The 57,671-nt window shown below is 61.6% G+C and carries 40 protein-coding genes and 2 riboswitches; of the genes, 20 read left to right on the top strand and 20 right to left on the bottom strand.

The annotated features are described in order from the left end of the window. Nucleotides 1-78 precede the first annotated feature (78 nt). Nucleotides 79-1,155 carry a 3-deoxy-7-phosphoheptulonate synthase gene (locus tag KKQ10_RS01520; protein ID WP_215499890.1) on the top strand — a complete coding sequence of 359 codons (1,077 nt, stop codon included), beginning with the start codon at nt 79-81 and terminating at the stop codon, nt 1,153-1,155. A gap of 74 nt (nt 1,156-1,229) precedes the next feature. Here KKQ10_RS01520 and KKQ10_RS01515 read toward each other — a convergent pair whose 3' ends face one another. Beyond that, entirely contained in the window at nt 1,230-2,201 is a 972-nt protein-coding gene (locus KKQ10_RS01515; protein ID WP_252191435.1) for a hypothetical protein, read from the bottom strand. A gap of 544 nt (nt 2,202-2,745) precedes the next feature. On the opposite strand from KKQ10_RS01515, the gene KKQ10_RS01510 reads away from it, so the two are divergent. The 10 genes from KKQ10_RS01510 to KKQ10_RS01465 all read left to right on the top strand — a co-directional run bounded on the left by KKQ10_RS01510 (nt 2,746) and on the right by KKQ10_RS01465 (nt 15,789). Next, nucleotides 2,746-3,615 (top strand): esterase/lipase family protein, encoded by an 870-nt coding sequence (locus tag KKQ10_RS01510; RefSeq protein WP_215499886.1) that lies wholly within the window; start codon nt 2,746-2,748, stop codon nt 3,613-3,615. 95 nt (nt 3,616-3,710) lie between these two features. Further along, entirely contained in the window at nt 3,711-3,992 is a 282-nt protein-coding gene (locus tag KKQ10_RS01505) for a peptidylprolyl isomerase (RefSeq protein ID WP_007912303.1), read from the top strand. Nucleotides 3,993-4,127: 135 nt separating this feature from the next. Further along, entirely contained in the window at nt 4,128-5,996 is a 1,869-nt protein-coding gene (locus KKQ10_RS01500; protein ID WP_215499883.1) for an extracellular solute-binding protein, read from the top strand. Beyond that, complete coding sequence (locus KKQ10_RS01495; RefSeq protein ID WP_003225430.1) at nt 5,996-7,057, top strand: microcin C ABC transporter permease YejB; 1,062 nt, start codon at nt 5,996-5,998, stop codon at nt 7,055-7,057. The genes KKQ10_RS01500 and KKQ10_RS01495 overlap by 1 nt, the downstream gene beginning before the upstream one ends. After that, nucleotides 7,057-8,079, top strand: a complete 1,023-nt coding sequence (locus KKQ10_RS01490; protein ID WP_215499881.1) for an ABC transporter permease — start codon at nt 7,057-7,059, stop codon at nt 8,077-8,079. Before KKQ10_RS01495 ends, KKQ10_RS01490 begins: the two co-directional genes overlap by 1 nt. A 9-nt stretch (nt 8,080-8,088) precedes the next feature. Further along, nucleotides 8,089-9,663: an ABC transporter ATP-binding protein gene (locus KKQ10_RS01485; RefSeq protein ID WP_127647701.1), complete on the top strand. Its 1,575-nt coding sequence runs from the start codon at nt 8,089-8,091 to the stop codon at nt 9,661-9,663. Between the two features lie 141 nt (nt 9,664-9,804). Then, nucleotides 9,805-11,220, top strand: coding sequence for a sigma-54 interaction domain-containing protein (locus KKQ10_RS01480; protein WP_215499879.1), 1,416 nt, complete (start codon nt 9,805-9,807; stop codon nt 11,218-11,220). 283 nt (nt 11,221-11,503) lie between these two features. Further along, the gene (locus tag KKQ10_RS01475; RefSeq protein ID WP_215499877.1) at nt 11,504-12,895 is read left to right on the top strand and encodes a GntP family permease; all 1,392 of its coding nucleotides are present in this window, start codon (nt 11,504-11,506) and stop codon (nt 12,893-12,895) included. A 7-nt stretch (nt 12,896-12,902) separates the two neighbouring features. Continuing rightward, entirely contained in the window at nt 12,903-13,676 is a 774-nt protein-coding gene (gene hbdH / locus KKQ10_RS01470) for a 3-hydroxybutyrate dehydrogenase (RefSeq protein WP_047294787.1), read from the top strand. A gap of 157 nt (nt 13,677-13,833) precedes the next feature. Further along, a complete protein-coding gene (locus tag KKQ10_RS01465; protein ID WP_215499875.1) occupies nt 13,834-15,789 on the top strand; it encodes an acetoacetate--CoA ligase in 1,956 nt (651 codons plus the stop codon). A gap of 108 nt (nt 15,790-15,897) precedes the next feature. Here KKQ10_RS01465 and KKQ10_RS01460 read toward each other — a convergent pair whose 3' ends face one another. Then, nucleotides 15,898-17,010: a PilT/PilU family type 4a pilus ATPase gene (locus KKQ10_RS01460; RefSeq protein ID WP_215499873.1), complete on the bottom strand. Its 1,113-nt coding sequence runs from the start codon at nt 17,008-17,010 to the stop codon at nt 15,898-15,900. Between the two features lie 133 nt (nt 17,011-17,143). On the opposite strand from KKQ10_RS01460, the gene KKQ10_RS01455 reads away from it, so the two are divergent. Together KKQ10_RS01455 and KKQ10_RS01450 are read left to right on the top strand one after the other, a co-directional pair. Next, nucleotides 17,144-19,693, top strand: a complete 2,550-nt coding sequence (locus KKQ10_RS01455; protein WP_215499871.1) for a PAS domain-containing hybrid sensor histidine kinase/response regulator — start codon at nt 17,144-17,146, stop codon at nt 19,691-19,693. Between the two features lie 39 nt (nt 19,694-19,732). Beyond that, nucleotides 19,733-20,008 (top strand): peptidylprolyl isomerase, encoded by a 276-nt coding sequence (locus KKQ10_RS01450; protein ID WP_003225447.1) that lies wholly within the window; start codon nt 19,733-19,735, stop codon nt 20,006-20,008. Nucleotides 20,009-20,131: 123 nt separating this feature from the next. Here the strand turns inward: KKQ10_RS01450 and KKQ10_RS01445 are convergent, their stop codons facing one another. From KKQ10_RS01445 to KKQ10_RS01410, 8 genes are all read right to left on the bottom strand, one after another. After that, complete coding sequence (locus tag KKQ10_RS01445) at nt 20,132-21,067, bottom strand: sugar kinase (protein ID WP_215499869.1); 936 nt, start codon at nt 21,065-21,067, stop codon at nt 20,132-20,134. 129 nt (nt 21,068-21,196) lie between these two features. Then, complete coding sequence (locus tag KKQ10_RS01440; RefSeq protein ID WP_127647708.1) at nt 21,197-22,411, bottom strand: amino acid deaminase; 1,215 nt, start codon at nt 22,409-22,411, stop codon at nt 21,197-21,199. Between the two features lie 40 nt (nt 22,412-22,451). After that, nucleotides 22,452-23,216 carry an IclR family transcriptional regulator gene (locus KKQ10_RS01435; protein WP_127647709.1) on the bottom strand — a complete coding sequence of 255 codons (765 nt, stop codon included), beginning with the start codon at nt 23,214-23,216 and terminating at the stop codon, nt 22,452-22,454. A 130-nt stretch (nt 23,217-23,346) separates the two neighbouring features. Beyond that, nucleotides 23,347-23,736, bottom strand: coding sequence for a RidA family protein (locus tag KKQ10_RS01430; protein ID WP_007912330.1), 390 nt, complete (start codon nt 23,734-23,736; stop codon nt 23,347-23,349). Nucleotides 23,737-23,766: 30 nt separating this feature from the next. Further along, on the bottom strand, nt 23,767-24,564 hold the full coding sequence (locus tag KKQ10_RS01425) for an amino acid ABC transporter ATP-binding protein (RefSeq protein WP_215499867.1): 798 nt from the start codon (nt 24,562-24,564) through the stop codon (nt 23,767-23,769). Then, a complete protein-coding gene (locus KKQ10_RS01420; RefSeq protein WP_215499865.1) occupies nt 24,561-25,223 on the bottom strand; it encodes an amino acid ABC transporter permease in 663 nt (220 codons plus the stop codon). Before KKQ10_RS01420 ends, KKQ10_RS01425 begins: the two co-directional genes overlap by 4 nt. 9 nt (nt 25,224-25,232) lie before the next feature. Next, nucleotides 25,233-25,895: an amino acid ABC transporter permease gene (locus KKQ10_RS01415; RefSeq protein WP_003225455.1), complete on the bottom strand. Its 663-nt coding sequence runs from the start codon at nt 25,893-25,895 to the stop codon at nt 25,233-25,235. A gap of 50 nt (nt 25,896-25,945) precedes the next feature. After that, a complete protein-coding gene (locus tag KKQ10_RS01410; protein ID WP_047294802.1) occupies nt 25,946-26,794 on the bottom strand; it encodes a transporter substrate-binding protein in 849 nt (282 codons plus the stop codon). A gap of 338 nt (nt 26,795-27,132) precedes the next feature. On the opposite strand from KKQ10_RS01410, the gene KKQ10_RS01405 reads away from it, so the two are divergent. Next, nucleotides 27,133-27,576, top strand: a complete 444-nt coding sequence (locus tag KKQ10_RS01405) for a thioredoxin family protein (protein WP_215499863.1) — start codon at nt 27,133-27,135, stop codon at nt 27,574-27,576. 88 nt (nt 27,577-27,664) lie between these two features. On the opposite strand, the gene KKQ10_RS01400 is transcribed toward KKQ10_RS01405, so the two are convergent. The 6 genes from KKQ10_RS01400 to cobW form a co-directional block, all read right to left on the bottom strand. Then, entirely contained in the window at nt 27,665-29,224 is a 1,560-nt protein-coding gene (locus tag KKQ10_RS01400; protein ID WP_215499861.1) for a TerC family protein, read from the bottom strand. Nucleotides 29,225-29,604: 380 nt separating this feature from the next. Then, on the bottom strand, nt 29,605-31,251 hold the full coding sequence (locus KKQ10_RS01395) for a phospholipase D-like domain-containing protein (RefSeq protein WP_215499859.1): 1,647 nt from the start codon (nt 31,249-31,251) through the stop codon (nt 29,605-29,607). A gap of 174 nt (nt 31,252-31,425) precedes the next feature. Continuing rightward, entirely contained in the window at nt 31,426-32,109 is a 684-nt protein-coding gene (locus KKQ10_RS01390) for a vWA domain-containing protein (RefSeq protein WP_215500373.1), read from the bottom strand. After that, entirely contained in the window at nt 32,094-33,092 is a 999-nt protein-coding gene (locus KKQ10_RS01385; RefSeq protein ID WP_215499857.1) for a magnesium chelatase ATPase subunit I, read from the bottom strand. Before KKQ10_RS01385 ends, KKQ10_RS01390 begins: the two co-directional genes overlap by 16 nt. 142 nt (nt 33,093-33,234) lie before the next feature. After that, nucleotides 33,235-37,083, bottom strand: coding sequence for a cobaltochelatase subunit CobN (cobN, locus tag KKQ10_RS01380; RefSeq protein WP_215499855.1), 3,849 nt, complete (start codon nt 37,081-37,083; stop codon nt 33,235-33,237). Nucleotides 37,084-37,086: 3 nt separating this feature from the next. Beyond that, nucleotides 37,087-38,157, bottom strand: a complete 1,071-nt coding sequence (gene cobW, locus KKQ10_RS01375) for a cobalamin biosynthesis protein CobW (RefSeq protein ID WP_127647718.1) — start codon at nt 38,155-38,157, stop codon at nt 37,087-37,089. A gap of 98 nt (nt 38,158-38,255) precedes the next feature. After that, a riboswitch (cobalamin riboswitch) is annotated at nt 38,256-38,467 on the bottom strand. A 515-nt stretch (nt 38,468-38,982) separates the two neighbouring features. Further along, nucleotides 38,983-39,204: riboswitch (cobalamin riboswitch) on the top strand. A 121-nt stretch (nt 39,205-39,325) separates the two neighbouring features. Here cobW and KKQ10_RS01370 point away from each other — a divergent pair. The 4 genes from KKQ10_RS01370 (at nt 39,326) to cobM (ending at nt 41,474) form a co-directional block, all read left to right on the top strand. Continuing rightward, nucleotides 39,326-39,523, top strand: coding sequence for a CbtB domain-containing protein (locus KKQ10_RS01370; RefSeq protein WP_215499853.1), 198 nt, complete (start codon nt 39,326-39,328; stop codon nt 39,521-39,523). Between the two features lie 11 nt (nt 39,524-39,534). Next, the gene (locus tag KKQ10_RS01365) at nt 39,535-40,236 is read left to right on the top strand and encodes a CbtA family protein (protein ID WP_215499851.1); all 702 of its coding nucleotides are present in this window, start codon (nt 39,535-39,537) and stop codon (nt 40,234-40,236) included. Continuing rightward, nucleotides 40,233-40,646 (top strand): cobalamin biosynthesis protein, encoded by a 414-nt coding sequence (locus KKQ10_RS01360; RefSeq protein ID WP_127647723.1) that lies wholly within the window; start codon nt 40,233-40,235, stop codon nt 40,644-40,646. Before KKQ10_RS01365 ends, KKQ10_RS01360 begins: the two co-directional genes overlap by 4 nt. An 81-nt stretch (nt 40,647-40,727) precedes the next feature. Continuing rightward, the gene (gene cobM / locus KKQ10_RS01355; RefSeq protein WP_215499849.1) at nt 40,728-41,474 is read left to right on the top strand and encodes a precorrin-4 C(11)-methyltransferase; all 747 of its coding nucleotides are present in this window, start codon (nt 40,728-40,730) and stop codon (nt 41,472-41,474) included. A 146-nt stretch (nt 41,475-41,620) separates the two neighbouring features. Here the strand turns inward: cobM and nfuA are convergent, their stop codons facing one another. Both nfuA and KKQ10_RS01345 read right to left on the bottom strand, forming a co-directional pair. Continuing rightward, nucleotides 41,621-42,205 carry a Fe-S biogenesis protein NfuA gene (gene nfuA / locus KKQ10_RS01350; RefSeq protein WP_003225494.1) on the bottom strand — a complete coding sequence of 195 codons (585 nt, stop codon included), beginning with the start codon at nt 42,203-42,205 and terminating at the stop codon, nt 41,621-41,623. A 534-nt stretch (nt 42,206-42,739) separates the two neighbouring features. After that, nucleotides 42,740-45,034 (bottom strand): fatty acid cis/trans isomerase, encoded by a 2,295-nt coding sequence (locus tag KKQ10_RS01345; RefSeq protein WP_127647726.1) that lies wholly within the window; start codon nt 45,032-45,034, stop codon nt 42,740-42,742. Between the two features lie 155 nt (nt 45,035-45,189). Between KKQ10_RS01345 and metH the strand changes: the two genes are divergently transcribed. Further along, nucleotides 45,190-48,900, top strand: coding sequence for a methionine synthase (gene metH, locus KKQ10_RS01340; RefSeq protein WP_215499847.1), 3,711 nt, complete (start codon nt 45,190-45,192; stop codon nt 48,898-48,900). A gap of 67 nt (nt 48,901-48,967) precedes the next feature. Here metH and KKQ10_RS01335 read toward each other — a convergent pair whose 3' ends face one another. After that, complete coding sequence (locus KKQ10_RS01335; protein WP_215499845.1) at nt 48,968-56,005, bottom strand: NEL-type E3 ubiquitin ligase domain-containing protein; 7,038 nt, start codon at nt 56,003-56,005, stop codon at nt 48,968-48,970. Nucleotides 56,006-56,182: 177 nt separating this feature from the next. On the opposite strand from KKQ10_RS01335, the gene KKQ10_RS01330 reads away from it, so the two are divergent. Further along, nucleotides 56,183-56,401 (top strand): DUF2970 domain-containing protein, encoded by a 219-nt coding sequence (locus KKQ10_RS01330; protein WP_127647729.1) that lies wholly within the window; start codon nt 56,183-56,185, stop codon nt 56,399-56,401. Between the two features lie 6 nt (nt 56,402-56,407). On the opposite strand, the gene KKQ10_RS01325 is transcribed toward KKQ10_RS01330, so the two are convergent. Then, entirely contained in the window at nt 56,408-57,481 is a 1,074-nt protein-coding gene (locus KKQ10_RS01325) for an ABC transporter substrate-binding protein (protein WP_215499843.1), read from the bottom strand. Nucleotides 57,482-57,671: the final 190 nt, after the last annotated feature.

Genomic DNA, 57,671 nt, shown 5'->3' with positions numbered 1-57,671 from the left:
CAATACGGCCAATTGTCGAACACCCCAGTAGGGCCGAGTGCGCGGGAAGAACCCGCCGCCAGCCCAGGAATCCCGAATATGAACTCGTCTGTTTCTGCTCTGCCACTGTCCACCCTCAATTCTGCCAACGAAGCGCTGACCCTGCGTCTGCCCAGCTCGTTGCAGCTCAAGCAACAATTGCCGTTGAGCAATGCTCTGGCCCAGCAAGTCGCCGCCCACCGCCAGGCGATCCGCGCGATTCTCGATGGCGAAGACCATCGCCTGCTGGTCGTCGTCGGCCCTTGCTCGATTCATGACCCGCGCTCCGCGCTCGAATACGCCGAAAAGCTCTCCCGACTGGCACACGATGTCAGCGACGAAATGCTCCTGGTCATGCGCGCCTACGTTGAAAAACCACGCACCACTGTTGGCTGGAAAGGCTTGGCGTATGACCCGCATCTGGACGGCAGCGATGACATGGCGGCCGGCCTGACCCTGTCACGTGAATTGATGCTCGAGATGGTTCGCCTGGGATTACCCATTGCTACCGAACTGCTGCAGCCAATGGCTGCCGGCTACTTCGACGACCTGCTTGGCTGGGTCGCCATCGGCGCACGCACCACCGAATCGCAGATTCACCGGGAAATGGCCAGCGGCCTGAGCATGCCGGTTGGCTTCAAGAACGGCACCGACGGTGGAGTCAGCGTGGCCGTCGATGCCATGCGTTCGGCAGCGCACCCGCATCGCCACTTCGGCGTCGACAGCCAAGGGCACCCGGCGATCATCCAGACCTCGGGTAACCCCGACACTCACCTGGTACTGCGCGGTGGCCATCATGGCCCGAACTTCGATCGCGCCAGCGTGGCCCGAGTCCAGGCCGACTTGACCCGCCTGAAGATTCCGAGCCGAATCATGGTCGACTGCAGCCACGCCAACAGCGGCAAGGACCCTCTGCGCCAACCCGACGTATTCAACGAGGTGCTCGAACAGCGTTTGCAAGGTGATCGTTCCTTGATCGGCATGATGATCGAGTCGCATCTGTTCGAAGGCTGCCAGCCTTTGAGCCCTGCTCTGCGCTACGGCGTATCGGTCACCGACGGTTGCCTGGGCTTCAGCGCGACGGAACAGTTACTGTCGAGCGCTGCCGAACGTCTTCGGGCACAGGTTCGGGCCTGAACCTTGGAACAGCCTTTGCGGGCGAATCAGAATCCCGCAAAGGCTCAACCAAGACTCAGAACATCGATCCAGGATTAAGCCCGCACCCGGATGCGGGCAACGCCGGAAGCCTGACTGACGTCATCCAGCCGCTCCACCGAGTACGACACCTGCACCACGGTTTCACGATGCTCTCGCCAGAAACGGTGAGGCACAATGAACACCAGCGGCTGACCGGCAGTTTCCCCGGTGATATCGCGATCATCGCGATGACTGAAATACTCCCCATCGCACTTGAGATACACCAACTCCCCCTCCTCGGCCTGAGCATTGCCGATCACCACGGTCACGCCATCCACCGCGTCTGCGGCATCCAGTTCGCCGTCTTGCGCTTCCAGCACCTGCGGCGCCGCCAGATCGCCTCGAAGCAACGGTGCGATCAATACTCGGGAATTCACGGAGCGTCTCACCTGCGCGGCCATTGATTCGACCCGGTAGCTGACGGTCACCTCTTGCGTGGAATAGGGCGCGATGCTGTCAGCGTGTATCCAGAACGACAGTGCCTCGCCAACGGCAAATTGCTCCACGGTCACCACATCATTGAACACTGACTCCGGCGCGGCGCCTTGCCAGGACAGAGTGACCCGGTCACCGGCTGCCATCCGTGCATAAGGTCGCACGGTAACGCTCGTACCCTGCGGAACACGAGCGGGATCCAGCGTCCCACCCACCGTTTCTTCAATGATTGGTGCCAGCAACTCAGGTTCCGGATCACCCACATCCAGTTGCAGGCGACTGGATGACACCGGCCCAGGCAGGGCGACGCTGTATAGCGTCCAGTAAAGCTCCAGCGAACCGCCTTCCAGCGCAGCGACGTGTGTACCCTTTATGGCAAACACGATTTCCCGACCGACCTGCCCTTCGCTGACCGAGCGCGAGGCTTCATGCCGGTAGGGCAATCCTTCGTCATCGAGCCCGTGCCAATTCAACACCAGTCTGTCGCCGCACATCATGTCCGGATAAGGCGCAACCCTGACGAATGCGTTGCTCAAGGAGGGATCGAGCATTCCCTCCTCCAGTACCTCAAGCATCGGAGCAGGCAGGCACAAGAGCGAAGATGGTGCCGGTGCGCAGACGGGTCGATAGCTGAGTTCGAGACTTTCTCCGTGCACCTTCAAACACAGATGACCACCGCCATCGGTGTCAATCGACGAGGGGGACGTATTGGCTGTCGGCATTGCCGAGGACTCGGTAGTGGCGTCGTACATAGACATTCGTGGCTCCATTCCTTGGATAGAACGCCGCCATCAAGGCCGCGTCGAACGAAATCCATTGAACACCATCCAGCGAATGCGCGAAGTCAGCCCACAGCCTTGCGAAACCGGGGTAAACACACCGCAAGGCGTAGGCATCCGGCTGCGAATCTAGAGAAACAGGGCAAAAGATTGCCAAATGTTCCGACTACCCCCTCAAGCAGAACCGAAAACTCGCACAGTTTTTAGTCCAGTTTCCTAACAACTCCGAGGATTTTTCAGACATCGCCGGCCCACACGCCTGTTTTACAGTGGCACGCCTCAACCACTGACAAGCATCTGCAAAAGAGGCAGGAACATGCAACGGAATGCGACAACCCGCTACCCCATCCTTTTAGTCCATGGCCTGTTCGGGTTTGACCGTATCGGTCGTTTCGAGCTTTTCCATGATGTCAAGCAAGCACTGCGGGACGCTGGCGGCCAAGTGTTTGTGCCACAGCTGTCTGCTACCCATGACAACGAAGTTCGCGGCCAGCAATTAATCCTGCAGATCGAGCGTGTGCTGCACGGCAGCGGCGCCTGCAAGGTCAACCTGATCGGGCATAGTCAAGGCGCATTGGCCTGCCGTTACGCCGCTGCGCTGGCGCCGGAGAAAATCGCCTCGGTGACGTCGGTCAGCGGCCCCAACCACGGTTCGGAACTGGCGGATGCATTACGCATGGCACTGGTTCCGGGACGCCTCCCGGAGCAGGTGGCAGAACTGCTTGCCACGCAGTTCGCGGACCTGCTCTCACTGCTCAGCGGCAAGCCGGCGATGCCACGCAATGCTGTGGCGGCGCTCAACGCCCTGACGACCGCAGGCGTCGGTGAATTCAACAGCAAGTACCCTCAAGGCTTGCCATCGACCTGGGGTGGTCAGGGCGCGGCGCGGGTCAATGACGTTCACTACTATTCCTGGAGCGGCACGCTGCAAGACGATCTGTCGCAAATACTTGACCCGGTGCATGCCGTTTGCCGGGCATTGTCGGGACATTTTGTCGTCGAAGCCGGGCAGAACGACGGCTTCGTCGGCCGCTACAGCTCACACCTGGGCACCGTCATCCGCTCCGACTACCCTTTCGATCACCTTGCCAGCCTGGGTCGCCCCTGCGGGTTGCGGACACGCGGGACAGATCCCGTCGAACTCTACGTTGAGCACGCCATGCGCCTGAAGGCCGCGCAGCTGTAAGCGCATGCTCAACACCGAGCGGAACTTTGCCGAGAAATCGCTTACTGAATCCGGTAGGCTCCACACTTTACTGAAATAGATTGGAGAGTTTCCCCATGGCTAAAGCCACTGCCCGCCACATCCTGGTTTCCAGCGAAGACAAGTGCAACGAACTCAAGGCCCAGATCGAAGGCGGTGCTGATTTCGCCGAAGTCGCCAAGGCCAACTCCACCTGCCCGTCCAGCCGTCAGGGCGGTGACCTGGGCTCGTTCGGTCCTGGCCAGATGGTCAAGGAATTCGACACCGTGGTATTCAGCGCGCCGATCAACGTCGTGCAAGGCCCGGTGAAGACCCAGTTCGGTTATCACCTGCTTGAAGTCACCAGCCGCCAGGACTGATCCGTCGCCTGATTGCTGCCCCAACGGCCCGCCTTTTGGTGGGCCGTTGTGTTTCGGTTACAGGATACGGCTGGCGACTGACGCGCCGCTCGCGTACAAATTGCGCTTATCGATCACCCGGCTTTAAGGCTGACAATGCGACTGGCTTTCCCCTCTCTGCTGTTCACTGCCGTGGCCCTGTTGTTGGGCGCCGCTGGTGTGGACGCCACCCCGCAACACGCGTTGACCGTCTATGGCGAACCTGCCAAATACCCGGCCGGCTTCAGCCACTTCGACTACACCAATCCGCAGGCGCCCAAGGGCGGCACCCTGCGCCGCTCGGCGATAGAAATCGGTCATTTCGATCACATCCTGCCGTATATCGACAAGGGCATCGGCGTCACCCAGATTGACGGCATGCTCTATTCGCCGCTGGCCCAGCGCTCGATGGACGAGCCTTACACGGTCTACGGCCTGGTGGCGCAAAAGATGGAGCGCTCGGAGGACGGCCTGTCCCTGCGTTTCTTCATCAACCCCAAGGCACGCTTCGCCGATGGCACACCGATCACCGCCGAAGACGTGCGCTACACCTACGACCTGTTGATGACCCAGGGCAGCCTGCGCTATCGCACGCAGTTCGCCGACGTCAAAGGCGTTGAAATCGAAACGCCGCTGACCGTGCGTTTCGACTTCAAGAGCAACGAGAACCGCACCTTGCCGCTGGACATCGCCACCCTGCCGGTGTTTCCCGAGCACTGGTGGAAAACCCGCGACTTCGCCGGTGGCGGCGGCTATGAGCCACCATTGGGCAGCGGCCCGTACCGGGTCGGCAAGGTCGATTCCGGCCGCAGCATCACCTTTGAGCGCAACCCCGACTGGTGGGGCAAGGACTTGCCGGTCAGTCGCGGTCTGTACAACTTCGATCACTTCAGCATCGAGTATTTCGGTGACACTGATGTCGCCCGCCAGGTCCTGCGCGGCGGTGCCTATGACTACAACCGCGAATTTTCCGCGACCGGCTACTCGATCGGCTACGACAGCCCGGCGCTGAGTGACGGACGTTTGCAGAGGGCCCACCTCGCCACCGAAGCCCCGCAATCGGCCCAGGGCTTCGTGTTCAATCTGCAAAAACCGATGTTCCAGGATCGCCGGGTGCGCCAGGCGCTGGCGATGCTCTGGGATTTCGAGTGGAGCAACCGGCAGATGATGCGCAACCTATACATCCGTCAGCAGAGTTACTTCTCCAACTCCGCGCTCGCGGCCCGCGAATTGCCGGATGCCGCCGAGCTGAAAATCCTTGAACCGTTGCGCGGGCAGGTTCCCGACGAGGTCTTCACTCAGGTCTTCGAGGCGCCGAAAACCGATGGCAGCGGCTTGATCCGCGACAAACAGCTGCAGGCGCTGCAATTGCTCGAACAGGCCGGCTGGAAACCCGATGGCGACCAACTGGTCAACGCCGAGGGTGAGCCATTGAGTTTCACCTTTCTGGTCAGCCAGAACGGCATGGATCGTCTGCTGCTCCCGTATAAGCGCACGCTGAAGCAGATCGGCATCGACCTCAATATCCGCCGCATCGACTCCTCGCAATACGTCAATCGCCTGATGAGCCGTGACTACGACATGATCGTCACCGGTTATCCGGTCACCACGTCTCCGGGTGGCGAGTTGCTCAATTACTTCGGCTCGATTTCGGCCAACGACCCCGGCGCCAACAACTATATGGTGCTGAAAAATCCGGCGGTCGACACGTTGATCAACGGCCTGATCCGCGCCTCGACCCAGAGCGACATGCTGCACTACGCCCATGCGCTGGACCGGGTGCTGCAATGGAACTACTACTGGATTCCCAACTATTACCCGCCGGGCACCTCTACCGTCTGGTGGAACCGTTTTGGCATGCCGGCAATACAGGCCAGCAATGACGAAGCCATCGAGAGCTGGTGGGAAATCAGCAGCACCCCGTTGACCAACCAGCAGATGACCGCCGAGAAGATCAGCCGTGGCAGACCCGGAGGACCGCACTGATGTGGGCATACATTCTGCGGCGGCTGCTGCTGATCATTCCGACGCTGGTGATCATTCTGCTGGTCAATTTCGTGATCATTCAGGCGGCACCCGGTGGCCCGGTCGAACAGGCCATCGCCCACTTGCAAGGGATTGGCGGCGCCAGTGTCGGCGGCAGTTCCAGCGAGACCATGAGCAGCACCTCGCGTGCCAGCCGTGGCCTTGATCCGCAACTGATCAAGGACATCGAAAAGCAGTACGGTTTCGACAAGCCGGCGCATGAACGCTTGTGGCTGATGCTCAAGAACTACGCGCAACTGGACTTCGGCAAGAGCTTTTTCCGTGGCGCCACGGTCACCGACCTGATCCTGGAAAAAATGCCGGTAACCATCTCCCTCGGTCTGTGGGCGACGCTGATCACCTATCTGGTGTCGATCCCGCTGGGCATTCGCAAGGCGGTGCATCACGGCAGCCACTTCGACATCTGGAGCAGCACCGCGATCATCATCGGCTACGCGATGCCGGCGTTTCTGTTCGCGATGTTTCTGATCGTGGTGTTTGCCGGCGGCACCTCGCTGAACTGGTTTCCGGTGCGCGGGCTGGTTTCCGACAACTTCGAATCGCTGTCGACCCTGGGCAAGATCGCCGATTACTTCTGGCACCTGGTGCTGCCAGTAACGGCGCTGGTGATCGGCGGTTTCGCCACGCTGACGATCCTCACCAAGAACTCGTTCCTCAATGAAATCACTCGCCAGTACGTGGTGACTGCCCGCGCCAAAGGCCTGAGCGAGCGCCGCGTGCTCTACGGCCACGTGTTCCGCAACGCGATGCTGCTGGTGGTGTCGGGGATTCCGCAAGCGTTCATCAGCGTGTTCTTCGCCGGCTCGCTGCTGATCGAAGTGATCTTCTCCCTCGACGGCCTCGGCCGCATGAGTTACGAAGCGGCAGTTTCCCGGGACTATCCGGTGGTGTTCGGTTCGCTGTTCATCTTCACCCTGTTCGGCCTCCTGATAAAACTGATCGGCGACCTGTGCTACACCCTGGTCGATCCGCGTATCGACTTCGCCGCGAGGAACGCCTGATGTTCAAGCTCTCGCCTCTGGGCCGTCGCCGTTTTGCGCGATTCAAGAAAAACCGTCGTGGCTGGTGGTCACTATGGCTGTTCATCGGACTGTTTGTGGTGACGCTGGGCGGTGAACTGATCGCCAATGACAAACCGCTGGTCGTCAGCTATCAGGGCCAGTTCTACTTCCCGGTGTTCAAGCGCCACACCGAGCAGGAATTTGGCGGGCAACTGCCGTTCCTGGCCGATTACCGCAGCGACTATGTGCAGAATCTGATCCGCAAGGACGGTGGCTGGTTGCTGTTTCCGCCGATCCCGTTCAGCGACGACACGCCCAACTATGACCTCAACCAGCCTGCGCCGAGTCCGCCATCGAAGGTCAATTGGCTGGGCACGGACGATCAGGCGCGCGATGTACTGGCGCGGGTGATTTTCGGTGCCCGGGTGTCGATCCTGTTTGCCTTGATGCTGACCGCCATCAGTGCGCTGATCGGCATTGCCGCCGGCGCCCTGCAGGGCTATTACGGCGGCTGGGTCGACCTGCTCGGGCAACGCCTGCTGGAAGTCTGGACCGGGTTGCCGGTGCTGTACCTGCTGATCATCCTGTCCGGTTTCGTCGAGCCGAATTTCTGGTGGCTGCTGGGGATCATGGCGCTGTTTTCTTGGCTGGCGCTGGTAGATGTGGTGCGCGCCGAGTTCCTGCGCGGGCGTAACCTGGAATACGTCAAAGCGGCGCGCGCCTTGGGCTTGAGCGACCGCAAGGTGATTTTCCGGCACATCCTGCCCAATGCGATGAACGCGACGCTGAGTTATTTGCCGTTCATTCTGACCGGGGCGATTTCCACCCTCACCGCCCTCGACTTCCTCGGTTTCGGCATGCCCGCCGGCAGTGCCTCGCTGGGCGAGCTGATCGGTCAGGGCAAGCAGAACCTGCAAGCGCCGTGGCTCGGGCTGACGGCGTTCTTCACCCTGGCGCTGATTCTTTCCTTGCTGGTGTTCATTGGCGAAGCGTTACGCGACGCGTTCGATCCACGATCCTGAAGTGCAACCATGACTGATAATCTGATCGAAATCCGCGACCTCAATGTCGCCTTCCATGGCCAGCCAGCGGTGCGCAACCTGTGCCTGGACATCCGCCCCGGCGAATGCCTGGCGCTTGTCGGTGAATCAGGCTCGGGCAAGTCGGTGACCGCGCACTCGATCCTGCAGTTGCTCCCCGAAGGCGATGCGCAAACCAGCGGCAGCATTCGTTATCGCGGCCAGGAGCTGGTCGGCACCGACCCGAAGGTCTTGCGCGAATTGCGCGGCAACCGCATCGCGATGATTTTTCAGGAGCCGATGACCTCGCTCAATCCCCTGCACACCATCGAGAAGCAGATCGGCGAGACCCTGCTGGTGCATCGCGGCCTGGGCGGCAAAGCGGCGCAACAGCGCATTCTCGAACTGCTGGAACTGGTGGGCATTCAGAAACCCAAGGAGCGCCTCAAGGCCTATCCGCATCAACTGTCCGGCGGTCAGCGGCAACGGGTGATGATCGCCATGGCCCTGGCTTGCGAACCGGAACTGCTGATTGCCGACGAACCGACCACCGCGCTCGATGTGACGGTGCAGCGCAAGATCCTGCTGCTGCTCAAATCCTTGCAGCAGCGGCTGGGCATGTCGCTGCTGCTGATCAGCCACGACCTCAATCTGGTGCGCAGCATTGCGCAACGGGTGTGCGTGATGAAGGCTGGCGAGATCGTCGAGCAGGCCCCGTGCGAAACCCTGTTTACCGAGCCGAAACACCCTTACAGCTGCGTGCTGCTCAACGCCGAACCGGAGGGTGAAGCCCTGCCCCGGGACGAGCGCGAGAACGTGCTGGAAGTCGATGATCTGCGGGTCGAGTTCGTGGTCGGTGGCGGGCTGTTCCAGCGCAAGCAATACCTGCGGGCGGTGGATGGCATCAGCCTGAATATCCAGCGTGGCAAAACCCTGGGCATTGTCGGCGAGTCCGGTTCGGGCAAATCGACCTTGGGTCAGGCGATTCTGCGGCTGCTCGATTCCGAGGGCAGCATCCGTTTTCAAGGCACCGCCCTCGACGGTCTCGATCAGAAGCAGTTGCGACCGTGGCGCCGGCAGATGCAGGTGGTGTTTCAGGATCCGTTCGGCAGCCTCAGCCCACGGATGTCGGTGGCGCAGATCATCAGCGAAGGGCTGGAGGTGCACTGTCAGTCCAGCGCCGAAGAGTGCGATGAACAAGTGATCCGTGTACTCAAGGAAGTCGGCCTCGACCCGCAAAGCCGTCATCGCTACCCACACGAGTTTTCCGGTGGTCAGCGCCAGCGCATTGCCATCGCCCGGGCACTGGTGCTGAAACCGGCGCTGATCCTGCTCGACGAGCCGACCTCAGCCCTCGACCGTACCGTGCAAAAACAGGTGGTCGCCCTGCTCCGCGACCTTCAGGAAAAACATGGCCTGACCTACCTGTTCATCAGCCACGACCTGGCGGTGGTGCGGGCGCTGGCGCACGACATGATCGTGATCAAGGACGGCAAAGTGGTCGAGCGCGGTGCCAGCCACGATGTGTTCGACTCGCCGCAGCACCCTTACACCAAAGAGCTGTTGGCGGCGGCGCATCCGGGGTAGGCATAATCTGGCGCATGCCTTGATACCGAGTCGCATCTATCGCGAGCAGGCTCACGCCTACAGTGGAACGCATTTCAAATGTAGGAGTGAGCCTGCTCGCGATGGCGTCGCCACAGCCGAAACACATTCAGGATCTGTCAGATGAACACCACCGAAAGCCTCAAGGACTACCAACGCGTGCGCACGCTGGCGATCCGTTCGCTGTTCGAGATCATCGAGCAGTCCAGCGAAGGCACGGTAATTGTCGATCGGGATGCCAACATCGTCTGGATGAACGAGCGATATGCCCGGCGTTTTGGTCTTGAATCGGCGAAAAAAGCCATCGGCCGACCCTGTGAAAGCGTGATCCCCGGCAGCCTGCTACGCGAAGTGGTGCGCACTGGGCGGCCGATCCTGCTGGACATGCAGGACACGCCGAAAGAGCCGATGGTGGTGATGCGCCTGCCGATTCACGACGACGCCGGCAGCGTGATCGGCGCGATCGGTTTTGCCCTGTTCGACGAATTACGCACGTTGTCGCCGATGCTCAAGCGCTACCTGAGCATGCAGGAAGAACTGGCTTCGACCCGCTCCCTGCTGCGGGCCCGGCAGACCAAATACAACTTCGCCCATTTCATTGGCACCAGCACCGCCAGCCTCGAGGTCAAACGCCGCGCCCGGCGCAGCGCCAGCACCGAGTCGCCGGTGTTGCTGCTCGGCGAAACCGGCACTGGCAAGGAGTTGCTGGCGCAAGCGATTCATGGCGCCTCGCCGCGCGCGCACAAAGCCTTTGTCAGCATCAACAGCGCGGCGATTCCCGAAGCGTTGCTTGAGGCCGAGTTTTTTGGCACCGCGCCCGGTGCGTTTACCGGCGCCGACCGCAAGGGTCGCACCGGCAAATTGCAGATCGCTCAGGGCGGCACGCTGTTTCTCGACGAGATCGGCGACATGCCGCTGCCTTTGCAAAGCAAACTGCTGCGGGTATTGCAGGAAAAGGAATTCGAACCGGTCGGCTCCAACGACGTGATTCAGAGCGATGTGCGAGTGATCGCGGCGACCTCGACCGACCTGCAAGCTGCGATCAAGCGCGGCGAGTTCCGCGCCGACCTGTATTACCGCCTCAACGTGCTGCCGATCCACGTTCCGCCGCTGCGCGAACGTCTCGACGATTTGCCGGCGCTCAGCGAAGCGATCCTCGAAGAGCTACGCAGTCAGCACGAACTGAGCCGCGCGGCGCTGGATCTGCTCGGCCAGCATGCATGGCCAGGGAACATCCGCGAGTTGCGCAACGTGCTGGAGCGCGCGGCGCTGCTCAGCGATGACCTGATCCTCACCGAAGAGGATATTCGCGGCTCCATCGGCACCTTCACCCCGGTTGAACGCCCTTCGGCACCGTCGTTGGAGCCCTTGGCCGACGAGACATTCGCCCAGGCCCGTCAGCGTTTTGACCGACAACTGATCCAGACCGCCCTCGCGCAATGCGCAGGCAAGGTACCGGAGGCGGCGGCTCGCCTGGGGCTGGGGCGGTCGACGCTGTACAAGAAGATGCTGGCCTTGGGTATCGCAGAGTCTCAATAAGGAGATTTGGTCTCATTAGTGAGATTTAAACTTCAAGATCAAAAGATCGCAGCCTTCGGCAGCTCCTACAGGGTAGATACGGAAATTCCATGTAGGAGCTGCCGAAGGCTGCGATCTTTTCGCTCCAAAAAAGTCTCACTATCGAGATATCTCTCCGGATAGTCGATCGAAAATATCAACAAACCCCTTATATTTCATTACGTTACAAACATGGCACGCATCTCGCTACCGCTCCTTTCTACCTAGCAACACCCACAAAAATAACAATCCCTGGAGACACACCATGAGTGTGATCATTGCCTTGGCAGCCCTCGCGCTGCTGATGCTCGCCGCCTACCGTGGCTACAGCGTTATCCTCTTCGCCCCGATCGCCGCCCTCGGCGCTGTCTTGCTCACTGACCCCTCTGCTGTCGCCCCTGCCTTTACCGGGGTGTTCATGGAGAAAATGGTCGGCTTCATCAAACTGTATTTCCCGGTATTCCTGCTCGGCGCCGTGTTCGGCAAGTTGATCGAGTTGTCAGGGTTCTCCCGTTCGATCGTGGCCGCAGCGATTCGCCTGCTCGGCACCCGCCAGGCCATGCTGGTGATCGTGCTGGTCTGCGCCCTGCTCACTTACGGCGGTGTGTCGCTGTTCGTGGTGGTGTTTGCGGTGTATCCGTTTGCCGCCGAGATGTTCCGCCAGAGCAATATCCCTAAACGTCTGATCCCGGCGACTATCGCCCTCGGCGCGTTCTCGTTCACCATGGACGCCCTGCCCGGCACTCCGCAGATCCAGAACATCATCCCCAGTACGTTCTTCAACACCACCGCGTGGGCGGCGCCGTGGCTGGGCGTGATCGGTACGATTTTCGTATTCTGCGCCGGCATGCTGTTCCTGCAACGCCAACGCAACAAGGCCCAGCGCGCCGGCGAAGGTTATGGCACCGAGTTGCGTAACGAGCCGGAAACCGCCGAAAACCTCAAGCTGCCAAACCCGTGGATCGCCCTGTCGCCATTGCTGGCGGTGGGCATCATGAACCTGCTGTTCACCCAGTGGATTCCGCAGTGGTACGGCAAGACCCACAGCCTCGCGCTGCCGGGCATGACCACGCCGGTGACCACGGAAACCGCCAAACTCACGGCGATCTGGGCCGTGCAAGCGGCGTTGCTGGTGGGCATCCTGATGGTGCTGGCGTTCGGCTTCAAGGCGATCCGCAGCAAACTCGCCGAGGGCAGCAAAAGCGCGGTCAGCGGCGCGTTGCTGGCGGCGATGAACACCGCTTCGGAGTACGGTTTCGGCGCGGTGATCGCCTCGTTGCCGGGCTTTCTGGTGCTGGCCGACTGGCTCAAGCAAATCCCCAATCCGCTGGTCAACGAAGCGATTACCGTGACCCTGTTGGCGGGCATCACCGGTTCGGCGTCGGGCGGCATGAGCATCGCGCTGGCGGCGATGTCCGAGCAGTTCATCGCCGCAGCACATGCGGCGAACATCCCGCTGGAAGTGCTGCACCGCGTGGCCGCCATGGCCAGCGGCGGCATGGACACCCTGCCGCACAACGGCGCGGTGATCACCCTGCTGGCGGTCACCGGCCTGACCCACCGCGAAGCCTATAAAGACATTTTCTGTATTACGCTGATCAAGACCCTGGCGGTCTTCGTAGTGATCGGCACTTTCTACGCCACTGGCATTGTGTGAGGTATTCATGACGACTCTTTCGGGCAAGACCGCACTGGTTACCGGGTCCACCAGCGGCATCGGTCTGGGCATCGCCCTGAGCCTGGCCAAGGCCGGCGCCAACCTGATTCTCAACGGTTTCGGCGATGCGTCGAGCGTCATCGCCGAGGTCGGCCAGTTCGGCGGCAAGGTCGGTCACCACCCGGCAGACGTCAGCGATCCGGCACAGATTGCCGACATGATCGCTTACGCCGAGCGCGAGTTCGGCGGTGTCGATATTCTGGTCAACAACGCCGGGATCCAGCATGTCGCCGCTGTCGAGGAGTTTCCGGTGGAGCGCTGGGATTCGATCATCGCGATCAACCTGTCATCGGTGTTCCACAGCACCCGCCTGAGCCTGCCGGGGATGCGCGCCAAGGGCTGGGGACGGATCGTCAACATTGCCTCGGTGCACGGTCAGGTGGGCTCGACCGGCAAAGCCGCGTACGTTGCGGCCAAGCACGGGGTGATCGGCTTGACCAAAGTGGTCGGCCTGGAGACCGCCACCAGCAACGTCACCTGCAACGCGATCTGCCCGGGCTGGGTGCTGACGCCGCTGGTGCAGAAGCAGATCGATGATCGTGCCGCCAAAGGGGTCGATCCGCAGCAGGCGCAGCACGATTTGCTAGCCGAGAAACAACCGTCGCTGGAGTTCGTCACGCCGCAGCATCTGGGGGAACTGGTGCTGTTTCTGTGCAGCGAGGCTGGCAGCCAGGTACGGGGGGCGGCGTGGAATATTGATGGAGGGTGGTTGGCGCAGTAATGCTGCGTCCCTGTAGGAGTGAGCCTGCTCGCAATAGCGGAATTACATTCAACATTGATGTTGGCTGATACACCGCTATCGCGAGCAGGCTCACTCCTACAGGGGTCGATGTACCACCTTCGCTGTGTGCTTGACCAACAAAACAAGAGGCAAACCAATGTCCGACATCCTCTGGCAACCCGATGCCGAACGTATCGCCAAATCGCGCATGGACCAGTTCCGCCGCGACATCAATCAGCGTCATGGTCTGGCCCTGAACAGCTACACCGACCTGCACCGCTGGAGCGTCGAACAACGCGAGGCATTCTGGCAGGCAATCGTCGATTTTTTCGACATCCGCTTTCACGCCCAGCCCGACGCCGTTCTGCGTGAAGGCGCGCAAATGCCCAGCGCTGTATGGTTTCCCGGCGCGACCCTGAACTTTGCCGAACACCTGCTGCGCCGCCGCGACGATGCCGTCGCCGTGATTGCCGTGGCGGAAAACGGTGAGCGTGAACAACTGACCTGGGCCGAACTGGCCGAGCAGGTCGCCGGTTTTCAGGCGAGCCTGCAGGCCGCCGGTGTCGGCCTCGGCGACCGCGTGGCCGCGTGCATGCCCAACACCTGGCAAACGCTGGTGGCCATGCTCGCGACCACCAGCCTGGGCGCGATCTGGTCGTGCTCGTCGCCGGACTTCGGCACTCACGGGGTGATCGACCGTTTCGGCCAGATCGAACCCAAGGTGCTGATCACCTGCGCCGGTTACCGTTACGCTGGCAAAGACATCGACCAGACCACCAAGGTCAACGAAATCCTCGCGCAACTGCCGTCGCTGCAACAGTTGATCATCGTGCCCTATGCCCGCCCCCAGGCCCGTGCCGAGGATTACCACACCCGCGCCAACGTGACGTTGTGGGACGATTTCTACCAACCCGGTGGCGAACCGCGTTTTGTCCCGGTGCCATTCAATCACCCGCTGTACGTGCTGTATTCCAGCGGCACCACCGGCGTGCCGAAATGCATCGTGCACAGCACCGGCGGTGTGCTGTTGCAACATGCCAAGGAGCATGGCCTGCACGTCGATCTCGGCCCCGGTGACCGACTGTTCTACTACACCACCTGCGGCTGGATGATGTGGAACTGGCTGGTCTCGGCCCTCGCGGTCGGCAGCGCGGTGGTGCTGTATGACGGCTCGCCGTTTCATCCGGATAACCAACGCCTGCTCGACCTGATCGACGATGAGCGCATCAGCGTATTCGGCACCAGCCCCAAGTTCCTCGCAACGCTGGAAAGCAGCGGTGTCAAACCGGCCGACAGCCATGATCTGGGTAGCCTCAAGACGTTGCTCTGCACCGGCTCGGCGCTGTCGCCGCAGAGCTACGACTTCGTCTACCGCGACTTCAAGCGCGACGTGTGCCTGGCGTCGATGTCGGGCGGCACCGATGTGGTGTCGTGTTTCGTCAACGGCAACCCGATGTCGGCCGTGCGCCGTGGCGAAATCATGGGCAAGAGCCTGGGCATGGCGGTCGAGGTGTGGAATGACGCGGGCGTCGCGGTGGTCGGCGAGAAAGGTGAGCTGGTCTGCACCCGGCACTTCCCGGCCATGCCCATCGGGCTCTGGCACGATGACGATGGCGAAAAGCTGCGTAAATCCTATTTCAGCCTGTTTCCCGGGGTCTGGGCCCAGGGCGATTACGCCGAGCAATTGCCCCACGGCGGGATGCTGATTCACGGCCGTTCCGACGCCGTGCTCAACCCCGGCGGCGTGCGCATCGGCACGGCGGAAATCTATCGTCAGGTCGAGAAAGTCCCGCAGGTGCTGGACAGCGTGGCCATCGGGCAGCAATGGCAGGACGATGTGCGCGTGGTGCTGTTCGTGCGCCTGCAGGGTGGCGTGGCGCTGGATGAGCACCTGCAACAGCAGATCCGCCAGGTGATTCGCGCCAACACCACACCGCGCCATGTGCCGGCGAAAATCGTTGCCGTCACTGACATCCCGCGCACCATCAGCGGCAAAGTGGTCGAACTCGCCGTGCGCAATGTGGTGCACGGTGAGCCGGTGAAAAACACCGACGCGCTGGCTAATCCTGAAGCGCTGGAGCAGTTTCGCAATCGCCCGGAGCTGGCGGATTAACCCGCCATCCCCTTAGCGAGCCTGCTCGCGAAAGCGGTGTGTCAGTCACGCTGATATCGACTGACAGATTGCATTCGCGAGCAGGCTCGCGCTCACAAGGCTGAGGTGTTAATCCATCAGGCCCCAGTCGCCCGATGCCGGCGGTGCCGGCGACGGCGCCGTCTCGGCATGCAGCTTCAAACGCAGCCGCAGATTATTCTGTGAATCGGCATGCTTGAACGCCTCGTCTTCGCTGATCACCCCCTCCACCACCAGCGCGTACAGCGCCGCGTCGAAGGTCTGCATGCCGGCCTCGGCCGACTTGTCCATGATGCCCTTGAGTTCGCCCAACTCGTTGCGCCGGATCAGGTCGGCGATGGTCGGGGTGCCCAACATCACTTCGACCGCCGCCCGCCGCTGGCCGTCGAGGGTGCGCACCAGCCGTTGCGAGACAAACGCCTTGAGATTGTTGCCCAGCGCATGTAACAGCTGCGGGCGGCGCTCTTCGGGGAACAGATTGACGATGCGGTCCAGCGCCTGGTTGGCGTTGTGCGCGTGCAGCGTCGACAGCACCAGGTGCCCGGTGTCGGCGAACGTCAGGGCGTGCTCCATGGTTTCGCGGTCGCGGATTTCGCCGATCAGCACCACGTCCGGGGCCTGACGCAGAGTGTTTTTCAGCGCCGCCTGGAAACTGCGGGTATCGACGCCGACTTCGCGCTGATTGATGATCGAGCGCTGGTGGCGATGGATATACTCCACCGGGTCTTCGATGGTGATGATATGCCCGCTGCTGTGCCGGTTGCGGTGATCGATCAGCGCCGCCAGCGAGGTGGATTTACCGGAATCCGTGGCGCCGACGAACAGGATCAGCCCCTGCTTGATCATCACCGTGTCCAGCAGCACCGGCGGCAGCTTGAGGTCTTCGAAGCGCGGGATATCGAGTTTGACGTTGCGAATCACGATCGACACATCGTTGCGTTGCTTGAAGATGTTCAAGCGAAAGCGCCCGACACCGGTGCGTGAAATCGCCAGGTTCATCTCTAGGTCCCGATCGAACTCGCGCCGTTGCTCGGCGTCCATCAGGGCGTGGGCGATGGCCTGGACCTCTCCGGGCTTGAACGGCCGCTCGCTGAACGGCGTCAGTACCCCGTCGATGCGGGCACTGGGCGGCGCACCGGTGGACAGGAACAGGTCGGAGCCGTGCTGGCTCGACAGACGGAGCAACAGTGCATCGATTTCCATGGCAAAAAGCACCCGCGAAGCATTCAATGAACAGAAATGACCCCGTGTCGTGACGTAACAGGTCATACGGCGTCTACCGCAAGTGCAAGAATAGTCGACGCCGACGCACTGACCGACGCTCAGGATAGATGTGATGAACGTAGCCCCCTCCCCCGACGACGCCCAAGTCTTGATCGCCCGCACCGACTGGAGCCGTACTCCGCTGGGCGCTGCCGGCACCTGGCCGCAGAGCCTGCGCACCGCGGTGGACATCGTGATTCACTCGCCGATGCCGATGCTGCTGTTGTGGGGGCCACAGCTCACGCAGATCTACAACAACGGCTTTGCAATGCTCGCCGGAAGCAAACATCCGCACGCTTTCGGACAGCCGGCGCACCTTATATGGCCGGAACTTCAAGACTTTACCGACCCGATTTATCGAGCTGTCCTACAAGGCCAGGTGCGCACCTACAGCGAACGGCGATTTACCCTGCAACGCGAAGGCAAGGAATCCGACTTCTGGCTGGACCTGACCTACAGCCCGATCCGTGACGAGAATGCGCAAGTGGCCGGCATTCTGGTCACCGCGATTGAAACCAACGAGCGCCGGCGCATCGCCCTCGAACTGCAACGTCGCTCCGAAGAAAGCCTCAAGGCCCAGCGCGACAGCGAAGAACGCCTGCAGCTGGCACTGGCGGCCACCGATGCGGTCGGCACCTGGGACTGGGACATCGGCGAAGACCGCTTCATCGCCGACGCCCATTTCGCCCAACTGCACGGCATCGACCCGGGGCTGGCCAGCCAGTTGCCGATCAGCGATTACCTGCAAGGCGTGCATCCCGAAGACCGCGCCCTGATCGCCCGCAGCATCAAACACTGCATCACCCATGGCACCGAATACGCCGAGGAATATCGCCTGCTGCGAGCCGACGGCGAACTGCGCTGGGTGTTTGCCCGGGGCCGCTGTTACAAGGATCACCACGGTCGACCGGTGCGCTTCCTCGGCGCCGCGCTGGACCTGACCGACCGCAAACACACCGAGCAGGCGCTGCGCCAGAGCCAGACCGAGCTGCAACTGATCATCAACGCGATGCCGATCCTCATCAGTTACGTCGACCATGAAGAGCGCTTCCGCCTGAACAACGCCGCCTATCTGGACTGGTACGGTCTCACCCCGCAGGAACTGTATGGCCGGACCATTCGCGGGGTGATCGGCGAAGAAGCCTACTTCCTGCGCTCGCCGTACATCGCCGAAGCATTGGCCGGGCGGCCCTGCTCGTTCAGCCTGTATACCCCGCATCGCGACGGCAGCAGTCGCCACGCGCTGATGAATTACCTGCCGCGCCACGGTGCCGATGGTGCGGTCAACGGTTTCTATATTTTCGTGATCGACGAGACCGAACGCAAAAAGACCGAAGAAGCCCTGCGCAATCTCAATGAAACCCTGGAGGAGCGGGTCAGCGCCCGCACCGAGCAACTGGCCCAGGCCAATCAACGCCTGCAGAACGAGATGTTCGAACGCGAACGCGCCGAAGATGCGTTGCGCCATGCCCAGAAAATGGAAGCGGTCGGCCAGCTCACCGGGGGTATCGCCCACGACTTCAACAACATGCTTACCGGAATCATCGGCAGCCTCGACCTGATGCAGCGCTACATCGCCGATGGTCGCTCCCATGAAATCGGACGATTTACCGAAGCCGCCGTGTCCTCAGCCAACCGCGCGGCGGCGCTGACCCATCGCCTGCTGGCGTTCTCGCGTCGGCAGTCACTGGACCGCAAGACCCTCGACGTCAACGAGCTGATCCATTCGCTGGAAGATTTGATCCGCCGCACCAAGGGCGACCCGATCGGCCTCACGCTGCGGCTGGCCGAAGAGGTGTGGCCGATCAGCACCGACGTCAGCCAGCTGGAAAACGCTCTGCTCAACCTGGTGATCAACGCCCGGGACGCCATGCCCAACGGCGGCGAACTGTTGATCGAAACCGCCAACGTCTACCTCGACGGCAATGACATCACCACCCTCGAACCGGTCAAGGCTGGCGACTACCTGATGCTGGCGGTCAGCGACAACGGTACCGGCATGACCCCGTCGGTGCGGGCCAAGGCCTTCGATCCGTTCTTCACCACCAAACCGATCGGCCAGGGCACCGGGCTGGGGCTGTCGATGATTTATGGTTTCGCCCAGCAGTCGGGCGGCCACGTCAGCCTCGACAGCCTGCCGGATCAGGGCACCTGCGTGCGCCTGTACCTGCCGCGCCTGAACCTGCTGGAACCCGAGCGGCCAGTCGTGGAAACCCTCAGCGCGGCGCCGACTGCCACTTCTGGCGAAACCGTGGTGGTGGTTGAAGATGACCCGGCGGTACGCATGCTGGTGCTCGATCTGCTCAAGGAGCTGGGTTACCTCGCCCACGAAGCCGCCGATGCCAGCGCCGCCCTGCCGCTGCTGGAATCGGAGCTGCGCGTGGACCTGCTGGTGACCGACGTCGGCTTGCCGGGCATGAACGGCCGGCAGCTGGCGGAAATCGCCCGTCAGCATCGGCCAGGCCTGAAAGTGTTGTTCATGACCGGTTATGCGCAGAAGGCCGCAGAGCGCCAGGGGTTTCTCGAGGACGGCATGGACATGGTCGCCAAACCGTTTTCGATTGATGTGCTGGCGAACAAGATCCGCACGATGATCAACCAAACGCCGTCACTTGAGGCATAATCCCGCGCCCCGCCGTCACCCCGTTACAGGTATCGCACGATGAAAGCCCAAGCCCGCCACATTCTGGTGAAAACCGCCGAAGAGGCCGAACAGCTCAAACAACGCATTGCCAAGGGCGAAGCGTTCGATGTGCTGGCGAAGAAATACTCGACCTGCCCGTCCGGCAAGCGCGGCGGCGATCTGGGTGAAGTGCGGCCGGGGCAGATGGTCGGCGCGATCGATGCGGTGATCTTCAAAAAGCCGTTGCGCACCGTGCATGGGCCGATCAAGAGCAAGTTCGGGTATCACCTGGTGCAGGTGTTTTTCCGCGACTGAAGGCTTTGCTTTCGGGCGTTTGTGGCGAGGGAGCTTGCTCCCGCTGGGTGGCGAAGCCGCCCCAATAAGGCTTGCGCCAGCTGCGCAGTCGAGCGGGAGCAAGCTCCCTCGCCACAAGGACACTCATTCTTTCGGAATCAACGCCCCCGGCACTTGAATCACCTTGCTCGCCAGCCAATGCCCCGCCTCCGCCGCCTCAGCCGGACTGCCCCCCAGCAACCGCCGCGCCAGATACGCCGCACTGAACGAATCCCCCGCCGCCGTGGTGTCCACGACCTTTTCGACCTTCTGCGCCGGCACTTCGAACGCCTCGCCATCACAACGAATCAGACACGCCTCGGCGCCACGCTTGAGCACCACTTCCGGCGTGCCGATCTGCGCGTAAGCCTCGAACACTGCGTCGCAGTCGGCAAAATGGAACAGCGCCTGCTCGTCATCCACTGTCAGCAACGCCAGATCGACATGCGGCAACACACTGCGATACGCCGCACGCGCCTCTTCCTGTGACGCCCACAAACGCGGTCGATAGTTGTTGTCGAAGACGATCCGCGCATCGCGCTGGCGGGCTTCGATCAAAGTCTGGATCAACCGCTCGCGGCCCTTGGCACCCAGCACCGCAAGGGTGATGCCGCTGAAATACAACACGTCGTAATCCGCCAGCGCTGCCAGAGTCGGCTCGGCCGCCGGGGTGGTGAAGCAATCGCGCACCGCCGCTTCATTGCGCCAGTAGAGGAAACGGCGCTCGCCATTGGCATCGGTCTGAATGCAATACAGGCCCGGCAGGCGACCGGGCAGACGCTGCACCCATTCCAGCCCAATGCCTTCTTCGGCCCAGCTCTGGCACATCGCGTCACTGAAACTGTCATCGCCCAGCGCGGTGACGTAGTCGACTTGCGCTTTATCGCCGAGGGCGCGGGACAGGTACACCGCCGTGTTCAGGGTGTCACCGCCGAAGCTTTGCTGCAGGCTGCCGTCGGCACGGTGCTGGAGTTCGATCATGCACTCGCCGATCAGGGCGATGCGCGGGGTGTTCGGGCCCAGGGGGCTGAGGGTGGTCATTGGGGTGTCTCTGCTGATTCAGTGGTGTTTGAGCGGCCCTCATCGCGAGCAGGCTCACTCCTACAGGGGAACGCGTTTCAACTGTAGGAGTGAGCCTGCTCGCGATTGGCCGCGCCTCGGTGTCGGACCTTAGAAACAAGTCTCCATACTCTCGACCACCGCCAACTGCTCATCCACCAGCAACCCCACCCGCCACTTGTCGAAGGTCAGGCACGGGTGCGAGGTGCCGAAGGAAATGATGTCACCCACCCGCAGTTCAACCCCCGGCGCCACGGTCATGAACGCATGCTGGTCCATCACCGCCGTCACTTTGCACGCCCCCACATCGTCGCCCACCGCCGGCAACACGCCGGCCTTGTAGCGCAGCAACGGCACTGGCAGGCCGGCATCATATGCCACGTCGCGCTTGCCGAGGGCGATCACCGCAAAGCCCGGCTCCGGCAGCGATTGCACATGTGCCCAGACTTCCAGCGCCGGGCGCAAGCCTTCGTGCAAATCGCTGCGACGATCAAGCACGCAGCATTGCGCCTCTTTGTAGATGCCATGGTCGTGGGCCACATAACTGCCCGGGCGCAGCACGCTGAGGAAGCGTCCGCCCGCGTTCTGCGCTTCGAACGACTCGGCGATCAGGTCGTACCACGCCGAGCCCGAGGCGGTGATGATCGGCTTGGCAATCGCAAATGCGCCGCTGTCCTGCAACTGCACCGCCAGCCGCACCAGCGACGCGGCAAATTCGCGAATGCCGCTAACGGCGTGATCGCCATGGATCACCCCTTCGTAACCTTCGATGCCGGTCAGGGCCAGCGCCGGTTGCGCGTTGATCGCCCGGGCCAGTTCGATGACTTCCCTCTCGCTGCGGCAACCACAACGGCCACCGACCACGCCGTATTCGATCATCACGTTCAACTTGACCCCGCGCGAGGCGAAGTAGGCGCCGAGATCGGCGACGTTGTCCGGATGATCGACCATGCAGTAGAAATCGAACGCAGGGTCCGCCAGCAGATCGGCAATCAGCGCCATGTTCGGCGTGCCGACCAGTTGGTTGGCCATCAGCACGCGACGCACGCCGTGGGCGTACGCGGCGCGGGTCTGCGTGGCGCTGGCGAGGGTGATGCCCCAGGCCCCGGCGTCCAGCTGACGCTTGAACAGGGCCGGGGTCATGCTGGTCTTGCCGTGGGGCGCAAGCTCTGCGCCGCTGTCGCTGACGAATGTCTGCATCCAGCGGATGTTGTGCTCCAGCGCCTCGCGGTGCAGCACCAGCGCCGGCAGGCTGACGTCACGCACCAGATGCGCGCCGATGGTGGCGTCGCCCTTTTCCACAGCAGAATTGATGGCAGTCGTCATGGTCGAACTCCTCACTGTCGCGGCCGGCAGGCAGCCGCGGTTATTCGTTGATACGCCGGGCGAGGCTGTTGGCGCTCTCGATCAGCACCCGGCGATAGTCGTCGTAATTGTTCTTCGCATCGGCCCGAGGGGCGACGATGCACAAGGTGCAGATGGCCACGCCGCTCGGGTCTTTGACCGGGGCGGCGAAGCAATGGGTGAAGGTGTCGGCAACGCTGTCGAAAGAGAAAAAGCCGTCGATGCCAGCCTGACGAATCTCCGCCAGAAAGCGTTCCAGCGGCAGGCGTTCACCATCGGGCAGGATGTAATCGTCTTCGTCGATCAGGTCGATGATCTGCTGATCACTCAGGTGCGCCAACAGCAGGCGTCCGGACGCGGTCCACGGGATCGGCGCGTTTTCGCCGATGTCGGAAGAAATGCGGAAATGCCGCTCGCCCTCCTTCATCAACGCCACCGTGTATTTGCGCCCGTTGAGCAGGCACATCTGCGCGGTTTCCCGGGTCTGGCTGACGATCTCCTGCAAGGCGTGATCGGCCTCGCGGCTGAGGTCGAAATGACGCAGGTGCGCCTGCCCGAGGAAGTACAACTGGCGACCGAGATAGACGTGACCGTCCTTGCCCACCGGCTCCAGAATCCGCCGCTCCAGCAGCGACGCGACCAGCTCGTAGACCGTGGATTTCGGACTGCCGATGCCATTGGCGATGTCGTTCGGACGCAGCGGCTGGCCGATTTCCTTGAGGAAATCGAGGATATCGAACGCCCGGTCCAGACCCCGGGCCCGGCGCTTGATGGTGTCTTCACTCATGTCAGTACCCACTCATGGTTCCCCTGTAGGAGCTGCCGCAGGCGGCGATCTTTTGATCCTGCCTGTCTGGCGTATCCAAAAAAGCCAAAAGATCGCAGCCTTCGGCAGCGCCTACAAGAGCCACCGCCACTCAGGCCTTCTTCTTGTACGCGATGCAGTCGATCTCGACCTTGCAATCGACCATCATGCTCGCCTGCACACAGGCCCGTGCAGGCGCATGCTCGGGCTTGAAGTACTCGCCGAAGACCTTGTTGAAACTGCTGAAATCCCGCGGATCGTCCAGCCACACCCCGGCACGCACCACGTCTTCCAGGCCATAACCGGCCTCTTCGAGAATCGCGATCAGGTTCTTCATGGTCTGGTGGGTCTGCTCGACGATGCCGCCCACGATAATCTCGCCATCCACCGCCGGCACCTGGCCGGACACATGCAGCCAGCCATCCGCTTCAACGGCGCGAGCGAATGGACGTGGCTGGCCGCCAGCGGCGGTGCTGCCGGTGCCGTAACGCGTAATGCTCATGGGTACTTCTCCTGATGACAAAAGCAAAAATTAAAACCGCGTGCTCTTGAGAAACTCAGCCAGGCGCGGCGATTGCGGGCGTTCGAACAGCTCCTTGGGAGGCCCCTGCTCTTCGATGCGCCCCTGATTCATGAAGACAATCTTGTCCGAGACTTCGAAGGCGAAACGCATCTCGTGGGTCACCAGCAACATGGTCATGCCGTCTTCGGCCAGGCCTTTGATCACATTGAGCACCTCGCCGACCAGCTCCGGGTCGAGGGCCGAGGTGACTTCGTCGAACAGCATCAGGCTCGGGTTCATCGCGATCGCCCGGGCAATCGCCACGCGCTGTTGCTGACCGCCGGACAACTGACCTGGAAAGTGATTGCGCCGTTCCAGCAGGCCGACCCGTTCCAGCCATTTTTCGGCCAGCACCACGGCTTGGTCCTTGTGCATCTTCTTCACCTTGAGCAGGCCCAGGGTGACGTTCTGCAAGGCGGTCAGGTGCGGAAACAGGTTGAACTGCTGGAAGGCCATGCCGGTCATGGCACGATGACGAGCGATGACTTTTTCGGCATGGCGCACGCGTTTGCCGCCGACCTCGTCATACCCGATGGATTCGCCGTCGAGCAGGATCTGCCCGCCCTGGAACTCTTCGAGCATGTTCACGCAGCGCAGCAGTGTGGTCTTGCCCGAACCGCTGGAGCCGATCAACGTCACGACGTTGCCGCGCTGCATGCTCAGGTCGACACCCTTGAGCACTTCGACCGCGCCGTACTGTTTGTGCAGACCACGGATGTCCAGCAGTGGCTGGCCGTTTGCAACGTTGGAAACTTGAGCTTGAGTCATGGCAGGGCCACCCGCTTTTCAATGTGCCGGCCGAGTAATTCGATGCCGTAGTTGATGACGAAAAACAGAAAACCGGCGAACAGGTAGAACTCCAGGGTCATGAAGGTCCGGGCGATGATCTGTTGGGTGCTGAGCAGCAATTCGGCCACGCCGATCACCGAGAGCAAGGTCGAGGCCTTGACGATTTCGGTGGACGAGTTGACCCACGTCGGCAGGATCTGCCGCAACGCCTGGGGCAGCAGCACGTAACCGAGGGACTGATAGAACGTCAGGCCGATTGCCTTGCTCGCCTCCATCTGCCCGCGTGGCAGTGCCTGCAAGGCCCCGCGCACAATCTCGGCAACGTGCGAGCCACAGAACAGCGTCAGACCCAGCGCGCCGGCCTGAAACGCGCTGATCTGCCAGCCCAGCGCCGGCGCCATATAGAAGCAGGCCAGCACCAGCACAAACACCGGCGTGCCGCGAATCAGGTCGACGTAAAAGCGGAACGGCGCGCGCATCCAGAACCTGCCGTACGTCAGCACCAGACCGGTGACGACGCCGAGCAGCGTGCCAAACAGAATCGCCAGCGCCGACACCTGCACACTGGTCAGGAAGCCTTGCAGCAACGTCTCGCGGGCTATCCACAACTCATGCAACCAACCGGGGGATTGGTACATCGCAGCCTCCTATCGGCGGATCGCCAGACGCTGCTCGAGGTAACGCAGCAGCATGGCAATGAGGTAACAGGCCGCGACATACAACGCCGTGGTCACCAGCCAGGTTTCGATCACCCGGTAGCTCTCGACGTTGATCTTGCGCGCGTAATAGGTCAGCTCCGGCACCGCGATCGCGGCGGCCAGCGAGGTGTCCTTGAACAGCGAAATAAAGTTGTTCGACAGCGCCGGCAACACATTGCGCAGCATCACCGGCACGGTGACGTAAGCCTTGACCTGCCATTCACCGAGGCCGATCGCCAGCCCGGCTTCACGCTGGCCCTTGGGGATGCTCAGCAAGCCGCCACGGAACACTTCGGTCAGATAGGCCCCGGCATACAGTGACAGCGTGATGATGAACGACGGGATCTTGTCCAGGCGAATCCCAAGGCTCGGCAAGGCAAAGTAGATCAACAGAATCAACACCAGAATCGGCGTGTTACGCACCACCGTGACGTACACCGACGCCAGCACCCGCAAGGCGCGATGCTTCGACAGCAAGGCAAACGCCATCAGCAGGCCGATCACGCAGCCGATGGCGATCGACACCAGAGCCAGTTCAAGGCCCAGACCGAGCCCCGCCAGCAAGGTGTCGAAATCGCGCCACACGGCGGCAAAGTTCAACTGATAGTTCATGGTCAGCAGTACCTTGAGCGGGGCGATTCAGGCGCCCCGCTCTCACGGAATCATTTGAATTCGACTGGGAAACCGATCGCTGGGGACGGCAGATCGACGCCGAACCATTGCTTGAACGAGGCCGCATAGGTCGGGAACTCGACGCCGGTCATGGCTTCATGCAGGGTGGTGTTGACGAAGTTCAGCCAGTCCTGATCGCCGCGTTTGACCGCGCAGGCGTAGGTCTGCGGGCTCCAGGCGTAGGTCGGGCTGCGGTAACGGCCAGGGTTCTGCACCATCAGGTATTTGACCGACGACTGATCGGTGGCAGCGGCATCGGCGCGGCCGGAGTTCACCGCCTGATACATCAGGTCGACGCTGTCGTACTGATCGACCTTGGCCTTGGGCAGCGCCTGATGCACCAGCTCTTCGGCGTAGACGTTTTGCAGCACGGCCACGGTGACGCTGTCACCGGCCGCCTGCAGGTCTTCGATTTCCTTGTACTTGCTGTTGGCCGGCAACAGCAGGCCGACGCCTTCGCGGTAGTACGGCAAGGTGAACGCCACTTGCTGCGCACGGCTGGCGGTGACGGTGATGAACTGGCAGCTCATGTCGACCTTGTCGGTCAGCAGATTGGGAATCCGCGCATCGGACGACTGCACCACGAACTCGACTTTGTTCGGGTCATTGAACAGCCCCTTGGCCACCATCCTGGCGATGTCGATATCAAAACCCTGCAACTTGCCGTCCGCGCCCTGAAAGTGCCACGGCGCGTTGGTGCTGCCGGTGCCGACAATCAGCTTGCCACGGGCCAGAACACTGTCGAGCTTGCTGTCGGCTGCCTGGGCCATGCCCATGACAGCGGACGAAGCCGCAAGAACAAAAACACACGCTTTGAACAACGAAGGACGGCGATGCATGGCAAGCACTCCAGGATGATGTTTATTCCGCTATACCGGAACACGGTTTGTTACTACGGAATAGACAGCAGAAAGTGTGCCACAGGAAACGCAGGGAATCTGTAGTGATTTGAAATGTTTTTGGAATCAACAGGATGCGGGAAAGTGTCGGACAGATGTTACTCGCAGTGGGTTTTCTCAGGCGCTACCGTGGGCCACACCGCTCGGGTACTCAGGCCACATTTGAGTGCGCGCTCACCGAAAAGGCGCACGGTCTACTGTCAACTTTGACAGTAGAGGAAAGTCGCCCATGGGATTAGCGTCAGCAACGCTAACAGCGCTTCTTCAAGGAGGTTCCCATGCGCTCTAGGACTCGCCTTTCAGACCTGCCGGCCACCTACCGCAAAGCCCTGAAAACCTGGCGCCCGGTAATCCTGTACTTCGCCAACGAACACTGCCCCGCCTGCGAATTCGCCGGGCCGGTGTTTCGTGAGGTGGCCGAACCCTATCGGCTGCGGGCGAACATTTACATGCTCAACACCAGCCAGTCGCCGCGCCATCCGTTGGTCACCGGTACACCTACGGTGCTGTTCTACAAGAACGGCAAGCTGGTGAAAAAACTCAAGGGGATTGGCACGGAGGAAACACTGGCGGCGGACTTTGCCCGGCATATTGGCAGGACCAGGGCACCGGTGGTGCGGCAAAAACCACGACATGACCTGGGCTGGCTTCGTCGCACTTTGCGTAACCTTTGCACCATTCCGCGTGCGCAGTCACTTCAACACCACTCGATATCCATGTAGGAGCTGCGGCAAGCTGCGATCTTTTGATTTTGTTTTTTAAGATCAAAAGATCGCAGCGTGCCGCAGCTCCTACAGGGGAGATTCGTGTTTAGGCGGTATTACGCACCAGCAACACCCGCGTCACCCGCCGTTCCTCCACTGCCACCACCGTCATCTGCCAGCCTTCGTACTGCAGCTGATCGCCCTTCATCGGCAGCCGATCCAGCAAGCTCATCACCAATCCGGCCAAGGTCTGATAGTCCTCGGTCGGCGGCACGCCAAAGCCCGTGCGCTCACGCACTCGCATCAGGTTCAGCGCGCCGCTGACCACGAACCCGCCCTGCTCCTCGACCACGTCCGGGCCTTCGATTTCGCTGGCATCGGGTAGCTCGCCGGCAATCGACTCGAGGATGTCGGTCATGGTCAACACGCCGACAAAATCACCGAATTCGTTGATCACGAAGGCAATGTGGGTCGAGGCTGCGCGCATCTGTTCCAGCGCGTTGAGGATCGAATAACTGTCGAGCAGGTTGATGGTCTTGCGCGCCAGATGTTCCAGGTTCGGTTCGTTCCCGGCCAGGTACTCCTTGAGCAGTTCCTTCTTGTGCACGAAGCCCAGCGGTTCATCCACTGCACCGTTGCGAATCAACGGCAAGCGCGAGTAGGACGAATGCATCAGGCGCGTGCGAATCGCTTCGGCGTCGTCCGCCAGGTCGATCGTGTCGACGTCGGCACGCACCGTCATCAGGTTGCGGATCGGGCGCTCGGCCAGTTGCAGCACACCGCTGATCATCACCCGCTCGCGCCGGTCGAACAGTTCTGCACTCGGCGCTTCGCCGTCGTCCAGCAGATCAGAGATTTCCTCGCCGACCTCCTCCACCGCCAGCTTGCGCCCACCCAGCAAACGCATCACCGCGTGGGCCGTACGCTCACGCATTGGCCGCAGGCCTTGCATCGAGCGTTTGCGACGGGCCCGAGCGATCTGGTTGAACACCTCGATCAGGATCGAGAAACCAATGGCCGCATACAGGTAGCCTTTCGGGATGTGGAAGCCCAGGCCTTCGGCCGTCAGGGCGAAGCCGATCATCATCAGAAAGCCCAGGCACAGCATGATCACCGTCGGGTGGGCGTTGACGAAACGGGTCAACGGCTTGCTGGCCACGATCATCAGGCCGATGGAAATGATCACCGCGATCATCATCACCGCCAGTTCATCGACCATGCCGACCGCCGTGATCACCGCGTCCAGCGAGAACACCGCGTCGAGCACGACGATCTGCGCCACGATCGGCCAGAACAGCGCGTAAGCGGCATTGGTCGAGCGCTGGCCGACATGGCCTTCGAGCCGCTCGTGCAGCTCCATGGTGGCCTTGAACAACAGGAACACACCGCCGAACAGCATGATCAGGTCACGACCGGAGAAGCTCTTGCCAAACACCTCGAACAGCGGCTGCGTGAGGGTGACCAGCCAGGAAATACTCGCCAACAGGCCCAGGCGCATGATCAGTGCCAGCGACAGGCCGATGATCCGCGCACGGTCGCGCTGATGCGGCGGCAGTTTGTCCGCCAGGATCGCGATGAACACCAGGTTGTCGATACCCAGCACCAGTTCCAGCACGATCAGAGTCAACAAGCCTAACCAGGCCGTGGGATCCGCTAACCATTCCATAAAATGTCTTGATCTCTCTTCAGTGAATTCAGGCTGCCGGACACGGCAAAGCGCAACGCGAAGGCTCTGGAGCCGCGTTGTCAACGATAGTCGGGAGTCGGAAGACCGGATGCTGCGAGTGCGTCAAGACCGCGCCATGGCGCGAGGAGAAGGTACGACTGGGAGGCTCCGAGAGGGTGTTCATGCAAATCCTGAATGAAAAATGGCCTTGGAGCGTACAGTCTCAAGGCACATTTTCTACAGCGGCAAATCATTTCAAAATCTGTATCAACTGGCCACTGCCCCCTGTAGGAGCTGCCGCAGGCTGCGATCTTTTGACTTTGTTTTTTCAAGGTCAAGATCAAAAGATCGCAGCCTGCGGCAGCTCCTACAATTGGCTGTCATCGTCCGGCAAAGCGCAACCGCGACAACTGCCGCAAATCCCCCTCGGCGTAGTAATCGTTGGTCCAGCTGTCATCCACCGCCAGTGGACTCACCTGCTTCAGCGCCAGTTTCTTCGCGAAATAGCGAAAGCGGTAATGCTCGTAGAACCGCAGCAATTCCAGGCCATAACGGTCGGCCAGATCGGTGTCGCCACGAATGATCAGGAAGTTCTCGTCATTGCCGTTACTGGCCGAGGTGCTGAGGTTGTGGCTGCCGCTGATGATGGTCGGCGCATCCGTGGTGAAGTCGGTGACCACCGCTTTGGTGTGCACCAGCAGGTTGCCCTTCTGGCCTTTCATGTTTTCCTTCAGCCAGCCTTCCAGCCCGGTGTTGAGCAAAGCCGTGGCGGCGAATTCCGCGGTTCGGTCCGCGTGAAAGCCGGTGATGCTGCTGGCGGTGTTCTGCAGGCCGTAACGCAGGATGTCGTCATGAGGCTTGCCGAGCAGCGCGTTGAGAATCGCGTCCGGCAAACTGAATGCCGTGACGAACAGCACATCCTTTTGGGCCGCCTCGATGATCTCGACGAACTCGCGCAGATCGGCCCCGCCGCTGCGTGGCGAGAACCCGGCGAACAGCGGTTGCGTGGGGTCCATCGGGTTATGTGCGTTGATCCAGGTGCGCGTAGCACCGACATCGGCGGGGTTCGCCCAGACCTCTTCGAAGGTTTGCAGGTAACGCGTGGCAATCGTCACGTCGTCGAGCGTATGCACCACATTGGCCTGGCGATACACGCCATTGGCGGTGAAATTGGTGCTGCCGCACAGCACGGCTTGCGGTTGACGCTGACCGGCGCCGTCGATACGGCTGAGAACAATGAACTTGTTGTGGAAAATGTTGTGGGTGACCCGACCGCGTTTGTTCGCCGCCGGTAACTGCGCCAGGTTCGCTTCATTCAGGGTTGTATCGGGATCATCCGTTTGGGCGTGATAGAGCACGCGCACCAGAACGCCTCGAGCGAACGCCGCGTTTACCGCATCGACGATCGCCTGCAACTGATACTCGTAGATCGCGATATCCAGCGCCCATTGAGCGTCCACCGCACGCTCGATGTACCCCAGCAAACGCTCCAGCAAGCCGTTCTCCAGCCACAGGCGTGCCGCGTCGGGCCAGGCTTCGATCGGCAGGTTCTTGTTGGCGCTGATCTGCGCGTCGAGGTCGGGAAACTTGCGCTGGAAGGCCTGGCTGGCGGCCACGGCGCGGTTGAAGATCACGCCCTGATTGGCCGGGTGGCCGTCGTCGGAAGTAATGCTCAGCTCCAGCGCTTCGCCCAGTTGCGGCGCGTCCGCCGTGCCGTAGGCCAGGTGCACGCGATAGTGCAAAGTCGTGCCCGGATAGACCGCGTAATCGGCCCAGCGGAATTTCTGCAACGGCGCTTTATCGCTGGGCGTGGCGTGGTATTGGGGGAAGGTGTGCGCCTTGCCGGGAAACGTCAGGCTGTTGAACAGGAACAGCCAGGGTTTGTCGCCCTGCTGCTTCTCGATGGCAAAGCCGAGCAAGCCTTTGCGCCGCGATTCAGCCAGATCCATGGCCAGCAACACGCCGTTGGTGCCGGCGTAAGCTTTGACGCGAAAATCGTCCTGGGGATTGGCGACCAGTACCCGCATGATTCACTCCTTGTGATTGGACTGGAGCATAGAGCAGCGCTGAGGTTTTGGTGCTAGCCGCTTAAACCGAGGTGATATCTTCGCGAGCAAGCTTGCTCCCACAGATCGCGCGGCGGTCACACGTCTTGTGGGAGCGAGCTTGCTCGCGAAAGCGACTGTTCAAACACACAGATTTTAGAGCGAAATCAGATCATCAATATGCCGATATTCCGCATGCAACGCCGCGGCTAACTCCCGCGCCCGTGCCAAGCGGATCGGCCCACGCTCAATGTCGATCAACAGCCCCGGGCATTCCAGCGGCGGCATCGGCGGCAAGGCTTTCAAGCGCCCATCCGTCACCACCAGCAAGCGCTGCTGCTCAGCCGGAAAACGCTTTTTCCGCTGCAGCAGCCATTGCTGCGCTTGAGCCAGCGCCGCCACCAACGGCGTGCCGCCCCCTGCGCCCAACGCCTCCAGCCAGGTGCGCAAGCCGCTCGAAGCCTTCAAACCCTGCACCTGCCACTTCGGCGCGCTGCCACTGGCGGTCAGCAACGCCAGACGCGCGCGCTGTCGATAAGCGTCGTCGAACAGTTGCGCGAGCAAGCCCTTGGCATCGCTCAGCGCCTGATGCCGACGGGTCGAGGCCGACGCGTCGACGATCACCAGCCACAGTTCATGAGGGGAACGCGTGCGCAGTTGAAACTGCAAGTCTTCCCGTGTCCGCGGCCGACCGTTAAGCAGCGTCCCCGACCAGTTCACCGAGCCGCTGCGCGCGGCGTGACGCTTGCCCTGGCGTCCGTGGTCGAGTCGTCCGGCGCGGGGTCTGGCATTCGCCCCCGCGTCGGATCGGGGACGAATGCCGGTTACTTTTTTGGCCAGCTCGGCACTTCACGGCGGGCACCGGTGGCGAGCGCCGGAGCCGGCATATCGCCCCACTGCCCCTGCCCTTCGCTCGGTTCGGCCTGGGTATTGGCCGGGTTCTGCGCGGGGGGCTGAGGGCTGGACGAAGACGATTCACGACGGCGGTGACGCAGGGCGAATTCCGCCACCGCGTCGATGTCTTGCTCGGCAATCGCTTCGGCGCCGCGCCATGCCGCATGGGCCCGGGCAGCCCGCAGCCAGACCAGATCGGCACGCAAGCCATCGACGCCGGCCGCAAAGCAACGCTCGGTGATCAGCGCCAACGCGTCGTCGTCCAGCGGGATGCCCGGCAAGGCAATGCGCGCACGCTCGCAACGTTCACGCAGGGCTCGCTGCTGTGCTTCCCACTGCGCGCAGAACGCCTGCGGCTCGCTGTCGAAATCCAGTCGGCGGCGGATGATCTGCCCGCGTTCGGCCGGCGCGGTGTGACCGCTGAGGGCGACGTTCAGGCCAAAACGGTCCAGCAGTTGCGGACGCAGTTCACCCTCTTCCGGGTTCATCGTGCCGATCAACACGAACCGTGCCGAATGCCGATGGGAAATACCGTCGCGCTCGATCAGGTTGGTGCCGCTGGCCGCCACATCAAGCAGCAGATCCACCAGATGATCGGGCAGCAGGTTCACTTCATCGACGTACAGCACGCCGCCGTCGGCCTTGGCCAGCACGCCGGGGGAAAACTGCGCACGCCCTTCACTCAACGCGGCGTCGAGATCGAGCGTACCGACCAGACGCTCCTCAGTGGCGCCCAGCGGCAGCGTGACGAACTGACCGCTCGCCAGCAGATCGGCGAGGCCACGGGCCAGGGTCGACTTGGCCATGCCACGCGGACCTTCGATCAGCACGCCACCGATTTTCGGGTCGATGGCGGTGAGGTACAGGGCGAGTTTCAGGTCATCGGCGCCGACCACGGCGGAGAGCGGGAAATGCGGGGTGTCGGTCATCTTCAATACTCGGTCATGGTCGGTGATCTGCTTTAACTGTAGGAGTGAGCCTGTTTGCGATAGCGGTGTATCAGTCAACATATTTGTTTGCCGACCCACCGCTATCGCGAGCAGGCTCACTCCTACAGGGGATCGCGGTGTGTCAGGTGTCTTCTTCTATATCCAGCAGCAGGTTTTCCAGTGCTTCTTTATACACGCCGGGTGCCTGCCACATTCCGCGCTGTTGCGCTTCCAGCATGCGCTCGGTCATGTCGCGCAGGGCATGTGGATTGTGCTCGCGGACAAAGTCGCGGGTCGCCGGGTCGAGCAAATAGGCATCGGCCAGCAACGCATACTGGTGATCGTCGATCAGTTGCGTGGTGGCATCGAAGGCAAACAAGTTGTCGACCGTCGCCGCCAGTTCGAACGCGCCTTTATAGCCGTGACGTTTGATCCCGTCGATCCATTTCGGATTGGCCGCCCGCGAACGGATCACCCGGTTCAGTTCTTCTTTGAGGGTGCGGATTTTCGGCAGATCCGGTTGGCTGTGATCGCCGTGATAACTGGCCGCCGCCTCCCCGCGCAGGGTTTCCACCGCCGCGAGCATGCCGCCCTGAAACTGGTAGTAGTCGTTGGAATCGAGCAGGTCATGCTCGCGGTTGTCCTGGTTTTGCAGCACGGCCTGCACCTGGCTCAGGCGCTGGACGAACTGCTCACGGGCGGCGGTGCCTTCGTCCGCACCGCCGTAAGCGTAGGCGCCCCAGTTCAGGTAGACCTCGGCCAGATCCTCGCGGCTCTGCCACAGACGCCCGTCGATAGCGCCCTGCACGCCCGCTCCGTACGCTCCGGGTTTGGCCCCGAAGATCCGCCAGCCGGCCTGGCGTCGCGCCGCGTCTTCATCCAGCCCCGATTGCCGCAACGCCTCGCGCTCGGCGCGCACTTTCGCCGCCAGCGGATTGAGGTCATCCGGTTCGTCCAGCGCCGCCACCGCTTGCACGGCGGCGTCGAACAGGCGGATCAGGTTGGCAAAGGCATCGCGGAAGAACCCCGAGACCCGCAGCGTGACATCGACCCGTGGCCGGTCCAGCAGACTCAGCGGCAGAATCTCGAAGTCATCGACCCGCTGACTGCCGGTGGCCCATACCGGACGCACGCCCATCAAGGCCATGGCCTGGGCGATGTCGTCGCCACCGGTGCGCATGGTCGCGGTCCCCCACACCGACAGGCCGAGTTGGCGCAGGTGATCGCCATGGTCCTGCAGGTGCCGTTCAAGAATCAGCGTGGCGGACTGGAAACCGATGCGCCATGCGGTAGTGGTCGGCAGGTTGCGCACGTCCACCGAGTAGAAGTTGCGCCCGGTGGGCAGCACGTCGAGGCGGCCACGGCTGGGGGCGCCGCTGGGGCCGGCGGGGACGAAGCGGCCGTTCAGGGCGTCGAGCAGACCGCGCATTTCGGCGGGGCCGCAGGCGTCGAGGCGTGGGGCGACGACTTCGCGCAAGTTTTCAATGATTGCACTCACTTCGGCCCAACTCGGTCCCTGTAGGAGTGAGCCTGCTCGCGATGGCGTCAGGTCAGGCAATGCAGTGTTGGCTGACACGCCGCCTTCGCGAGCAAGCTCGCTCCCACCGGGATCGCCCAGAGTCTGGGCGATCAGTTGGGTGGCGAACAGTTCGAGGCGTTCGCGGGTATCGCCGGCGGTGCGCCAGATTTCGTCACTGAGTGATTGCAGTTCATCGGGGCGCGGGCCGTTCCAGGGATCAGCGAGCGCGCAATCGAGCGGATCAAACCCCAGTTCAAACGCCCTCGCCAACGCCCGCAGCAAGCTCGACTGCGCGCCCTTGCCATCGCCGCGCGGAATGCGCAGCAACGCCAGCAACGTGTCGATGCGCAAACGCCCGGTCGGTGACTCGCCGAAAATGTGCAGACCATCGCGAATCTGGGATTCCTTCAGATCACACAGATAGGTGTCCAGCCGCGGCAGCCAGATCGCTGCATCGGCGTCGCTGTCCAGGCCGGCGTCAAGTTGCAGTTCGCGGTCGATCTGCGTCTCGCGCACCAGTTGCAGGATGTCGCGCTGCAGCTCGCGGGCACGGCGTGGGTCGAGCAGTTGGGCTTCGTAATATTCGTCGGCCAGCAGCTCCAGATTGCGCAGCGGGCCGTAGGTTTCGGCGCGGGTCAGCGGCGGCATCAGGTGGTCGATGATCACCGCTTGGGTGCGCCGTTTAGCCTGGGCGCCCTCGCCCGGGTCGTTGACGATAAACGGATAGATGTTCGGCAACGACCCGAGCAGCGCGTCCGGCCAGCAGGTTTCCGAGAGCCCGACGCCCTTGCCCGGCAGCCATTCGAGGTTGCCGTGCTTGCCGACGTGAATCACCGCGTGGGCGCCGTAGGTGTTGCGCAGCCAGAAATAGAACGCCAGATAGCCGTGGGGCGGCACCAGATCCGGGTCGTGATACACCGCACTCGGATCGACCTGATAACCGCGCGCCGGTTGAATGCCGACGAAGGTCAGGCCAAAGCGCAGACCGGCGATCATCATCCGTCCGTCACGGCACATCGGGTCGTTTTGCGCAGCCCCCCAACGTTCCAGCACCGCCACGCGATTGACCTCCGGCAGCGCATTGAACATCGCCAGATAAGCCTCCATCGCCAGGCTTTGCTGGCACGGGCGCAGGTCGATGCTGTCGAGGTCATTGCTGACACCGCCGAGCAATTGCTGGATCAGCGCGGTGCCGCTGTCCGGCAACTGAGCCGTTAACGGAAAGCCTTCAGCCTGCAACGCACGCAAGATATTCAACGCCGCCGCCGGCGTGTCGAGACCGACGCCATTACCGATGCGACCGTCGCGGGTCGGGTAATTGGCGAGGATCAGCGCGATGCGTTTTTCTGCATTCGGCACCCGCGCCAGATCGCTCCAGCGCCGGGCGAGTTCGGCGACGAAATCCATGCGCTCGGGTTGCGCCCGGTAGCAGACCACATCCGACTGACTGCGCTCACTGCGCCAGGCCAGGTCCTTGAAACTGATCGGCCGGCTGATGATGCGCCCGTCGAGTTCCGGCAAGGCGATGTGCATCGCCAGGTCCCGTGGCCCCAGGCCCTGCTCGCTGGCGCGCCAACCGGGTTCGTTGTCCTGGGCGCAGATCGCCTGAATCACTGGAATATTGCGCCGAAACGGCCGCTGATGCGGCGCTTCCGGGCTGGATTGGGCGAACCCGGTGGTGTTGAGAATCACCGCCGCTTCGACTTCATCCAGCCAATTCTCGACCACACTCAGGCAGCCCGGCTCTTTCAGACTGGCGACCGCAATTGGCAGCGGATTGAGCCCCGCCGCCTGCAAGCGCTGGCAGAACACATCGATGAACGCAGTGTTGGCCGCCTGCAAATGCGAGCGATAAAACAACACCGCCGCGACCGGTTGATCGGGCAGCCATTCGGCTTGCCAGTCGCTCAGCGCGGCGGTGTTTTTCTGTGGGTGGTAAATCGCCGTGCGCGGCAGCGCTTGCGGCTCGCCCCAAGCATAGTCACGCGCCAGCCAGCGATTGGCCAGACAGTTGAAGAAATCCAGCGCATTGCCCATGCCACCCTGACGCAGGAACTGCCAGAGGCGGTCACGATCTTCGGCGGGCACGGTGCTCAGGTCGCTGAGTTCCGGGTCGGGGCGGTCATCGCCCGGCACCAGAATCACCTGCACGCCGCGCTCGGACAGTTCGACCAAACGCTCGACGCCGTACCGCCAATAGGCGATGCCACCGTGCAGCGAAATCAGGATCACCTTGGCGTGACGCAGCACCTCATCGACATACAGATCGACCGAGGCGTGATTCTGCACCTGCATCGGATTGGCCAGGCGCAGGCTCGGATAGTCCTCGGGCAACTGCTGCGCGGCTTCGGCGAGCAGCGCCAGGCTGGAGTCGCCGCTGCACAGGATCACCAGCTCGGCGGGGGTTTGTCCAAGGTCGGCAATGTTGTCATCCGACACGAAACCGCCGGGCTGGGTCCTGAGCAGGTGCATGGCTTAAACGCTGAGCGCAGCGCGCAGTTGCGCTTCGAGTTGCGCGGCGTCGAGTTCCTGACCGATCAGCACCAGACGGGTGACGCGCGCTTCATCGGCGCCCCACTGGCGGTCGAAGTGCTTGTCGAAACGCGTGCCCACGCCTTGAATCAACAGACGCATCGGCTTGTTCGGAATCGCCGCGAAGCCCTTCACCCGCAGAATGCCGTGCTGCACCACCAATTGCGTCAGCGCGTCGAGCAGCAGGCTTTCGTCAGCTTGCGGCAGTTCGATGGAGATCGAATCGAAGGCGTCGTGATCGTGGTCATCGTGATCGTCATCACCGTCGTGGTGGTGATCGTGATGGCTATGGCGGCTGTCGATGTGTTCTTCGGAACCGGCGCCAAGGCCGATCAGCACGTCCAGCGGCAGACGGCCGTTGCTGGCTTCAATGACTTTTACCGCGGGCGGCAGTTCTTCAGCGACTTCCAGACGTACGCGAGCCAGGTCTTCCGGGCTGGTCTGGTCGGCCTTGTTGAGGATCACCAGGTCGGCGCTGGCCAGTTGATCGGCGAACAGTTCGTGCAGCGGCGACTCGTGATCGAGGTTCGGGTCGAGTTTGCGCTGGGCGTCGACTTGATCGGGGAACGCGGCGAAGGTGCCGGCGGCTACGGCCGGGCTGTCGACCACGGTGATCACCGCGTCAACGGTGCAGGCGCTGCGGATTTCCGGCCACTGGAAAGCTTGTACCAGCGGTTTTGGCAGGGCCAGGCCAGAGGTTTCGATGAGGATGTGATCGAGATCGCCGCGACGGGCGACCAGTTCGCGCATCACCGGGAAGAACTCTTCCTGCACCGTGCAGCACAGGCAGCCGTTGGCCAGTTCGTAGACGCGGCCGGTGGCCTCTTCTTCGGTGCAGCCGATGGTGCATTGCTTGAGGATTTCACCGTCGATGCCCAGCTCGCCGAACTCGTTGACGATCACCGCGATGCGGCGGCCCTGAGCGTTGTCGAGCATGTGTCGCAGCAAGGTAGTTTTGCCCGAGCCGAGGAAACCGGTAACGATGGTGACAGGGAGTTTGGCCAGTGTTTTCATCGGATGCCCTTTGGCAAGGTGGCGGGCATACGGGACGAGATCCGCTGCGAGCGTGCGCGCGGAAGAGTTCGCCACCGGATCACCCCGCCCGGTTGTAGTGAGAAATCTGTCACGAGGCAGGTCTCCTGGCTGACGGTGTTCAGGCCTTGGGCCCGGCATTCGCTGCGCCTTCCCGCTGGCACCTTGGCAGGGCTGGCAGTGGCGTGGCAGCGAACATCACCGTTCACAGTTGCGGGGGCAGCCGCGGCTTTGACCGCGTTCCCTTCTTAGCTTCGGCAACGGCCGAAGAACCTCGAATGTGCAAGGCTACGCATGGTGTGGGGATGGGTCAATGTTTGGATTGGGGGGTATATCCGTTGCTGCGGTAACGGCTACTTAGGGTTCCGCCCTTACGGCGGTCAATTTTTCCAAACGCCGGGTCAAGGGTTTGGGGTTTGATGGGATTTAGGGCATATCCGTTGCTGCGGGTTTTGCCGCTGGCGGTTTGCTTCGCTGCACCTCCTCTCGATGTATGCGGCTTCGCCGCATGGCGCTGCGCGCCTCCCCCCTGATGGGCACCTTCGCTCGGCCTGCCGAAGGGGCAAAAAATCAAAAGCCACATCAAAAGCCGAAGCCGAAGCCGAAGCCGAAGCCGATCAAAAGATCGCAGCCTTCGGCAGCTCCTACACAGAAGTAGGCGTATTCAGCTGGAAATTGGTCGGCTGTCAGGCGGCCATCGCTGGCGTTTGCCAAAAGTGACCCGCGGTAAGGGCGGAACCTTAGGAGGCCGTTACCGCAGCAACGGATATGCCCACAAAATTGACTAAATTCCCCAACCCATGCTCTCCTACACACCTTGTTACGGGTGCCCTTCACAGGGTGAAACGGGAAACCGGTGAATCATGTGCTTTACTCAAAGCCATGTCAGTCCGGTGCTGCCCCCGCAACGGTAAGCGAGCGAAGCGTCAGATCCACTGTGCCGGTACGGCATGGGAAGGTGACGCTTGCAGGTCGGCCTGACGCCAACCCCTCGTGAGCCCGGAGACCGGCCCGCAACACACAGTGCGCACTTGCGTCGCTGAACCTAACAAACCCGCGGTGGGCGGGCGCTGTTCGAACCTCTGCGCGCCCGACTCGCAGGGGTTTTCATGCGCTCTATTCACCCGCTGACACTCCAGAGGGAAGCGCCATGTCGATCATCAGCAGCACCGGCAGCAATACTGACCAACTCTCCAGCACCGCCACTTTGAGCCAGCGCCTGACGGCGGCGATCTTCGCCACGATCCTCGGTGCCACCCTCGTCTGGTTCGCCGGTTTCTCGCACATCGAAGCGGTGCACAACGCCGCCCACGATACCCGCCACAGCGCCGCGTTCCCGTGCCACTGAGACCTGCCGACATGATCAAGCGTATTGCGCAAACCGCAGGTTTCACCGGCCTGTTGGCCGCCCTGCTGCTGACGTTGCTGCAAAGCTTCTGGGTCTCACCGCTGATTCTGCAGGCCGAAACCTTCGAAAAGTCGGAACCTGTGGCCCAGGTTCATGAACACACCGCTGGCGTGGCTGCACACACCCACGATGCCGAAGCCTGGGAGCCGGAAGATGGCTGGCAGCGCGTGGTTTCGACCACCGGTGGCAATCTGGTGGTGGCAGTCGGTTTCGCGCTGATGCTTGCGGGCCTGTATACCCTGCGCGCCCCGACCAGAACCTCGCAGGGACTGCTCTGGGGTCTGGCCGGTTACGCGACCTTCGTCCTCGCGCCAACCCTCGGTCTACCGCCGGAACTGCCGGGCACCGCAGCGGCCGATCTGGCGTCGCGACAGACGTGGTGGATCGGTACGGCCGCCTCTACCGCTGTCGGCCTGGCCCTGATCGTGTTCAGCCGGCAGTGGCTGATGAAGCTGCTGGGCGTGGCGATCCTGGCCGTGCCGCACGTGATCGGTGCTCCGCAACCGGAGGTGCATTCGATGCTCGCCCCGCAAGCGTTGGAAGCCCAGTTCAAAATCGCTTCGCAGTTGACCAACGTGGCGTTCTGGCTGGCCCTGGGCCTGATCAGTGCCTGGTTGTTCCGCCGCAAAAGCGATGGTCAATACCACGCATGACCGCTGACAGCGCAGCGCCGACCTTCGTGGTCGGCCTGGGCTGCCAGCGCGGCTGCCCGGTCAGCACCCTGCGCGCGTTGCTCGACCAGGTCTTGCAGGCGCATCGCATCGAACTGGAAGCCGTCAGGGCCTTGGCCAGCATCGATTTGAAACGCGACGAACCGGGCCTGCAGGAACTCGCCGCGCAACTGGCGCTGCCGCTGCTGTATTTCAGCAGTGAAGAACTGGCCAGTTATCAGCAACGTCTGAGCCATCATTCACAGATCGCCTACGAGCGCACCGGCTGCTACGGCGTGGCGGAAAGTGCCGCGCTGGCGCTCGCGGAACAACTGATTCAGGCACCGGCAAAACTGCTGATTTCCCGGCAAAAATACGCTCAGGCCACGCTGGCATTGGCCGGCGCTGCGTAAAATCCCGATAATCCCCCTCTTTGATCATGAGCAATCTTCATCTGAAGCCTTGCCCTGCCCCGTTTTTCACAGGATGTCTTCATGACCGTCTACTTCATCGGCGCCGGCCCCGGCGACCCGGAACTGATCACTGTCAAAGGCCAGCGGCTGATCCGCAGCTGTCCGGTGATCATCTACGCAGGCTCGCTGGTCCCGGCCGCCGTGCTCGAGGGACATCAGGCCGAAACCGTGGTCAACAGCGCCGAATTGCACCTGGAGCAGATCATCGAATTGATCACAACCGCCCACGCCAAGGGGCAGGATGTGGCGCGAGTGCACTCGGGTGATCCGAGCCTGTATGGCGCGATTGGCGAGCAGATTCGTTATCTGCGCGAGTTGAATATTGCGTTTGAAATCATCCCCGGCGTCACCGCCACAGCCGCCTGCGCGGCGTTGCTCGGCGCCGAGTTGACGCTGCCGGACATTTCGCAGAGCGTGATTCTGACCCGCTATGCCGACAAGACCGCGATGCCGGCAGGCGAGGAACTCGGCAATCTGGCGCAGCACGGCGCGACCATGGCGATTCATCTGGGGGTCAATCATCTGCAGAAGATCATCGCCGAACTGTTACCGCATTACGGCGCGGATTGCCCGATTGCGGTGATTCACCGGGCGACGTGGCCTGATCAGGATTGGGTTGTGGGGACGCTGGAGGATATTGCCGAAAAGGTTGAGGCCAAGGGCTTTCGGCGCACGGCGTTGATTCTGGTGGGTCGGGTGCTGGGCAGTGAGGTGTTCAGCGAGTCATCGCTGTATCGCGCGGGGCATGCGCACCTCTACAGACCCTAAAAGTCAAAAGATCGCAGCCTTCGGCAGCTCCTACATTGGAATGTGTATCCCTGTAGGAGCTGCCGAAGGCTGCGATCTTTTGCTTCACCCATAAAAAAACGGCGCTCACGGGGCGCCGTTTTTCATGTCCGCAGTGAACACCTTACTTAGTAGTAGGCGTTTTCTTTCTGCGTGTGGTCGGTCACGTCGCGCACACCCTTGAGCTCTGGAATGCGCTCGAGCAAGGTGCGCTCGATGCCTTCCTTCAGGGTCACGTCGGCCTGGCCGCAGCCCTGGCAACCGCCGCCGAATTGCAGCACGGCAATGCCGTCTTCAACCACATCGATCAGGCTGACCTGACCGCCGTGGCTGGCCAGCCCCGGGTTGATCTCGGTTTGCAGGTAGTAGTTGATGCGCTCGTTGACCGGGCTGTCGGCGTTGACCATCGGTACTTTGGCGTTTGGCGCCTTGATGGTCAGCTGGCCGCCCATGCGGTCGGTGGCGTAGTCGACGACAGCATCGTCGAGGAACGCTTCGCTGAACGAGTCGATATAGGCGGTGAAGCTTTTCAGCCCCAGCGCGGTATCTTCGGGTTTTTCTTCGCCCGGCTTGCAGTAGGCAATGCAGGTTTCGGCGTACTGGGTGCCAGGCTGGGTGATGAAGACGCGGATGCCGATGCCCGGGGTGTTCTGCTTGGAGAGCAGATCGGCCAGGTAATCGTGGGCGGCGTCGGTAATGGTAATAGCGGTCATGGAAACTCCTCGCAGGCTTGGGCGCAGTTTACGCCAATCATCGCGCCGCACAAAGTCCTAGTATTTTTGTCGGGAAAGCTCGACGACCGATGGACCCGCAGATTCGCGATCGATCCGCGCTTTAAGCCACTGATAGCTGCGTTTTTCCACCCATTCGTAGCTCAACCACGACCCCACGCCGATGGCCAGCGCGCCGAAACACCAGCGCACAGGCGAACAGCACGTAGAACAGCATTTCGTAGTTGAGGGTCCAGCCGACATTCAGGGTCCCGGGCCGCGCGCCTTGAAGTCGAAGAAAATCTGCATGAAGTGGTGACAGACCACCGTCCACGCGGCGAGCGCCCGCAGGGCCTGCACTGAAATCAACATTGAGGGCTCCTGACCACATCTCTCGAACCACCACCGCCCACCTGTAGGAGCTGCGGCACGCTGCGATCTTTTGATCTTGTTGGTAAAAGCCTCGTTGCACTCGACAGCTCCTACAGCGTTTTGCGGTGTTGTTAGAGTCTGGGACAGCAAGCCAATGTCAAACGATCAAAGATTCTCGTAGCGGTTCATGTCCAGTACACCCTCTTCCACCGGATCGGTTTCGTGGATGTATTGGCTCAGGTCGTGGAAATAGAACCAGAATTGCGGATGACTGCGGCGAATTCCCCAGCGTTCGACGATTTTCTCGAAGCGGTCGGCATCCTTCGCGTTTTCCATCGCGTCGACAAAATCCGGCACCTGCTCAGCCGGAATGTTGAACATGAAGTTGGGGTAACTGCTGAGTACGCCCGGATAGATGGTCAAGGTGTCCAGCCCCGGCTGATAACGCAGCGATTCGCCCAACAGGAACGCCACGTTGCTGTGCGCACGGTTGCGCAGCAGGCTGTACATCTCGCGTTTGCCACTGCGGGTTTCAATGCGCAGCATAGTGGCTTCCGGCAACTGGTCGATCACTTTCAAACCGGCGGCCGGGCGCGAGGTCAGGCGACTGAGCGCCTGCTCGGCATTTTGCAGCGCCGGATCGATGTTCGGTCGCGAGCAATAGGCGCCATCGCAACGGTTGATCGGATCAGGATTCGCATTGAGGTCGCCATAACGCGTCAGCAACTGCATGGCGAAGTCGTGCTTCGGGTTCTTCGGGTCGAGTTTCAGTCCGGTCGGCTTGTCGTCATCGATGGCCTCGTAATCGAGCCACATCTTGAACTGGCCGCTGCTCTGGTACCAATCGTCGAGGTAATCCTCGCGGGAGTCGGCCGGCATCAGGCGCAGGAAATTCTGTTCGGCGCCGTTGCGAATCAGGTCGAAATACAGGCGGGTCTGCGCTTGATGAGAGACGTTGCCGAACACATCGAAGTTGACCGCCAACTGGTAATAGGTGCGCTCCAGCAGCGGATAGTCGAACAGCCACATCGTCTGTGGCACCTCGCCGATCAGGCCTTTGGTCACCGAGGCGCTGTCGAAGTGGCGAAAGATGCTCAGCAGCGCATTGTCGTTGCCGGCCCACAGGGTCGACCAGCTCGGGGCCGGGATTTCGGCGTAGCTGTCGCGGCGCAGGGCCTCGTATTCGTTACGTTTGTTGCGGTAGTTGTGCCACAGGCTCAGCACACTGCCGACATCGTCGTTCTGCCCCGGCATCGCCAGCAACGGCGTGGCCTGGCCACGATAGTTGGGGTCGGTGATGTACAGGTCGTGTTCCGGGGCCTGGAACAGTGCCCAGAAGTTGTCGCGGATCACGTCGGTCGCGATCTGCCCACGGCACACCGGCCCGCGAATGAATGTGCGGACGAAGTATTCGGCGTTATCGAGCATGAACTGGTAACGCGCCTGGGCCGGAATCGCCTCGAACGTGGCAAACGGGTTGGCCCGGCTCTGCGGCCCGTAACCCGGCAGCGCATTGACCTGCCAGTTGCCGCTGTAGAACAGGCTCTTGACCCGCGCCATCTTCGCCGCGCTCAGCGGATAGGTGATGTGGGTCTTGTGCACGATCACCCCTTGCACCGGCCACAAGCGGTAGTAGATCTGGGTGCCCGGGTCGTCATTCGGGCGGCGGGTGGCGATCAGGTCGATCGGCTGGCCCGTCGGCGTGCGCGAGCGCACCCACTGGAAGTAATGCCCCGGCTCGCCGTCCTTAAAGTAGATGTGCGCGAGGAACCAGTGTTCGAACAACCAGCGTCCGACCAGACTTTCCCGCGCCCCCGGGGTGTTGAGCAGGTTTTCCCACTGGATGACCTGCACGGCTTCTTTGGCACTCGGCGCCAGGCCTTGCGCGTCGATCGGCGCACCGGACGCCAGCCAGCGTTGAAGGGTCTGGTATTGCTGATCGGTCAGGCCAGTGACGGCCAGCGGCATGCCTTCTTTCGGATGCGTAGCGGCGTAGCCTTCGAATTCGGCAGGCATGGGACACATCGTTTCGCGATTGAGGCCCAGCACGATCTCGTCGGGAAGCCTGGCGTTGGGCGTCAACGGGGTCTTGTGGCCCAGTTCCAGCATACGGGCCATGAGCGCCGCCTGGCTGCCCTGGGCGTCGAGCACCGAATAGAAGCCCTTCTGCTGCCAGGCACGCTTACCAAAGGCGTCATAGAACAGTCGAGTGGTGGGCGCGGCCCGGGGGCGTTCACCGTCGTAGACCGGCATCTTGCTGGCGCCACGGTCAGCACCTTCGCCGCTGCCCAGATTGAGCTGACAGGCGGAGTCGTAGCACGCATGGCAGGCCACGCACTTCTCGGTGAAGATCGGTTGAATGTCCCGGCTGTAGGAAATCGGAGGCGAGATCGTGGACTCTTGCGCAATGGCGCCCCAGCTTAAGAACAGCAAGAAAATGCTGATGACGCGGTACGACATGCCCTTGATCCCGATCCTGAAAAAAACGCGGCGATTCTACAGTATGACACTCGTACCAACATGAGCGATATTCATGAAAAAGCGTCACATGCTCTAAAAGCGCACAGGTTTGTTATGATCCCGCCCCTTCGTAATGGTCTTTTCGAGTAGTCCAAATGTCCGATCGCAGCGTCCGCCTTCAAGCTCTCAAGCAAGCCCTCAAAGAGCGCATCCTGATTCTCGACGGCGGCATGGGCACGATGATCCAGAGCTACAAGCTCGAAGAGCAGGATTATCGCGGCAAACGCTTCGCTGACTGGCCGAGTGACGTCAAGGGCAACAACGACCTGTTGGTGATCACCCGTCCGGATGTGATTGGTGGCATCGAGAAAGCCTACCTGGATGCCGGCGCCGACATTCTGGAAACCAACACCTTCAACGCCACGCGCATTTCCATGGCCGACTATGGCATGGAAGCGCTGGCGTACGAATTAAACGTAGAGGGCGCACGCCTGGCGCGCAAGGTGGCCGACGCCAAAACCGCCGAGAACCCGGCCAAGCCGCGTTTCGTCGCCGGCGTGCTCGGCCCTACCAGCCGCACCTGCTCGCTGTCGCCTGACGTCAACAACCCTGGCTACCGCAACGTTACCTTCGATGAACTGGTGGAGAACTACACCGAGGCCACCAAAGGCCTGATCGAGGGCGGCGTCGACCTGATCCTGATCGAAACCATTTTCGACACCCTCAACGCCAAAGCGGCGATCTTCGCCGTGCAAGGGGTGTTCGAAGCGTTGGGCTTCGAGCTGCCGATCATGATCTCCGGGACCATCACCGACGCCTCCGGCCGCACCCTGTCGGGCCAGACCACCGAAGCGTTCTGGAACTCCGTGGCCCACGCCAAACCGATTTCCGTCGGCCTGAACTGCGCCCTTGGCGCCCGTGAACTGCGCCCGTACCTGGAAGAGCTGTCGGACAAGGCCAGCACCCACGTTTCGGCACACCCGAACGCCGGCCTGCCGAACGAATTCGGCGAGTACGACGAGCTGCCGGCGCAAACCGCCAAGGTCATCGAAGAGTTCGCCCAGAGCGGTTTCCTGAACATCGTCGGCGGTTGCTGCGGCACCACCCCGGGCCACATCGAAGCCATCGCCAACGCCGTGGCCGGTTACGCGCCGCGGCAGATTCCGGACATTCCCAAGGCCTGCCGCCTCTCGGGTCTGGAACCGTTCACCATCGATCGCAGCTCGCTGTTCGTCAACGTCGGCGAGCGGACCAACATCACCGGTTCCGCCAAATTCGCCCGGCTGATCCGTGAAGACAACTACACCGAAGCCCTGGAAGTCGCCCTGCAGCAGGTCGAAGCCGGCGCGCAGGTGATCGACATCAACATGGACGAAGGGATGCTCGATTCGAAGAAGGCCATGGTGACCTTCCTCAATCTGATCGCCGGTGAGCCGGACATCTCCCGCGTGCCGATCATGATCGACTCCTCGAAATGGGAAGTGATCGAAGCCGGTCTGAAGTGCATTCAGGGCAAGGGCATCGTCAACTCGATCAGCATGAAAGAAGGCGTCGAGCAGTTCATCCACCACGCCAAGCTGTGCAAACGCTACGGCGCGGCGGTGGTGGTGATGGCGTTCGACGAAGCCGGCCAGGCCGACACCGAAGCGCGCAAGAAAGAGATCTGCAAACGCTCCTACGACATTCTGGTCAACGACGTCGGCTTCCCGCCGGAAGACATCATCTTCGACCCGAACATCTTCGCCGTCGCCACCGGCATTGAAGAACACAACAACTACGCGGTGGACTTCATCAACGCCTGTGCCTACATCCGCGACGAGCTGCCGTACGCGCTGAGCTCCGGTGGTGTGTCCAACGTGTCGTTCTCGTTCCGTGGCAACAACCCGGTGCGTGAAGCGATCCACTCGGTGTTCCTGCTGTACGCAATCCGCGCCGGCCTGACCATGGGCATCGTCAACGCCGGTCAGTTGGAGATCTACGACCAGATCCCGCAGGAACTGCGTGACGCCGTTGAAGACGTGATCCTCAACCGCACGCCGGAAGGCACCGACGCCCTCCTCGCCATCGCCGACAAGTACAAGGGCGACGGCAGCGTCAAGGAAGCCGAGACCGAAGAGTGGCGCAGCTGGGACGTCAACAAGCGTCTGGAACATGCGCTGGTCAAGGGCATCACCACCCACATCGTTGAAGACACCGAAGAGTCGCGCCAGTCGTTCAGCCGCCCGATCGAAGTCATCGAAGGGCCGCTGATGGCCGGCATGAACATCGTCGGCGACCTGTTCGGCGCCGGCAAAATGTTCCTGCCACAGGTGGTGAAATCCGCTCGCGTGATGAAGCAAGCCGTGGCGCACCTGATCCCGTTCATCGAGCTGGAAAAAGGCGACAAGCCGGAAGCCAAGGGCAAGATCCTCATGGCTACGGTGAAAGGCGACGTGCACGACATCGGCAAGAACATTGTCGGCGTGGTGCTGGGCTGTAACGGCTACGACATCGTTGACCTGGGTGTGATGGTCCCGGCGGAAAAAATCCTCCAGGTCGCCAAAGAGCAGAAGTGCGACATCATCGGCCTGTCCGGCCTGATCACGCCGTCGCTTGACGAAATGGTCCACGTTGCCCGCGAAATGCAGCGTCAGGATTTCCACCTGCCGCTGATGATCGGTGGCGCGACCACATCCAAGGCGCACACCGCGGTGAAGATCGAGCCGAAGTACAGCAACGACGCCGTGGTCTACGTCACCGACGCCTCGCGTGCCGTGGGCGTGGCGACGCAGTTGCTGTCCAAGGAGCTGAAGGCCGGTTTCGTCGAGAAGACCCGTGCCGATTACGTCGATGTACGCGAGCGCACCGCCAACCGCAGCGCCCGCACCGAACGCCTGAGCTACGCGGCGGCGATTGCCAAGAAGCCGCAGTTCGACTGGGCCGGTTACACCCCGGTCAAACCGACCTTCACCGGCACCCGGGTGCTGGACAATATCGACCTCAACGTTCTGGCCGAGTACATCGACTGGACGCCGTTCTTCATCTCCTGGGACCTGGCCGGCAAATTCCCGCGCATCCTTGAAGACGAAGTGGTCGGTGAAGCCGCCACCGCGCTGTACAAGGACGCCCGCGAGATGCTCACCAAGCTGATCGACGAGAAGTTGATCAGCGCCCGTGCGGTGTTCGGCTTCTGGCCGGCCAACCAGGTGCATGACGACGACATCGAGCTGTACGGCGATGACGGCAAGCCAATGGCGCGCCTGCATCACCTGCGTCAGCAGATCATCAAGACCGACGGCAAACCGAACTTCTCGCTGGCCGATTTCGTCGCGCCGAAGGACAGCGAAGTGACCGACTACGTTGGTGGTTTCATCACCACCGCCGGCATCGGCGCCGAAGAAGTGGCCAAGGCGTATCAGGACGCTGGCGACGACTACAACTCGATCATGGTCAAGGCCCTCGCCGACCGTCTGGCCGAGGCTTGCGCCGAGTGGCTGCACCAGCAGGTGCGTAAGGAACACTGGGGCTATGCCAAGGACGAAGTGCTGGACAACGAAGCACTGATCAAAGAGCAGTACACCGGTATTCGTCCGGCACCGGGCTACCCGGCCTGCCCGGATCACACCGAAAAAGCCACGCTGTTCACCCTGCTCGACCCTGAAGCCAGCGAAATGCGCGCTGGCCGCAGCGGCGTGTTCCTCACCGAACACTACGCGATGTTCCCGGCGGCAGCGGTCAGCGGTTGGTATTTCGCCCATCCGCAGGCGCAATACTTTGCCGTGGGCAAGATCGACAAGGACCAAGTGCAAAGCTACACCTCGCGCAAAGGCCAGGACCTGAGCGTGACCGAGCGTTGGCTGGCGCCGAACCTGGGTTACGACAACTGACCGGGCGCCGATCGATAATCTGCGCCGCCGGGCAAACCGGCGGCGCAGGTTGAGCGGTCACTAAGCGTCAAGCACCTGGCAGGTGTTTTGACGAACCGGGGACGGGCTCGTTGTCGGCAGCTGAGCCGATGCGCTCGACCTCCTGGCGCGACAGTTCGATCAACCTGGCGTTACGCGCTGCCATGTGGTCGAACAACCGGGTCACATACTCTGGATCATCGGCAGACAATCCTTCTTCCCCGCCCTCCTCCGACAATGACGTTTCATCCAGCTCCCGGATCGCGTCAGGCTGTTGTTCCTTGAGAAAATCCATCCAGTAATCACGCTGGATAAGGTATTCAAGAAACCTGTCAGAGCGTTCGGCGGTAACCACCTCGGCTCGAGCGTTGAGCAGCTGTTGCGGCGTGACACCGGAGGCGAACGACATGTTCTTCGGCTGCCCGGGGAGTTCCAGTCCATCCTCCCAACCGCCCGTCAAACCGATACGGTAGCCCAGGCGCACCTCCGCTTCGTCGAAGCCGCTGCGTGCGGAGGCGGCTCTTGCCAGTTCGTCTACCCTGTCCAGCCGGAAGAGTTGCCGCGACAACGTCAGCAAGGCTTTACCCCGAACCGTGGCACCGCGTTCCGGGAGGTCGAGCAAGACATTGTGGATGAACACTTTGCTCTCCAGACCACTGAACGTCAGGATACGTCCGTCGACGCAGGTGCCGTGGGTCGTGGAGCTGGCGAAGATGATTTCTCTGAGTTCGGTATTGCTGGCGGCAGCCTCCATGACCACCCAGACCCGCCGGGTCAGGTCAGCGTTTGCCACCCGAAATTCCCGCGAATCCTGCAACCGCTCAAGCAAATGAAAGAACGCGCCGCTCTCCGGCTCTGCGGCCAGTTGATCCCAGAGTTTGTCGCGGGCAATCATCTCGTCCGGTGCGAGGTTAGCCAGCCATGGCGCTTTTTGTTGCGCATGCGCCGGCTCGCCAGGAAGTATCTCATCCGACTCGATGCTGTCGGTCGTTTCGGTCAGTCCGCCGGCAAGATCATCTTCCATTTCTGCAAGTTCAGCTTGCGAAAAACCCAGAACCCGTTCGCGCCCGCTTGCGGCCTGATAGGCTCGAAGTCGCTCGAGGCTATCTTCCGAGAGATAGTAATTGTCGGTCAGGTCGATACCGTCCAGCAGCAACTCATGGCTACCGTCAAACGCTCCTTCGGGAATCGTCGTGATGTCGTTGCGGCTCAGGTTCAGTGTCTGCAGATGCTCGGCATTGAGTGCCCCGGCTGGCCAATCGATCAGATTGTTGCTGCTCAGATCGAGCGCCTCCAGTTGTTCGAAGTAGTTGACCTCGAACGATTCGAGGTTGTTGTAGCTCAGATCCAGCCAGGTCAGGCGCGCATGACCGGACAGGGCTTCGTACAAGGGTTCCGGGTTATAGAAACGGTTGCTGGACAACTCCAGTCGCTCCAGCACAGTCATGCGCCTGACCGCTTCGGGCAAGGTTTCCAGTTCATTGCCGTTAAGCACCAAAGCCCGCGCCTGGGCGAAAGCACCGAGGAACCCGTTGGAGCCGTCGGCCGTCACTCTCGCGCCCGTCAGGTTCACGGAGGTGACATGCGCGAAATCTTCCGGCAGCGTCGGCAAATCGCCCAACTGCAAGCCGTTGAGGTCCAGCACGACATGCGTCGATTCAATTGCGCCGGGCAGTCGCGCCCGCCAGCAACTGAGGATGCGCCAAGCGGCCAGACTGCGATTTTGCGAGGAGATCATCCAGCCGGGGCCCTGAGTCTCGCGGGTATACAACCAGCCATTGAGGCTGCGTACCAGCGTCTCAAAGGTCTGGTTCCAGGCGGCGATCCGCTGGCCGACCTCAGCCTGCGACAACCCGCTCAGTTGCAGTTGCTCAATAGCCTGCAACGCTTGCGCGTCGGAGAACCCCGGCTGCATGCGCTGCAGTTGCTTGATCATCAACGCAGACCCTTCGCCGACCGGGGCCTGTGGCAATGGCAGCAGATGCCGGGCCACCGACAGCCCGTCTTCGGAGGGCGGGAAGCGGGACGGGACAGGCTCTTGAGCAAACGCCTGCAACGCACCGTCCGGCAAGCCGATCTCGAACTCGATTCGACGTCGCGCCACTTGCAGTGCTGCAACCGTGTCCGGAGTCAACGGCGTCCCTGCCAGGTTGGTATGGATCAACGCTGTGCTGTGCAGAAATGTCCCTGGCAGCGTAGAGATCTTGCTGTTGCGCAAATCCACCCAGGTCAACTGCCGCAGGCCTTCTGCGCCTTGGGGCCAGGCTTGCAAATGCGTATCCCGCAGGCTCAATGCCTTCAAACGCGTCAGGCCGCTGACCTCAAGCTCGGTCAGTGGATTGTTGTGCAAATCCAGATACTCAAGCGCCGGCAACGTCTCCAGGGTCTGTTGCATCGGCAGCCACTCGGTCAGCCGGTTGTCTGCGAGATTAAGCCGGGAAAGCCGGGGCAGCTCACCGGGTTCAATCGGACATTCGCGCAATCCGTTGTCGCTCAGGTCAAGGGTTTGTACCTCGCTGAAGGCGCTGACAAATCGCCTCACCTGCACGGCACTGGCTCGCTGGCCGTGCAGGAGCAAGCTGCGCACATGTGAAAACGTGCCGGCCGGTAACGCAGGAAGCTCCGTGAGCATCAGCCCCGACAAGTCCACGGTCGAGGCACTGATCGACGAGCCATAACGTTTGAACAGGCCCTTGCGCCAGTTGGTTCTCAGGGCATTCGCGGCGTTCGAACGGTGAATGCTCTCCAGCAGGTTTTCCTGGGTAGGCGACAGTTGGTGCGACCACTCGTACAACTGCGCTTCCAGCGCTGCATATTGCTCGCTCAAGGCCTCGATCGCGGTGAACCGCTGATGGGCATCGGTCCACTGTTGAAAAAAGCGGTTCTGCATGCTCTCCAGCGATTCATTCACGCCCTCACCCAAACGCCTCAGCTCCCCCTTGCAATAGTCTCTGAGCATCATCTCTTGATCGATCAGGTGTTCGGGGTGGGTCTTGACGTATTCGTACGCGCCCTTGAAAGACTCGCGCGAGAAGCGCGACCAGTCCAGCGACAGCCCTGACCAGAGTTTTCCATGCCCCTGCAGCATGCCTTGGGGTAAGGTGCTGACCCCCGTGTCCCTGAGATTCAGGCGCTCGAGATCGGGCAGTTCCAGTGCGCCGGTCGGCCACTCCAGCAATGAGTAGGCAGCGATTTCCAGCTTGCGCAGACGACGCATCCGGCTGACGTCGAAGGTGATCGGCTGATAACCGGCCGAACACACCGTCAATGCTTCGAGTCGGGTCAGTTGGCCCAGGCGCTGTGGCATGTCGGTTGCTAACGGTGTCGCGCTGTAAATCGTCAAATCTGTCAGCTGTGGCATCTGCTGCAAGGCAGCAGGGAGGTTGCTGAATGATCCGCCGGTCGCATTGACGCGTAACGTTTGCAATTCGGGAAAGGCACCCAGCAGCGCATCGGCATTGGCATCGGTGATACAACGCCCTCTGACGCTCAACTCCCGCACGTGGGAAAAGTCTGCCGGCAACGCGGGCAACGGCTCGTCACAGACGATGTCCAGACGCACGGCTGCCGATTGATACTCGCTCAGCGGCGCACTGCGCCAGGACTGTTTGAGGTTGCGCACGACACTCGACTTGCCACCGATCAGCGACACCAGCATCGGCTCGGGTGCCGCCCCTCCTTCCCATTCGGCGAGGGTTGACTCCAGCGCCTGCCATTCGCGCAGGCGCCGTTGCAACAGCTCGTAGATCTGCGCATCGCTCTTCCCCGCCGCCATCTGCTTGAGGATAAACCCGCCGGCCTGTTGATCGGTGAGCGCTGGATAGACATCCTGCACACGGGTGACCAGCAACGGATTGACGCCCTGACCACGACCGCTGGCGTAATAACCCAACCTGCCTCCCGCCACACGAACCGGCGGCTTGAACCCCTTGGAGGCGCCATGACGCTTGTCTGCCAGACGCTTCAATTCGGTACGGTTGCGCATGACATGGTCGAGCACTGCCCGGCGTAAACCTGCACTCTGCCCCACATCGGCAAAGCCGAGTGCCTGGCGGGACTCATCGGGTAATGCGTGCATGATCGAATCGAAAAAGTTGTCGCCCTGACGCGCGATGCCGTTGAGCGCCTCGCCATGCTCATTGAACGCCTGATAGGAAGGTCCCTGCTTGACCAGATACTTCAGCTGACTGGCATGTTCACTGCCGATGCTGTCGAGCAACGGCCCGTGGACACCACCCTCTCGCAGCTCCAGACGCATATCGTCCGACCACCCGGGCAGTTTTTCCAACGCACGCAGCGCCAGCCACTTGCTCTGGCTTGCGCCGAGGTTTTCCATGTGCAGACCGCTCAGGGCGTGATCGAATTGCCTCTGCCGGGCGTAATCGCGTGATGTCTCCAGCAACCTCAACGGGACGTGCGGCGATGACTCGAGGCGGGCAAGCTCCTCGGCATTCGCCTGCAGCAGCACCCGGGTCGCCGCGTCGCTGCCCAGTCCCGGGGTCGCCCTTTGCAGGAGAGCGATACGTGGATCTGTGGTCGCCGGTTCGGCGTAAAGCCTTTCGAACATGGCCGGCTGGTGTGTTTTCAGGAAGTCGGTCAACTGCTTGCCGAACTCCTGCGGCCTGGACTCAACCACCCGAGCCGGCTCGGCCCCCAACAGTCTGATGATTTCCGACTCCTCCAGGCTTGCCAGAATGCGTGCAGGCATCTGACCGCCCAGCACATCGGCGCGGCTCAGGCGGATCGGTGCCTTGGCACTGTCACCCGGCAACTGCGATTCAGCGCCATAGCGCACGCTGGCGCCTGAAAGGTCCGGGCCTTCGAAAACCTCCAGCACGCGCCCGGCCGGCCAGCGTGGCATCTCGGTCAGCAATGGCAGCGTCAGCAGGTATTGCTCATCAAGAGGCGTCGCGCGCTCGACCTGATCGATGATTCGCGCAACGCCCTGCTCAGTCTCGAACAGGCGCAGGGCATCGGCTAACGGCAAAGGGGCCGGTGCGTTGTCCAGATGCATCTGGCGCAAGGCGTCATCACCGATGCCACTGACCTCGGCAATGTGCAGCAGCTGTTCATCGGAGAAGGCCTCGGTCGAATGTCCTATGCGCCGCAGCAGGGTCAAGCGGTCCCACGCCAGCGGACGCTCCAGAGAATGGCGCCAGGCGCCGAGGCGGTTGTGTTCGAGAATCGGTTGATAGGCTGCCGCCTCACGCGGATGCAGAATGCGCCACTTGTGCAGACGTTGATCGAAGAGCGTCTGGTAAACCCGGGTGTGCAGCCGAATGTAGGTATTGCCGTTCAGCCGGTGAATGCCTTGGGCATCGGGAACAGAGGTTGCGGCAAGCGTGACATCACTTTCATAAGCCGTCAGGTCAGGTTGCCACAGTCGGGCGCTGCCATCAGGCCGCTTGACCTGTTCCAGCCCTTCGATCACGGGCTCGGCCTTGATCGCACTCAGTTTGCCGAGGCCCTTGCCGACGCCGGCCATCACCCCGATCAACGCCAGGTTTTGCGCCACATCGACCAGATGCGCCTTGGCTGCGCGGCGATCGTTCTCGGACCACTCGATCGCCCCCTCGAACGACTCATAAAGCAGTTGCCCGGCCATGACCGCCATCATGATCTCGCCCAGTACCGGGACGAACATCGACACCAGATTAAAGGCGAACATGCCGAACTCCAGCAGATGCCCAAGCTTTTCTGCCCGCGCCTTGGCATCGGCATCCGCCGTCGGCACGGCGTGAGCGCGAGCATCGGCCAACAGCTTCGCGTGGTGTTGCTCGTAGAGGTATTGCCACAGATCGGTGTTGGCCGCCCAGATCCCGGCCACGCCTGCGCGGGTGATGCCGAATGGATTGAGATAAGGATCGGCCACCGGCTGGCGCTTGCCTTGTGTCTCGGGGGGCAACTCCTTGATCCCTGCCACGGTAGAAATCGGCGGAATCATCTGCGCGACTTTGACCCAGATCGAATGCAACGGATCAGGCGGAGAATCCGCCGTGGGTTCGCTGAACTGGCTGAAGTAATAAGGCCGGTCGGCATAAGCCACGAACTGACTGAAAAAGCGCTGATAGGCGGTTGTCTCGCCGGTGCCAGGCGTGCTGTCGGTAGCGGTGAACTTGCTCTTGAGCATCTCCTGCATCTGCGCCCCGCTGCAGCGCTTGAGCGGCTGTTGGGGATCGTGCGGAATATAGACGATGAACTCGCTGGTGTAGCGATAGCGCTCACTGATACTGAAAACGACACAGCCCGTCATCCTTCTTTTCATCAGGCTCAGATCACGAAACCACACCGGTTTGCCGCCCAATCGCGGATGGATCTCACCGTCGACCACCGACAGGATCATGCTGTAGTCGTCAGGTTCGATGTCCTTTTTCAGCAAGGCCAGTTCGGCAGCGGCACGCAACGCGGCTTTCTGGCTGGCGATGAATTGCTCGCGCAATGCAGCCGTCGACTCGAAAAACGCCTGCAGCCGCTCCTGATAACGGGCGCCGACGTCGAGTGTGCGACAGAGCGAGAGAAACTGGCCGACGGTCATCCCCGGTTCGACCGCCTGAAAGGTGCCGGGGGTCGAGGTTTCCTGCACGAACCCGGACTGATGATGATATGCACCGTCCTTGCACTCTGCGGCTTCGAAGTTGTGCAGCGCGGCCTGCAGCAGGGGCAGCTTCAACACTTCAAACGACGACAGTTCGATTTCCAGCACGCCGATTTCCAGCGGATGGCGCAGGCATAACAAGGTTTTGTTGACGTCGACCTCAACGTTGAATTGCTCTTTCAGCGCCTTGACCAGCAACGCCTCGGCGAAGACCTCGATGCTTTCAAGGCCCGCCATGGTTTTATCCAGCGTCGACTGGGTGACAAATCCGGCGCAGATTTGCGCCTGCAGGGTCCGTTGCTGGTTGGCGGGAAGTGCCTGATACCAACCGGGCAACTGCGTATCTGCGGCCTTCATGGCCGCGCGCCTGGCCGGGGTGGCATCAACCAGCCAGGCCGGCGTCGTCTGAGCCAGGAGCGGGCTATGGAGGCTGGCATTGGCGCGTATCGCGTCTTCAACGCTCAAGGGCTTGCGAGGGGATTGAGTGGACATCCTGTCTCTCCGAAAAATGGGAAAACAGAACACCATGTCCGCGCCGTCGATCTGCGGTACATAGTTATCGCATCGACGGCAGGTTGTTACCAATCACGTCAGCGAACCGCCGGCTGCCCCGGCACAAACCCGCGAATTGGCTATGCTTTCGGGACATACCTTACAGACGGGGGATTTATGGACGATCCAGTCGACAACAAACCGCCGAGCTTCTGGCAGATGCTGCACAGCGTGTTGGCGGCGGCGTTCGGGGTGCAGAGCGGAAAGAATCGGGCAAGGGACTTCACGCATGGCAAGCCCAGCCACTTTGTGATTCTGGGGATCGGGTTCACCGCCGTGTTTGCCCTGACACTGTTTGCCATCGTCAAACTGGTGCTGCATTTCGCCGGCGTCTGACGGTGTTCAGTGCATCAGGGTCTGCAGGAAGAACGGGTAGCGATACGTGGCCGGACGGCCCTTGGCTGACAGTTTGCGAAAATTCACGCCGTAACCGAGCGACGAGCCCATGGCGAGCATCTGCCGGGCCTGATTCTTGTCGATCAGTTGCAACAGCGGCAACTGGCGATCACGTCCGCCATACCGGGCCAGATCGACGCCCTGATCGTAGTCGTGCAACTCCACCAGCGCCCAGCCGCCAAGGGTGAAGTGGCCGCCCACCAGCGCGCTCAGGCGTCCATCGACCACCGCCTGCAGCGCCTCGGGCGAGGTGTTGACCGCACTGAACAACACATCCTTGCCCGGGACCTTGCCCGCTTCGGCAAACGCGCGCATCGCGCCGAACGCCATTTCATCATTGGCCGACCACACCAGCGACACCTTCGGGTATCGGCTGAGCAGTTGCTGCGCCTGTTCGTAGGCGCGCTGCTGTGTCCAGCCGCTGTAGACCAGTTGCCGCAGTCGCACCTGAGGATGTTCGGCCAAGGCTCGCTGCATGCCGCGTTCGCGCAGCTGCGCCGACGGCGTGATTTTCAGGCCGGAGAACGCCAGCACCTCGATCTGCTCGCCCCGCGCCACCGCAGGATGCAGGCGAATCAGCTCCTTCATCATCAGGTAGCCGCCCTCCTCGTCGTTGGGCACCAGACTGCCGATACGATCGGGCCGCTCCCCGACCAGCGCCTGCTGATCAGCGGTCAGCACTGCGTTGACCATGAACAGCTTGACCCCGCTGCCTTCGGCCAGCCGCAGGATCTGGGGCGCAATGTACTGTTCGTTGACGAACACCAGGTAATCGGGACGATGCGGCCCTTGCAGGGCGACTCGCGCCTGAGCCACGGTGAGTTCGGGCTGGCGCTGGGCATACAGAATCTGCAAATCGACACCCAGGTCCCGGGCCGCCGCTTGCATGAATTGCGAGTAACTGACCCAGAAGGCTTCCTGAGTGGTACCCGGATTGAGGAACAGCACCGACTCCGCCCGTGCCACGGGTCCGAAAACCGTGCCGAGCAGCAGGAGGCTGAGGTGAAAAAACTTCAACATGAATGATCCGGGCCCAAGGAAAAATGGCCGCGCATTATAGCCCCCGAATCAGCGGCTATTGACGCCTGATCCCGTTTTTTGTCCGACAATCGTCGGAAGCGGACCCGGATTGGTCGTTTACTGATGACTGACCCAGAATACCGCCGTCCCTACAACGAGAATGATCAGGAACAAAATGGCCCACGCATCG

The organism is Pseudomonas sp. MG-9 (genome assembly GCF_018729515.1).
Taxonomy (GTDB): Bacteria; Pseudomonadota; Gammaproteobacteria; order Pseudomonadales; family Pseudomonadaceae; genus Aquipseudomonas; species Aquipseudomonas serboccidentalis.
The sequence above is the reverse complement of the archived record's forward strand: the minus strand, read 5'-3'. Positions and strand labels throughout refer to the sequence as shown.

Bases quoted from the DNA above. Each gene is read 5' to 3' on its own strand.
- KKQ10_RS01480 (WP_215499879.1), top strand. From the start codon at position 9,805: ATGAACACCACCGAAAGCCTCAAGGACTACCAACGCGTGCGCACGCTG.
- KKQ10_RS01445 (WP_215499869.1), bottom strand. From the start codon at position 21,067: ATGACCACCCTCAGCCCCCTGGGCCCGAACACCCCGCGCATCGCCCTG.
- KKQ10_RS01430 (WP_007912330.1), bottom strand. From the start codon at position 23,736: ATGAGCATTACGCGTTACGGCACCGGCAGCACCGCCGCTGGCGGCCAG.
- KKQ10_RS01335 (WP_215499845.1), bottom strand. From the start codon at position 56,005: ATGTCCACTCAATCCCCTCGCAAGCCCTTGAGCGTTGAAGACGCGATA.
- KKQ10_RS01520 (WP_215499890.1), top strand. From the start codon at position 79: ATGAACTCGTCTGTTTCTGCTCTGCCACTGTCCACCCTCAATTCTGCC.
- KKQ10_RS01415 (WP_003225455.1), bottom strand. From the start codon at position 25,895: ATGAACTATCAGTTGAACTTTGCCGCCGTGTGGCGCGATTTCGACACC.
- KKQ10_RS01490 (WP_215499881.1), top strand. From the start codon at position 7,057: ATGTTCAAGCTCTCGCCTCTGGGCCGTCGCCGTTTTGCGCGATTCAAG.
- KKQ10_RS01400 (WP_215499861.1), bottom strand. From the start codon at position 29,224: ATGGAATGGTTAGCGGATCCCACGGCCTGGTTAGGCTTGTTGACTCTG.
- metH (WP_215499847.1), top strand. From the start codon at position 45,190: ATGTCCGATCGCAGCGTCCGCCTTCAAGCTCTCAAGCAAGCCCTCAAA.
- KKQ10_RS01395 (WP_215499859.1), bottom strand. From the start codon at position 31,251: ATGCGGGTACTGGTCGCCAATCCCCAGGACGATTTTCGCGTCAAAGCT.
- KKQ10_RS01485 (WP_127647701.1), top strand. From the start codon at position 8,089: ATGACTGATAATCTGATCGAAATCCGCGACCTCAATGTCGCCTTCCAT.
- KKQ10_RS01365 (WP_215499851.1), top strand. From the start codon at position 39,535: ATGATCAAGCGTATTGCGCAAACCGCAGGTTTCACCGGCCTGTTGGCC.
- KKQ10_RS01505 (WP_007912303.1), top strand. From the start codon at position 3,711: ATGGCTAAAGCCACTGCCCGCCACATCCTGGTTTCCAGCGAAGACAAG.
- cobM (WP_215499849.1), top strand. From the start codon at position 40,728: ATGACCGTCTACTTCATCGGCGCCGGCCCCGGCGACCCGGAACTGATC.
- KKQ10_RS01510 (WP_215499886.1), top strand. From the start codon at position 2,746: ATGCAACGGAATGCGACAACCCGCTACCCCATCCTTTTAGTCCATGGC.
- KKQ10_RS01385 (WP_215499857.1), bottom strand. From the start codon at position 33,092: ATGACCGACACCCCGCATTTCCCGCTCTCCGCCGTGGTCGGCGCCGAT.
- KKQ10_RS01495 (WP_003225430.1), top strand. From the start codon at position 5,996: ATGTGGGCATACATTCTGCGGCGGCTGCTGCTGATCATTCCGACGCTG.
- KKQ10_RS01500 (WP_215499883.1), top strand. From the start codon at position 4,128: ATGCGACTGGCTTTCCCCTCTCTGCTGTTCACTGCCGTGGCCCTGTTG.
- KKQ10_RS01345 (WP_127647726.1), bottom strand. From the start codon at position 45,034: ATGTCGTACCGCGTCATCAGCATTTTCTTGCTGTTCTTAAGCTGGGGC.
- KKQ10_RS01465 (WP_215499875.1), top strand. From the start codon at position 13,834: ATGTCCGACATCCTCTGGCAACCCGATGCCGAACGTATCGCCAAATCG.
- KKQ10_RS01410 (WP_047294802.1), bottom strand. From the start codon at position 26,794: ATGCATCGCCGTCCTTCGTTGTTCAAAGCGTGTGTTTTTGTTCTTGCG.
- KKQ10_RS01455 (WP_215499871.1), top strand. From the start codon at position 17,144: ATGAACGTAGCCCCCTCCCCCGACGACGCCCAAGTCTTGATCGCCCGC.
- KKQ10_RS01515 (WP_252191435.1), bottom strand. From the start codon at position 2,201: ATGCTCGATCCCTCCTTGAGCAACGCATTCGTCAGGGTTGCGCCTTAT.
- KKQ10_RS01360 (WP_127647723.1), top strand. From the start codon at position 40,233: ATGACCGCTGACAGCGCAGCGCCGACCTTCGTGGTCGGCCTGGGCTGC.
- KKQ10_RS01460 (WP_215499873.1), bottom strand. From the start codon at position 17,010: ATGGAAATCGATGCACTGTTGCTCCGTCTGTCGAGCCAGCACGGCTCC.
- KKQ10_RS01435 (WP_127647709.1), bottom strand. From the start codon at position 23,216: ATGAGTGAAGACACCATCAAGCGCCGGGCCCGGGGTCTGGACCGGGCG.
- KKQ10_RS01330 (WP_127647729.1), top strand. From the start codon at position 56,183: ATGGACGATCCAGTCGACAACAAACCGCCGAGCTTCTGGCAGATGCTG.
- nfuA (WP_003225494.1), bottom strand. From the start codon at position 42,205: ATGACCGCTATTACCATTACCGACGCCGCCCACGATTACCTGGCCGAT.
- KKQ10_RS01325 (WP_215499843.1), bottom strand. From the start codon at position 57,481: ATGTTGAAGTTTTTTCACCTCAGCCTCCTGCTGCTCGGCACGGTTTTC.
- KKQ10_RS01405 (WP_215499863.1), top strand. From the start codon at position 27,133: ATGCGCTCTAGGACTCGCCTTTCAGACCTGCCGGCCACCTACCGCAAA.
- KKQ10_RS01440 (WP_127647708.1), bottom strand. From the start codon at position 22,411: ATGACGACTGCCATCAATTCTGCTGTGGAAAAGGGCGACGCCACCATC.
- KKQ10_RS01450 (WP_003225447.1), top strand. From the start codon at position 19,733: ATGAAAGCCCAAGCCCGCCACATTCTGGTGAAAACCGCCGAAGAGGCC.
- KKQ10_RS01420 (WP_215499865.1), bottom strand. From the start codon at position 25,223: ATGTACCAATCCCCCGGTTGGTTGCATGAGTTGTGGATAGCCCGCGAG.
- KKQ10_RS01475 (WP_215499877.1), top strand. From the start codon at position 11,504: ATGAGTGTGATCATTGCCTTGGCAGCCCTCGCGCTGCTGATGCTCGCC.
- cobW (WP_127647718.1), bottom strand. From the start codon at position 38,157: ATGAAAACACTGGCCAAACTCCCTGTCACCATCGTTACCGGTTTCCTC.
- cobN (WP_215499855.1), bottom strand. From the start codon at position 37,083: ATGCACCTGCTCAGGACCCAGCCCGGCGGTTTCGTGTCGGATGACAAC.
- KKQ10_RS01425 (WP_215499867.1), bottom strand. From the start codon at position 24,564: ATGACTCAAGCTCAAGTTTCCAACGTTGCAAACGGCCAGCCACTGCTG.
- KKQ10_RS01370 (WP_215499853.1), top strand. From the start codon at position 39,326: ATGTCGATCATCAGCAGCACCGGCAGCAATACTGACCAACTCTCCAGC.
- hbdH (WP_047294787.1), top strand. From the start codon at position 12,903: ATGACGACTCTTTCGGGCAAGACCGCACTGGTTACCGGGTCCACCAGC.